The sequence below is a fragment of the Shinella sp. AETb1-6 genome (assembly GCF_009826875.1).
Taxonomy (GTDB): Bacteria; Pseudomonadota; Alphaproteobacteria; order Rhizobiales; family Rhizobiaceae; genus Shinella; species Shinella sumterensis.
On record NZ_WUMM01000013.1, the window covers coordinates 1 to 56,113 of the forward strand.

At 62.5% G+C, this 56,113-nt stretch carries 54 protein-coding genes; 23 read left to right on the forward strand and 31 right to left on the reverse strand.

Going from position 1 to position 56,113, the window contains the following annotated elements; translation table 11 throughout:
• A partial coding sequence (locus tag GR158_RS20005; protein WP_160872315.1) for a LysR substrate-binding domain-containing protein occupies nt 1-654 on the reverse strand: 654 nt, incomplete at its 3' end.
• Between the two features lie 74 nt (nt 655-728).
• Between GR158_RS20005 and GR158_RS20010 the strand changes: the two genes are divergently transcribed.
• A complete protein-coding gene (locus GR158_RS20010) occupies nt 729-1,211 on the forward strand; it encodes a DMT family transporter (RefSeq protein ID WP_160872316.1) in 483 nt (160 codons plus the stop codon).
• A gap of 73 nt (nt 1,212-1,284) precedes the next feature.
• Here GR158_RS20010 and GR158_RS20015 read toward each other — a convergent pair whose 3' ends face one another.
• The 5 genes from GR158_RS20015 to GR158_RS20035 form a co-directional block, all read right to left on the reverse strand.
• Nucleotides 1,285-1,731, reverse strand: coding sequence for an SgcJ/EcaC family oxidoreductase (locus tag GR158_RS20015; RefSeq protein WP_230639944.1), 447 nt, complete (start codon nt 1,729-1,731; stop codon nt 1,285-1,287).
• 84 nt (nt 1,732-1,815) lie between these two features.
• A complete protein-coding gene (attM, locus tag GR158_RS20020) occupies nt 1,816-2,604 on the reverse strand; it encodes an N-acyl homoserine lactonase AttM (protein ID WP_160872317.1) in 789 nt (262 codons plus the stop codon).
• A gap of 31 nt (nt 2,605-2,635) precedes the next feature.
• Nucleotides 2,636-4,138: a sugar ABC transporter ATP-binding protein gene (locus tag GR158_RS20025; protein WP_160872318.1), complete on the reverse strand. Its 1,503-nt coding sequence runs from the start codon at nt 4,136-4,138 to the stop codon at nt 2,636-2,638.
• Nucleotides 4,139-4,148: 10 nt separating this feature from the next.
• A complete protein-coding gene (locus GR158_RS20030) occupies nt 4,149-5,093 on the reverse strand; it encodes an ABC transporter permease (RefSeq protein ID WP_134646343.1) in 945 nt (314 codons plus the stop codon).
• A 228-nt stretch (nt 5,094-5,321) separates the two neighbouring features.
• Nucleotides 5,322-6,425, reverse strand: coding sequence for a substrate-binding domain-containing protein (locus tag GR158_RS20035; protein ID WP_160872319.1), 1,104 nt, complete (start codon nt 6,423-6,425; stop codon nt 5,322-5,324).
• A 310-nt stretch (nt 6,426-6,735) separates the two neighbouring features.
• On the opposite strand from GR158_RS20035, the gene GR158_RS20040 reads away from it, so the two are divergent.
• Complete coding sequence (locus GR158_RS20040; RefSeq protein ID WP_134646339.1) at nt 6,736-7,479, forward strand: FadR/GntR family transcriptional regulator; 744 nt, start codon at nt 6,736-6,738, stop codon at nt 7,477-7,479.
• 69 nt (nt 7,480-7,548) lie between these two features.
• Here GR158_RS20040 and GR158_RS20045 read toward each other — a convergent pair whose 3' ends face one another.
• The 4 genes from GR158_RS20045 to GR158_RS20060 all read right to left on the reverse strand — a co-directional run bounded on the left by GR158_RS20045 (nt 7,549) and on the right by GR158_RS20060 (nt 11,856).
• On the reverse strand, nt 7,549-8,613 hold the full coding sequence (locus tag GR158_RS20045; RefSeq protein ID WP_160872320.1) for an acyltransferase: 1,065 nt from the start codon (nt 8,611-8,613) through the stop codon (nt 7,549-7,551).
• On the reverse strand, nt 8,610-9,887 hold the full coding sequence (locus GR158_RS20050) for an O-antigen ligase (RefSeq protein ID WP_160872321.1): 1,278 nt from the start codon (nt 9,885-9,887) through the stop codon (nt 8,610-8,612). Before GR158_RS20050 ends, GR158_RS20045 begins: the two co-directional genes overlap by 4 nt.
• An 8-nt stretch (nt 9,888-9,895) precedes the next feature.
• Entirely contained in the window at nt 9,896-11,116 is a 1,221-nt protein-coding gene (locus GR158_RS20055; protein ID WP_246665731.1) for a polysaccharide biosynthesis/export family protein, read from the reverse strand.
• Nucleotides 11,117-11,178: 62 nt separating this feature from the next.
• Entirely contained in the window at nt 11,179-11,856 is a 678-nt protein-coding gene (locus GR158_RS20060; RefSeq protein ID WP_134646331.1) for a sugar transferase, read from the reverse strand.
• A gap of 709 nt (nt 11,857-12,565) precedes the next feature.
• Between GR158_RS20060 and GR158_RS20065 the strand changes: the two genes are divergently transcribed.
• Both GR158_RS20065 and GR158_RS20070 read left to right on the forward strand, forming a co-directional pair.
• Nucleotides 12,566-12,886 carry an exopolysaccharide production repressor protein gene (locus tag GR158_RS20065; RefSeq protein ID WP_246665726.1) on the forward strand — a complete coding sequence of 107 codons (321 nt, stop codon included), beginning with the start codon at nt 12,566-12,568 and terminating at the stop codon, nt 12,884-12,886.
• Between the two features lie 108 nt (nt 12,887-12,994).
• Complete coding sequence (locus tag GR158_RS20070; RefSeq protein WP_160872323.1) at nt 12,995-13,990, forward strand: glycosyltransferase family A protein; 996 nt, start codon at nt 12,995-12,997, stop codon at nt 13,988-13,990.
• Nucleotides 13,991-13,994: 4 nt separating this feature from the next.
• On the opposite strand, the gene GR158_RS20075 is transcribed toward GR158_RS20070, so the two are convergent.
• Complete coding sequence (locus tag GR158_RS20075) at nt 13,995-14,921, reverse strand: polysaccharide pyruvyl transferase family protein (RefSeq protein ID WP_160872324.1); 927 nt, start codon at nt 14,919-14,921, stop codon at nt 13,995-13,997.
• A 19-nt stretch (nt 14,922-14,940) separates the two neighbouring features.
• Nucleotides 14,941-15,900: a glycosyltransferase family A protein gene (locus GR158_RS20080; RefSeq protein ID WP_160872325.1), complete on the reverse strand. Its 960-nt coding sequence runs from the start codon at nt 15,898-15,900 to the stop codon at nt 14,941-14,943.
• A 121-nt stretch (nt 15,901-16,021) separates the two neighbouring features.
• On the opposite strand from GR158_RS20080, the gene GR158_RS20085 reads away from it, so the two are divergent.
• The 9 genes from GR158_RS20085 to GR158_RS20125 all read left to right on the forward strand — a co-directional run bounded on the left by GR158_RS20085 (nt 16,022) and on the right by GR158_RS20125 (nt 27,271).
• Nucleotides 16,022-17,500 (forward strand): lipopolysaccharide biosynthesis protein, encoded by a 1,479-nt coding sequence (locus GR158_RS20085; protein WP_160872326.1) that lies wholly within the window; start codon nt 16,022-16,024, stop codon nt 17,498-17,500.
• Nucleotides 17,501-17,863: 363 nt separating this feature from the next.
• Complete coding sequence (locus GR158_RS20090; protein ID WP_371731768.1) at nt 17,864-18,991, forward strand: acyltransferase; 1,128 nt, start codon at nt 17,864-17,866, stop codon at nt 18,989-18,991.
• 50 nt (nt 18,992-19,041) lie between these two features.
• Nucleotides 19,042-19,779, forward strand: coding sequence for a glycoside hydrolase family 16 protein (locus tag GR158_RS20095; RefSeq protein WP_246665733.1), 738 nt, complete (start codon nt 19,042-19,044; stop codon nt 19,777-19,779).
• A 13-nt stretch (nt 19,780-19,792) separates the two neighbouring features.
• Entirely contained in the window at nt 19,793-20,998 is a 1,206-nt protein-coding gene (locus GR158_RS20100) for a glycosyltransferase family 4 protein (protein WP_160872328.1), read from the forward strand.
• Nucleotides 20,988-21,986 carry a glycosyltransferase family 2 protein gene (locus tag GR158_RS20105; protein ID WP_160872329.1) on the forward strand — a complete coding sequence of 333 codons (999 nt, stop codon included), beginning with the start codon at nt 20,988-20,990 and terminating at the stop codon, nt 21,984-21,986. Before GR158_RS20100 ends, GR158_RS20105 begins: the two co-directional genes overlap by 11 nt.
• Nucleotides 21,983-22,906 (forward strand): glycosyltransferase family 2 protein, encoded by a 924-nt coding sequence (locus GR158_RS20110; protein ID WP_160872330.1) that lies wholly within the window; start codon nt 21,983-21,985, stop codon nt 22,904-22,906. The genes GR158_RS20105 and GR158_RS20110 overlap by 4 nt, the downstream gene beginning before the upstream one ends.
• Nucleotides 22,903-23,913, forward strand: a complete 1,011-nt coding sequence (locus tag GR158_RS20115; RefSeq protein WP_160872331.1) for a glycosyltransferase family 2 protein — start codon at nt 22,903-22,905, stop codon at nt 23,911-23,913. Before GR158_RS20110 ends, GR158_RS20115 begins: the two co-directional genes overlap by 4 nt.
• 4 nt (nt 23,914-23,917) lie before the next feature.
• A complete protein-coding gene (locus GR158_RS20120; RefSeq protein ID WP_134646310.1) occupies nt 23,918-24,823 on the forward strand; it encodes a UTP--glucose-1-phosphate uridylyltransferase in 906 nt (301 codons plus the stop codon).
• An 81-nt stretch (nt 24,824-24,904) separates the two neighbouring features.
• Nucleotides 24,905-27,271, forward strand: coding sequence for a polysaccharide biosynthesis tyrosine autokinase (locus GR158_RS20125; protein WP_160872332.1), 2,367 nt, complete (start codon nt 24,905-24,907; stop codon nt 27,269-27,271).
• Nucleotides 27,272-27,595: 324 nt separating this feature from the next.
• Here GR158_RS20125 and GR158_RS20130 read toward each other — a convergent pair whose 3' ends face one another.
• The 8 genes from GR158_RS20130 to GR158_RS20165 form a co-directional block, all read right to left on the reverse strand.
• Nucleotides 27,596-28,981: an FAD-dependent oxidoreductase gene (locus GR158_RS20130; protein WP_371731769.1), complete on the reverse strand. Its 1,386-nt coding sequence runs from the start codon at nt 28,979-28,981 to the stop codon at nt 27,596-27,598.
• Between the two features lie 28 nt (nt 28,982-29,009).
• Nucleotides 29,010-29,930 (reverse strand): DMT family transporter, encoded by a 921-nt coding sequence (locus tag GR158_RS20135; RefSeq protein WP_160872334.1) that lies wholly within the window; start codon nt 29,928-29,930, stop codon nt 29,010-29,012.
• A 63-nt stretch (nt 29,931-29,993) separates the two neighbouring features.
• Nucleotides 29,994-30,386: a Rid family hydrolase gene (locus tag GR158_RS20140; RefSeq protein ID WP_134646301.1), complete on the reverse strand. Its 393-nt coding sequence runs from the start codon at nt 30,384-30,386 to the stop codon at nt 29,994-29,996.
• A 48-nt stretch (nt 30,387-30,434) separates the two neighbouring features.
• Nucleotides 30,435-31,169, reverse strand: coding sequence for an SDR family NAD(P)-dependent oxidoreductase (locus tag GR158_RS20145; RefSeq protein WP_160872335.1), 735 nt, complete (start codon nt 31,167-31,169; stop codon nt 30,435-30,437).
• 24 nt (nt 31,170-31,193) lie between these two features.
• Nucleotides 31,194-32,009, reverse strand: a complete 816-nt coding sequence (gene proC, locus GR158_RS20150; protein ID WP_160872336.1) for a pyrroline-5-carboxylate reductase — start codon at nt 32,007-32,009, stop codon at nt 31,194-31,196.
• A gap of 10 nt (nt 32,010-32,019) precedes the next feature.
• Nucleotides 32,020-33,330, reverse strand: a complete 1,311-nt coding sequence (locus GR158_RS20155) for an alpha/beta fold hydrolase (protein WP_160872337.1) — start codon at nt 33,328-33,330, stop codon at nt 32,020-32,022.
• Nucleotides 33,331-33,345: 15 nt separating this feature from the next.
• On the reverse strand, nt 33,346-34,323 hold the full coding sequence (locus GR158_RS20160; protein ID WP_134646293.1) for an alpha-ketoacid dehydrogenase subunit beta: 978 nt from the start codon (nt 34,321-34,323) through the stop codon (nt 33,346-33,348).
• Entirely contained in the window at nt 34,323-35,294 is a 972-nt protein-coding gene (locus tag GR158_RS20165) for a thiamine pyrophosphate-dependent dehydrogenase E1 component subunit alpha (RefSeq protein ID WP_160872338.1), read from the reverse strand. Before GR158_RS20165 ends, GR158_RS20160 begins: the two co-directional genes overlap by 1 nt.
• Nucleotides 35,295-35,555: 261 nt before the next feature.
• Here GR158_RS20165 and GR158_RS20170 point away from each other — a divergent pair, with 261 nt between their 5' ends.
• The 7 genes from GR158_RS20170 (at nt 35,556) to GR158_RS20200 (ending at nt 42,011) form a co-directional block, all read left to right on the forward strand.
• Nucleotides 35,556-36,596, forward strand: coding sequence for a transporter substrate-binding domain-containing protein (locus tag GR158_RS20170; RefSeq protein ID WP_160872339.1), 1,041 nt, complete (start codon nt 35,556-35,558; stop codon nt 36,594-36,596).
• Nucleotides 36,597-36,666: 70 nt separating this feature from the next.
• Nucleotides 36,667-37,827 (forward strand): amino acid ABC transporter permease, encoded by a 1,161-nt coding sequence (locus tag GR158_RS20175; RefSeq protein ID WP_160872340.1) that lies wholly within the window; start codon nt 36,667-36,669, stop codon nt 37,825-37,827.
• A gap of 10 nt (nt 37,828-37,837) precedes the next feature.
• A complete protein-coding gene (locus GR158_RS20180; RefSeq protein WP_246665727.1) occupies nt 37,838-38,950 on the forward strand; it encodes an amino acid ABC transporter permease in 1,113 nt (370 codons plus the stop codon).
• Nucleotides 38,951-38,961: 11 nt separating this feature from the next.
• The gene (locus tag GR158_RS20185; protein ID WP_160872341.1) at nt 38,962-39,702 is read left to right on the forward strand and encodes an amino acid ABC transporter ATP-binding protein; all 741 of its coding nucleotides are present in this window, start codon (nt 38,962-38,964) and stop codon (nt 39,700-39,702) included.
• A 121-nt stretch (nt 39,703-39,823) separates the two neighbouring features.
• Complete coding sequence (locus GR158_RS20190; protein WP_160872342.1) at nt 39,824-40,558, forward strand: GntR family transcriptional regulator; 735 nt, start codon at nt 39,824-39,826, stop codon at nt 40,556-40,558.
• A gap of 172 nt (nt 40,559-40,730) precedes the next feature.
• Entirely contained in the window at nt 40,731-41,444 is a 714-nt protein-coding gene (locus tag GR158_RS20195) for an SDR family oxidoreductase (RefSeq protein ID WP_160872343.1), read from the forward strand.
• Nucleotides 41,445-41,474: 30 nt separating this feature from the next.
• Nucleotides 41,475-42,011: a hypothetical protein gene (locus tag GR158_RS20200; RefSeq protein ID WP_134646279.1), complete on the forward strand. Its 537-nt coding sequence runs from the start codon at nt 41,475-41,477 to the stop codon at nt 42,009-42,011.
• Between the two features lie 18 nt (nt 42,012-42,029).
• On the opposite strand, the gene GR158_RS20205 is transcribed toward GR158_RS20200, so the two are convergent.
• From GR158_RS20205 to GR158_RS20235, 7 genes are all read right to left on the reverse strand, one after another.
• Nucleotides 42,030-43,319, reverse strand: coding sequence for an FAD-binding oxidoreductase (locus GR158_RS20205; RefSeq protein ID WP_160872344.1), 1,290 nt, complete (start codon nt 43,317-43,319; stop codon nt 42,030-42,032).
• Nucleotides 43,312-44,061, reverse strand: a complete 750-nt coding sequence (locus tag GR158_RS20210; protein WP_246665728.1) for an ABC transporter ATP-binding protein — start codon at nt 44,059-44,061, stop codon at nt 43,312-43,314. Before GR158_RS20210 ends, GR158_RS20205 begins: the two co-directional genes overlap by 8 nt.
• The gene (locus GR158_RS20215; protein ID WP_134646275.1) at nt 43,985-44,815 is read right to left on the reverse strand and encodes an ABC transporter ATP-binding protein; all 831 of its coding nucleotides are present in this window, start codon (nt 44,813-44,815) and stop codon (nt 43,985-43,987) included. The genes GR158_RS20210 and GR158_RS20215 overlap by 77 nt, the downstream gene beginning before the upstream one ends.
• On the reverse strand, nt 44,812-45,807 hold the full coding sequence (locus tag GR158_RS20220; RefSeq protein ID WP_160872345.1) for a branched-chain amino acid ABC transporter permease: 996 nt from the start codon (nt 45,805-45,807) through the stop codon (nt 44,812-44,814). Before GR158_RS20220 ends, GR158_RS20215 begins: the two co-directional genes overlap by 4 nt.
• Entirely contained in the window at nt 45,807-46,757 is a 951-nt protein-coding gene (locus GR158_RS20225; RefSeq protein WP_134646273.1) for a branched-chain amino acid ABC transporter permease, read from the reverse strand. Before GR158_RS20225 ends, GR158_RS20220 begins: the two co-directional genes overlap by 1 nt.
• Nucleotides 46,758-46,880: 123 nt before the next feature.
• Nucleotides 46,881-47,990 carry a branched-chain amino acid ABC transporter substrate-binding protein gene (locus tag GR158_RS20230; RefSeq protein WP_160872346.1) on the reverse strand — a complete coding sequence of 370 codons (1,110 nt, stop codon included), beginning with the start codon at nt 47,988-47,990 and terminating at the stop codon, nt 46,881-46,883.
• 130 nt (nt 47,991-48,120) lie between these two features.
• The gene (locus tag GR158_RS20235) at nt 48,121-48,990 is read right to left on the reverse strand and encodes a GntR family transcriptional regulator (protein WP_246665729.1); all 870 of its coding nucleotides are present in this window, start codon (nt 48,988-48,990) and stop codon (nt 48,121-48,123) included.
• A gap of 17 nt (nt 48,991-49,007) precedes the next feature.
• Here GR158_RS20235 and GR158_RS20240 point away from each other — a divergent pair, with 17 nt between their 5' ends.
• Nucleotides 49,008-49,766, forward strand: coding sequence for an NAD(P)-binding domain-containing protein (locus tag GR158_RS20240; RefSeq protein WP_160872348.1), 759 nt, complete (start codon nt 49,008-49,010; stop codon nt 49,764-49,766).
• A 16-nt stretch (nt 49,767-49,782) separates the two neighbouring features.
• On the opposite strand, the gene GR158_RS20245 is transcribed toward GR158_RS20240, so the two are convergent.
• Both GR158_RS20245 and GR158_RS20250 read right to left on the reverse strand, forming a co-directional pair.
• Nucleotides 49,783-50,637 (reverse strand): hypothetical protein, encoded by an 855-nt coding sequence (locus tag GR158_RS20245; protein ID WP_160872349.1) that lies wholly within the window; start codon nt 50,635-50,637, stop codon nt 49,783-49,785.
• Between the two features lie 107 nt (nt 50,638-50,744).
• The gene (locus tag GR158_RS20250; protein ID WP_160872350.1) at nt 50,745-52,484 is read right to left on the reverse strand and encodes a cobalamin-dependent protein; all 1,740 of its coding nucleotides are present in this window, start codon (nt 52,482-52,484) and stop codon (nt 50,745-50,747) included.
• 236 nt (nt 52,485-52,720) lie between these two features.
• Here GR158_RS20250 and GR158_RS20255 point away from each other — a divergent pair, with 236 nt between their 5' ends.
• Complete coding sequence (locus GR158_RS20255) at nt 52,721-54,325, forward strand: FAD-dependent oxidoreductase (protein WP_160872351.1); 1,605 nt, start codon at nt 52,721-52,723, stop codon at nt 54,323-54,325.
• A gap of 299 nt (nt 54,326-54,624) precedes the next feature.
• On the forward strand, nt 54,625-54,900 hold the full coding sequence (locus tag GR158_RS20260) for a DUF982 domain-containing protein (RefSeq protein WP_160872352.1): 276 nt from the start codon (nt 54,625-54,627) through the stop codon (nt 54,898-54,900).
• A gap of 14 nt (nt 54,901-54,914) precedes the next feature.
• On the opposite strand, the gene GR158_RS20265 is transcribed toward GR158_RS20260, so the two are convergent.
• A complete protein-coding gene (locus GR158_RS20265; RefSeq protein ID WP_160872353.1) occupies nt 54,915-55,355 on the reverse strand; it encodes a hypothetical protein in 441 nt (146 codons plus the stop codon).
• A gap of 219 nt (nt 55,356-55,574) precedes the next feature.
• Nucleotides 55,575-56,042, reverse strand: coding sequence for a pyridoxamine 5'-phosphate oxidase family protein (locus tag GR158_RS20270; RefSeq protein WP_160872354.1), 468 nt, complete (start codon nt 56,040-56,042; stop codon nt 55,575-55,577).
• Between the last annotated feature and the right edge of the window lie 71 nt (nt 56,043-56,113).

Below are 56,113 nucleotides of genomic sequence, written 5' to 3' on the forward strand. Positions count from 1 at the left end.
AGCGCGTAAAGCCATGTCGATTTCGGTGTTCGTGCCGTCGTTCATCGCAACGAGAACGTGGGGCCTTGCAAGATAGCCGTCCATATCGAGGCAGTCCTTGCCCGCCATCGAACTGCGGTCCGCCACGCAGGCGAAGTGCTCGATGGCGAGCTGCCCGGCTTGCAGCCGTTCGGGAAGATCAGGAAAGACGCCCAGGGCGAGATCGCACTCGCCGTCCAGCAGCAGCCGTAGCATGGCTTCCCGGCTCGACTGGGTCACTACAAGTTCGATCCCTGGCGCCTCGCGACGCAGCCTTCGCAAAAGACCGGGGAGCACAACGGCAGAGCCATAGTCCGACATTGCAAGGCGGAAACCTCGTTTCTCACGCGCAGGGTCGAAGCCGTTCGGGCCGAGGACCTCCCTCATCTGTCGCAGGGCTTGATCCAGAACCGGCGCGATCTCCATTGCCTTGGCACTTGGAACAAGCTGACCACCGCGGCGTACGAGCAGGGGATCGTTGAACAGAAGACGCAGACGCCCGAGCGCATGGCTGACTGCCGGCTGGCTCATATTGAGCCGCGTGGCTGTCCGCGACACGTGCCGCTCGGCCAGAAGGGCATCAAGGACCACAAGAAGGTTGAGGTCGACGCCTCGCAGATTATTCACATCATGCATAGCGAAGATATTACATCGGAATTTCCATCAGCACACCAAATAGTGCACGTGGTGGGCATCGGAGGTTATTCGCCATGCAAACCAATACAATATTCCTCATCTTCGCTGCCGTCGTGACCGGTGCGGTCGTTCCGTTTCAGGCAGGAGCAAACGCGGCTCTCGGACGGTCGCTTGGTCATCCGCTTTGGGGTACGCTCGTATCCCTTTGCGTCAGCCTGGCCTGCATCCTGCCCGTCATGCTTTTGACGAAGGTGCCGTTGCCGGCCCTGTCAAACCTTGTCCACGCGCCGCGCTGGATATGGATCGGCGGCATTGTCGGCGTCGTCTACATCACCGGCGCGCTCATGCTTGCGCCAAAACTCGGCGCGGCCGGCTTCATCATGGCGGTCATCGCCGGGCAGATGCTGGCGTCGATCATCATCGACCAATGGGGCCTCGTCGGCCTGCCGCAGCAACCCGTTTCATGGTCCCGCCTTGCCGGCCTCGGCCTCATCTTTCTTGGGCTGATCGTGATGCAGTTGCAGACATTCTGGCTGAAGCCGCCTGCCGGTTCGTGACGGCTAAATGCCTGCGCCGACAAGCCGCGTCAGGGCGAGGCAACGAGATGAAAAAAGTTCAAACACCGCCGGATCACGACGTCCCACTTTCAGAGGGCTTCACGTTCGAAAAGTGATGCAGCGCTATCAGCCATGCGCTTTCAGTCTCCGTCACAACGAAGGAGGTGCGAACCCTGTTATGCACGATCGTGCCGTCCATACGGCGATTGACGATATTGCCGAAACCCTGCGCGATAAACAAACCCTCCCCTAGAGAGCGGATTTGCTGGTCGATGAGGGAGAGCGTCACGCCCTGGAGAACGTCCTCATAGCTGCGGAAATACGCCTCGACATCCAAGCGGCCGACATAAAGCCGGGGGAGCAAACCAAAAAAAACGGCGTCGTCCGTGTAGATCCGCGAGAGCGCCTTGCTATCCCAGGTCGCCGCGGCATCGTTCCACCGCTGCTCTATCTGATTGAGGATTATTTCATGCATTTGAAAACAGATGCTCTCGGACGGAAACCTAGCGGCAGCCATCATGGGTTATGTTTCGGGTCGAATGGAGGGTAGAGCGTGGCGCCCGCCGTCAGCGGTTGCCCGCCGACGGCATCCTGGTTGCGCGGATCAGTCGTAGTATTCAGCAGGCGCCTTCTTGAAGGCCTGCCAGGTTTCCATATCGTGGCCGGGCACGACGATCGCATTTTCCTTCTCGGCGATACGCCGCAGCCTGCGTACGGATGCCGCTGCCTCGCGCGCCGAGGTCAGCGCACCCGGCAGGCATTTCTCGTTCCAGTGATCCATCGTGTAGGCCGCATCGATCGCCAGCAGGATCGAGCCAGTGTTCGGCAACCGCACCATGATCGACTGGTGACCGGGCGTATGCCCCGGCGATATGAACGTCTGCACGCTGCCGTCGCCGAACACGTCGTACTGGTCTTCGTCCTCCATCACGTCCCAGGTGATGCCGTCCTTTGTCAGGTCCTTCTTGATATAGCCGCCCTGCATGAACCAGTCCGCGGAGAAGGCCCAGTCGATCTCGCGGCGCTGCACCAGATGGCGCGCCTTTGGGAAATTGCCGCAGGCGCCGGAATGATCGAGATGAAGATGCGAGTGAAGCACGAACTTGATGTCGTCAGGCTTCATGCCGATCTTGGCGAGCTGGTTCACGCAGCCCTCGACCGGATCCATGATCGGGTAGTACTTCTTGGTCGTCTCGCCCCACCAGCCTTCCGGATCGTGGGCCGCCTCGACGGCCGTACCGCCATCGATGACGATGTTGCCCTTGGGATGGACGATCAGATACCACGGTATCGGCGTGAAGAACGGATCCTGACTGTAGCCGAGCTTAATGTCGACTTCCTTCTGCCGGATCTGGCCGGTCTGGAACATGTAGAGCCTGATATCTGTGCTCATGGGGTCTCCTCCTGTCATGAATAGGCTGCGGCTAAGCCGCGGTTTTCGATTTGCCGCTCAGCGTGACGGCCAGAAGCTCATCGTAGGTCCAGTGGGTCTTCGGGGCTTCCGCGACGCACTTGCCGTCGTGAATGACCATCACGCGATCGGCAAGCGCCAACGTCTCACGCAACGATGACGACACAAGCAATACTGCCGCGCCATCCTGCGCAAGCTGCAGGATGATGTCGTAGATTTCCTTGATCGCACCGACATCCACGCCGTTCGTCGGTTCCACGATGATGTAGAGCGATGCACCGGCACTCATCCATTTGCCGATGACCAACTTCTGTTGGTTGCCGCCCGAAAAGAAACGGACCTGCAAGGCGGCGTTGCGCGGGCGAACCGCGAGCTGGCCCATCACGTCGTCGGAATATTTCCTCATCGCGCCGGGACGTATGGTCAAAAACCGCTCAAGCCTGTTCAGTATCGGAAGGCAGATGTTCTCGGCAATGGAGAGCGCCGGGAAGAGCGCCTGCTTGCGCCGATCCTCGGGAATAAGGGCCACGCCCGAACGGCGCGCGGCAATGGGTGTCCTGACGTCGATGGCCTTGCCGCGCAGGCTGGCCTTGCCCGCATGGCGCACGACGCCGCCTAGTGCGCGCGCTACATCCTCCATGCCGCCGCCGACCGGCCCCGTAATGCCCAGAACCTCGCCCGCTCGGATGGTGAATGAGAGCGGCGACAGGTTGGCCGTCGCCAGTTCCGTGGCCTCCAGAAGAACCTCCGGGCGAGCCCGGCTGCCATCATTATAGATCGACAACTCCGAGCGATTGCGATCGACCATCAGCTCGGTCACCCGGTCCTCGGTGACTTCGCCGCGGTTCAGCGTCCCGGAGACCAGCCCGCCGCGCAGGATCGTTGCACGATCGCAGATTTCCTGCACCTCCCTGAGGCGATGGGAGATGTAGACGATGGCGATGCACTGCTTCTTGAAGCGTTCGATGATGCGGAAGAGCACTTCCGATTCCGCCGCGGAAAGGCGGGCCGTGGGCTCATCCAGCACGATCAGCTTGTATCGGCGATGAAAGAGCGTCGCCAGCGTAACCAGTTGCATCTCGGCGGCAGAAAGCGTGCTGGCCATACGGCGCGCATCAAGGTCGATGCCCATGTCGGCCAGGATCGCGGTTGCCTCGTCGTGGATTGCCCGGTCGCTGACGCCAAACCGCCCCGGTTCGTTGCCAAGCAGGATATTCTGCCCGACGGTGAAGCTGGAAACGAGTTCGGCGTCCTGGTAGACGGCGCCAAGACCCAGGCGGTGCGCTTCGGGCGGGCTGGAGACCCGCACAGACGCGCCTTCGAGGAGGATCTCGCCGGCGCTGGGTGAATAAACGCCCGTGAGGATCTTGATCAAAGTCGACTTGCCGGCACCGTTTTCGCCGAGCAGACCGTGCACCTCGCCGGCAAGGAAGCTGAGGCTCACGCCCTTCAGCGCCTTGGTGCCGGCAAATTCCTTTTCGAGATTTTTCAGTTCGACGAGTGCTGTGTCAGTCATGGTCCTTACCTCAGATGAACTTGAGGTGGACTTCTTCGCGGTTGAGAAGCGCGTTTGCGCCGACCGCGATGATGAGAACCAACCCTTGGAAGATGTGGCGGGCGGCAAACGGGAAGCCGACCATGTTCATGCCGGAATCCACCATGTAGAGGAAGAAGACGCCGACCAGCGTGCCCAGCAGGTGGGGCTTTCCCTTGCCGAGGACAGTCGCGCCAAGGAACACGGCAGCGAATGCCTCCAGCAGATAGCCTTCGCCACCAACAGGCTGCGCCGACGAAGAGATGGATGTCACGATCACCCCGGCAATGCCCGACATGAGAGCAGACAGCACAAAGGCGAGGATGACCCAGCGATAGACGTTGATGCCGGAGTAGAAGGCCGCCATCGGATTGTCGCCAACAGCAGCGATATAGTGGCCGATGCGCGTGCGCGTCGCGGCGACCAAGGCAACGAGGAACACCGCAAGCAGGATCAGAACCGGAACGCCGATAATGCCGAGCTTGCCCTGGCCCAAATAGAGGAAGGCCGTCTCGTCATAGCCGACCGGCACCTGATAGCCGCCGGTGATGAAGATGTTGATGCCCGAAAGAACGAACATCACCCCCAATGTCACCACGATGCCGGACAGCCGGCCGTAGGTGACGAGGACGCCGTTGACCGCACCGATCAGGCAGGCGGCAACAAGCGCGACGGCTATTGCGGCCCATGGCCCAAGGATTGGAATGAGGAAGGCGACGAGGATTGACGACGTGGTCACCGTCAGGCCGATCGACAGATCGAAGCTTCCGGAAATGACGACCCATGTCAGGCCGAGCGATACCAGTGCGCTGACGATCATGGAGAACAGGATATTGTTGAGGTTCGATACGGTCGCGAAATAGGGCGAGGCGATGGAGAAGCCGACCGCCGCCAGCACGAGCACGATGATGGTTCCCCAGCGCCGCAGAAAGCGCATGGCAGCGGACTCTTTTCGTCCCGAGGCCTGTGTTTTTTCCAAGGCGTTTCGCGTCGTCTTCGCCCTCGCGAGGCTTTCCTGCTCTTGCGTCACTGTTCTGTTCCAGTCGTTCTTGATCGATAGAGGGCAAGCGCCGGCCTGAGCCGCAACGACCTACCCGTTTGTCATGCGATGGAAGACGCATGCGGCGGGCGGGAAGATGGTGCCCGCCGCATGCCAGGCCGGCCATCAGCCGCCGAACTGCTTGAGCAGGGCGATCGCCTGCTCGTCCATGCTCTTGAGTTCGGCAAGGGCCTCTGCTGCCTGATCCGGCGTCTTGGTGATGACCGGAATGCGGTAGACGAGGTTCGGGACATCCTCGCCCCGGGCGAGTTTGACGGCGAGCTCGCCGGTCTTGCGGCCGATTTCGGGGAACGGGGAGTCGCAGCTGAAAACCACCGGAACCTGCTTGGCGGCCCAGGCTTCGAGGAACTGGGTCGACAGGTAGTGGTTGAACAGCGGAACATCGTCGCGGTTCATTTGCTTGAGTGCCTGCCCGGCTCCAAGCGTGAAGGGCCACCACCACGAAATAAAGCCGGCCAGCGAGCCGGGCTCGGGATTGGCCTGCAGCAGGGACAGCATGTTCTTGCGGCCCACGGAGATTTCGTCCGTCGTGCCCTGCCCGCCATCGATGAACGGCAGGACCTTCATGCGCGGCTCGTAACGGCACATCAGCTCGAACATGTCGACTTCCATGTCGAACGGGGTGAAGTAGCCGCGCTGTTCTGCGGTCTGGGCGAAAGTGCCCTGACGCTTGCAGTAGTTCTGCACGAAGTAGCCCAGCGTCGTGGCGGTGCCCCACACATCGTCCATGACGGCGGGCGAGTCCTTCACGGGTATGGTAAAGCCGACCGTCTTGATGCCGCGCTTGTGGGCTTCGTCCGCGATATAGGCCGTCTCGGATTCCTGGGAGTAGATGCCCATGACGAGCGCGTCGATGCCGCGATCGAGGAGCGCGCGAGCAGCGGCCTGCTCGCTCGCCTTTGTCGGCTCGCCGCGAACGGTCACGACTTCGCCTCCGGCATCGAGCACGGCCTTGACGATCTGCCAGCAGCCGCGCCGCCAGGGTTGATTGAATGGCCCATAGGTCAGCGGAACACCGATGCGCACCTTCTTGCCAGGCGCTGGCGGCGTGATCTCTTCCGCGCTCGCGACCGTCGCAGACCCAGCAAGGGCCGCACCGCCGATAACGCCGGCCGCGCCCTTCAAAAGGGTGCGCCGACTGAACTGCGCAAATTCGGTGGCCTCCTCGGCAAGTCTTCGCAGCCGTACGGTGTCATCAAAGAAGCTCATGTTTTCCTCCCTGTCGCTTCTGATCTGCAGAGGCTTGGTGCTTTCCCACCGGACGACGGCTGGACACGCTTCGCCGGCGGCGCCGGACCACCTCCGGCACCCTGCCCGCTTCGATCAACCGGAAACCCGTCGTGGCGACCGGCGGCCGCCCTCCTCTTATGGCCAATGAACCATATTACATGGTTGCCTGACAAGTGAATTCTGCTATTCTTGCGGAAAAAGATGCGATGGGGCAGTTGCGGGCGGCAAAGCCTGTTAAAACCGCTCCGGATGGTAGAGTCAGGGAAACGGAAACGCTCGGAGGGCGCGCATGGTGCTAGATGACAGGGTAACACGCGGCCCGTCGCTTGCGGATTCGGTCGCCGGCCGCATCCGTGCCGACATCACGTCCGGAACCTATGCGAAGGGAGACAAGCTGCCGACGGAGCGTGTTCTTTCGGAGAAGTACGGCGTGAGCCGGCCGATCATCCGCGAGGCAATCGGCTCACTGAAGCGAGATGGCCTGGTCGCGACGCGTCAGGGGCTTGGCGCCTTCGTCATCGAAACCAAGGAAATTGCCTTCCGGCTAGCGGGCGTCGATCTGACCGATGCGCTCGATGTGCAGAACGTCATCGAACTGCTAATGGCTGTCGAGTCCGCGGCGACGGCGCTTGCGGCAGAGCGGCGTTCCGAAACGCAGCTCCGCGAGATCGAACGGCGGCTCAACGCCATCCAGACGGCATTCGACAACGGCGAGGCCGGCATCGAGGAGGACCTGGCGTTTCACCGGGAGATCGTCGATGCCTGCGGCAATCCGCATTTCCGTGAAATGTCGGATTTTCTCGAATCCCATGTCCGCAACTTCATCCGCAAGGCGCGGGCCAGCACATTGCGCAATGCCCTTCTCAAACAGGTTCAGGCCGAACATACGGCGATCTACCGTGCCATCGCCAAAGCCGACCCGCAGGAGGCGCGGCTGGCGGCGGAAGACCACCTCCGCGGCGCGGCCGACCGCCTGACCTTGCTTCTCAAGGGCGCAGACGATGAACAAGCGTCGAGAACCGAGCCTCGGTGATGGAGTGCGATCATCGGCCTGAGCGCCAAACAGAGATCCCAAGACGTCAGGATGTATAACCGCAGCACGTCATCTCCCTTGATCTTGAGTTAGGTTCCGCCGCATGGAGGGCAAAAGGCGTCTCTGCGCCAGGAGCTTTCCCCTGCTGCGCAGGAGTGGCTGCTCGCAGATAACATAGGCGCAGAGACCTGCGGCCAAACCGGCACACATCGATGTGACGAAGATGATCGGCGGGGCGAGGCCGACAGCGCCGCCGGCCTTGGCCGCGACGGAGATCGCGAAGGTGTGCCAGAGATAGATCGAATAGGATGCGGAGCCCAGAAGGGCGGGAACCTTCGCGAACGGCACGCCACGGCCGTGTTTTTCCAGAAAGGCGGCTCCATAGACAAGGGCGGCAGCGAGCGGACCGCACGTCCATTCGTCAAACGGCAGGTTCAGAATGCCGATCATCGCAAAGCCGGCGAATGCCGCGACGATGAGGGCAAACGCCAGCCACCGGGGTGGAACATGCCTGGAAAGCCAAAGGCGGCCGATCATCATGCCGGCAACGAATTCCAGAATGATCGGCCTCGTATAGGTAGCAAAGAGGGCGTTGTCGCTTTCCACCATAAAGCCGAGCGCGACGAGGGACACAAAGATCGCCGCGACGACCGCGAGGCGCACGCGGCCGGGCAAGAGCAGGCAGGACGCAAAGACGGCGTAGAAGAACATCTCGTAATTGAGCGTCCAGCCCTGGACGAGCACCGGCCAAAGCTCTCCGGTGCTTGGCGAGCGCGTCGGGACAAAGAACAGCGACGCGAAGATATGGCTGGCCGTCAGCACCAGATTGGGAAACAGACCCGCGAGCGCTCCCGCCACCATCACCCCGGTCGCCAGCCAGTAGATGGGCACGATACGGCGGATACGCTCCCGCAGGAAGTGTCCGGGCGAAACGGGGCGCCGTTCGACGATCACCCACATGATGAAGCCGCTGATGACAAAGAAGACATCGACGCCGGCCGCGCCGATGGCAAAGGCGTAACCGCTTCGCTCGGCCGCATGGAAGGCGAGGACGGCGAGCGCCGCGAAGGCACGCAGATACTGAATGCCGTAGAGCGTTTCCCGGCGCGCTTCGGGGATGGCCGGGGACGTCATGCGGCCACCGTTCCGAGGCGAGGTCGTATCGATCTTCCCGCCGGCACGAAGCGATGCGCGCGGCTTCGCCTCCCGTTCGTCAGCTTGCCAGCGGCAAAGTAAAGCAGGAAGGAACCGACGTGATAGGGGTTGAGGATATCGATCTCCACGAAGGTGCGCACCGCCAGCAATGCCGCGATGGTGAACAGCACCAGCGCCTCGCGGTCGCGCGCAGCCGACAGCAGCCGGCGCAGGTGACCCGTGAGCGTGGCAAGGAGAACCATGGACAGCAGCAGGCAGCCGATCAGGCCCGTCTCGACCGTCGCGGCGATAAACGTGTTGTGGAAATGGAAGCCACTGCGCCCGGCGATGAAGAACGCCGCCCAGAGCCGCTCGGCCTCTGCAAAACCCTGCACCCAGAAAGCCTGGTAGCCGATGCCGACAAGCGGCGCAGCACTCGCCGCCGCAATTCCCTGCTGCCACAGATAGGTGCGCCCGGTAAGCGTCGCATCCTTGCCGAAGACGCCGAGGATCATCTCGAAGCCACCGCCATAGACGGTGGCGAGCCCGAGCCCCACGGTCAGCACGGCGAGCGCCGAAAACAGCATCTTGCGGTGGCGCGGGGCGAGCATTTCCAATGCGCGCAGCGCGACGCACAGACCGGCGACGGCGACGGTCGTGAGGACCGATGTGGCCGATTGCGAGGCCTTCAGGCAATAGAGCGCGACGAGCACGCAGCACACGGCAGCCAGCTTCCAGACACCCCGCTCCATGCCGAGAAAAAGCGCGGCGAAGGCAAAGAGCACGGCGAGCGAGGCATAGAACCCGAGCTGGTTCTTGGAAGCGAAGGCACCGACGAAGCTGTAGGTCCCGTCGAGCGGATCGAGATGATAGACGCCAAAGGCGAGCGAGTAGAACAACACCAGCCCCGTGCCGATCAACCCGCCGCGTACCAGCGTGCGCGTATCGACCACGCGCATCGCGATGAGGGCGCAAACGACGTGCGAGAGATATTGCAGCCCGGTGCGCATCGTCGCGCCCGGCGCCTGCGACCAGAACACGGACAGGCAGGCAAAAAGCGCAAACGCGAAAAGCCAGAGATAATGGGCATAGTTGCCGAGAACCCGCCGGTAATCGACGGCGACCAACGGCAGCCACAGGGCGTAATAGGCAAGGATCGAGACCTGGCCGAAGCGGAAGGAATAAGCGAAGACGAACAACGACAGCGCGACGGCGAAGGCGCCATAGGCCTCGTTGCCTTCAGGTCCGATGAGCCGGTGCTTCGCGATCCGCATGGGCAGTCTCACTGCGTTGCGAGACTGGCTTCCACCTTCACGATGTCACCGGGCAGGACCGGCGTCGTTTCGGTGGCGCGGATCTGCTCGGTCTTGTCCCCGACCGTGCGCACGATCGAATAGCCGATATTGGCGGCGGAAAGTCCACCCTTCAGCGTGGCGGCATCGGCCGATTGCATCAGCGCCTCCGACATCAGGTCACGGCTGGTGCCGAGCTTCAGAGCGAGCGTATCGAGTTCCTGCTCGGTGTTCTGTAGCTCTTGCGCCAGTTCGGCATCCCTGTCATTCGTCAGGTTCGTCTCATCCTGAGAGGCCTTGTTGATGTCCTGCTTGGCCTTCAGCGAGGCCGTGTCGATATCGAGCAGGGCGGCCTGGAGGTCGGCGGTGCGCTGTTCCAGCGCAAGACGCCGCGAGCTGATCGCGAGCCCCTTCTCCGCCAGCGTATCGACCTTGGAAAGGTCGCCCTGAACGAGTTCGAGCTGGCGCGTCTGGGTTTCGGACTTCTTGGCGAGCGAGTCGATTTCATTCTCAAGCAGCGACTTGAGATCGGCCAGCGCCGTCAGCTGCAAGCGCTGCCGCTTTTCCCGAGAGGCCATCAGCGCCTTCTCGCTTTCCATGATCGCCTTGGCCTCCTCGGACTTCGCGAGCTCCTTGGGCATTTCGATCTCCGTTGCGCCGGACATCTCCGCCACGATGCGTGCGCGGCGGATGAGCAGACGATTGCGCTCAGCGACATAGACAGCCGCCTCACCTTCCGAGCGCAGGAAATCCCGGGCGAAGCGCTGGCCGGGATCCGCCCGGCGCAGCCCGCCACCGAAGCTGATGGCCTTGAGGACCGTCAACCCCGGCGCATAGGGATAGGCACCGGGTGTCTGCACGTCGCCGGACAGATAGACCGGCCGGTATTCGGCGATCTCCACCGAGGCGGACGGCAGGTCCTTGAGGCCGAAGAGCACCTGCATCTTCTTGCCGATATCGGCCGAAAGATCCGCTGTGGTGCGGCCATCGGCAGGCAATTGGCCGATGAACGGCAGGGAAAGGGAACCATCGGCACCGATCCGGTAATCACCGCTGACGGCGCTCCAATCGCGGATCGCGCCTTCTGCGGTCTGCCATTCCGCCACGCGGATGCGCAACTTGTCCATGACGCCGAGCCGGTATTCCTCCGCAGAGGCGGAGGATCCGGCCATGAGCACCGCGGCGAGCGTGAGGCCACCGAGCATTCTCATGGAAAAGGCGTGCGCAACCGTGGCTGCGGTCGAGATCGTTTTCATGGCAACCTCTTGCGGAATCAGTAACTGCCGCGCGAAAGGCACACGGCCGGGATGGTGCGCACGACGATGACGAGGTCCCGCGTGAGCGACCAGTTGCGCACATAATGCGTATCGAAGGCGATGCGCGCCGCGTAGGAAACATCGTTACGGCCGCTGACCTGCCAGAGGCCGGTGAGGCCCGGGCGGCTGCGCAGATAATAGACGGCCGATGCCTCGTAGAGCTCCAGTTCGTCTTCGACCACCGGACGGGGGCCGACGATGCTCATCTCCCCCTTGAGGATGTTGATGAGCTGAGGAAGTTCATCGAGGCTGAGCTTGCGAAGCACCGTTCCGAGCACGGTGACGCGCGGATCGTCCTGCAGCTTGCGCGTGGCGCGCCATTCCTCCAGCGCTTCAGGGTTTTCTTCGAAATATTGCTGGAGAAGGGCATCGCCATTCTCCGCCATGGTTCGGAATTTCAGGCAACGGAAGGTCGTTCCATTGTAGCCGATGCGGCGGTGGCCATAGAAGATGCTGCCGCCGTCGGTGTATTTCACAAGCGCCATGATCAGCAGGAAGATGGGGCTGAGCAGGATGAGCGCGGCAAGTGCCACCAGGATGTCAAAGCTCCGTTTCGATATTCCCCCCACCGGCGGAGCACCGGCTGTCACAGAATTGAATAACGGCGAACTGGCCGATCGGCTCGCGGACTTCATAGAGATGGCTCCATTGGAATTGCGATGGTCGGGTCCCTCGGACGCGTTCAGACATCCAATACGCAGTGTATGGTCACAGTTTGTTTTTTGAAACGTGATGTGACGAATTGATTGCCGGAACCTGGCATTTAAGAAAATCATTATGTCCTAAAATTTTTTGTCCGGCAGTATATGAAAAGTATCAAATATGGGATTTTGTCGAACCAGGTCGCTGAGCGGCGTGCGATATTCCTATTCACGCGCCAAAATGACTTTCCGTTATCGGCTTGCCGCGCCCGATTTTACATATTTATACGCTACAGGCTCGGCATATGATGGTACATAGGCCCGCCTTAACCTGGCGGCCGCCAATAATTTTGCGCTGCAATATTATTTTGCGGCGCACACTTTTTCCATAAGCGACGCCTCATATTGTAACAAAAGGTGATCACGGCTATGCTGCAACGCAACCCACCGGCTGCAACGCGAAAGCACGTATTCGCTTTTTCGGGGTATTTTCGGCCGCCCGGGTTGGAAAGGTGCCGAAATCTGGGCAGCAAGGTGGCAGACGCGATTCTTCGGTCGACCACAACCGCCTTAACCGAACCGCAAGATCGGTCGGCTACGACTCGGAACCGGCCATGCTCGCCCTCATTAGTCCTGCTAGTTGCATGCAGTGCCGCCACCGCCTATAGTTCAGGCCAGCCTCAGAGGAGAAGGCGATCCATCGATGAAACCAGCGCCGGATACGAAATGGCGGGACAGCATGGCCTATGCGCCACGCTTTTTTGTGAGCATGGCCCTCGTGCTCGTGGCCTTTGCCGCCGTTACCTATGCCAGCACGGGCTCCGCCGCGACAACGGCGGGCCAGACCCTGGTCTGCGCGGTTCTCATCCAGCTCGGCTACTTCGGCGCGGTGCTCTACCTCACTTGGCGTGTCAGCAAGGCTCGCAAGGAAAAGACCGGATCGGGACGCCCTGCGACGGACCTCGAAAAGGCAAAGGCCACGGTCCCCGTTTCGATGAACGAGCCGGGCCACTCCAAGCCCTGACCCCAAACTGATCCTGCCGGGCCGTTTTTGTGCCCCCTTTCCCTTTCATGCTGCATTGCAGCGCGGACATGTCTGCGCCGTCGGCTCAGTACGAACGAGAGGTATGCCGTGATCCAGCAAGAAAAGGTCTGTGTCATTATCGCCGCGAAGAATGCGGAAAAAACGATCGGCCGGGCGGTGCGCTCCGCGCTCGCGCAGCCGGAGGTCGACGAAGTCGTGGTGGTTGACGACGGGTCGGACGACCGAACGCTCGCAGCAGCGGCCGCAGCAGACGATACGAGCCGGCGGCTCGACATCATCCGCTTCCGCACGAACCGGGGGCCATCGGCCGCGCGCAACCACGCCATCGCCGTATCCCGCGCACCTCTGATCAGTATTCTCGACGCGGATGATTTCTTCTTTCCCGGTCGCTTCAGGCGCATGCTCGCCTGCCCGGACTGGGATTTTATCGCCGATAACATCGCCTTCATGCCGGAAGCCGAACTCACCCGGCAACCGGATGATTTCGCGCCGCGTCCGCGTCGGCTCGGCCTTGCCGATTTCGTTCTCGGCAACATTTCCCGGCGCGGCGCGCCACGCGGCGAGCTCGGTTTCCTGAAGCCGGTCATGCGCCGCGCGTTCCTTGATGCGCACGACCTCCGCTACCGCGAGGACATGCGCCTTGGCGAGGACTACGAACTTTATGTGCGAGCGCTGCTTGCGGGCGCCCGCTACACCGTCATCGAAAGCTGCGGCTACGGCGCGGTCGTGCGTGCCGATTCCCTGAGCGGCCAGCATCGGACGAAGGATCTCGAAGCGCTGTATGAGGCGGAGCGCTCGATTCTTTCGGCGGGCAATGTACCATCCGAGGCTGAGCACGCGATGCGTCGCCATTGCCGCCAGATCGGCCGGCGCCACGCCTTGCGGCATTTCCTCGACCGCAAACGGGAGGGCGGCGCGCGCGCGGCCCTCGCTTATGCGGTCGAAAACCCCTCGGCCATGCCGGCCATTGCCGGCGACATCCTGCGCGACAAGTTGCAAGCCGCGCGACGGCGGATGAGGACGGAGCCTTCGGCGCCGCAAGACGGGTTGCGCTACCTGCTGCCCGCCTCCGCCACGCGATAGGATCTTAGAGATAATCGCGGCGCACGCCTTCCAGCACGGCGTATAGACGCTCCTTGCGTTCCAGAAGACGCGCGTCCGCGCTGAGTTGGGGTTCAGCACGGCTTGCCTGCCAGAGAGCCAAGGTGGAGGGCGCGGCGAGAACCTGTTTGGCGGCAAGACGAAGACCTGAGCGGGGCGCTGCCGTGGTAACGGCGACCGCGCTTTCCTCGGCTGCATGGCTCGCACCATCGTAGTCGACGCCCCAGAAACGGGCGCCCTTGCTGATGGCCTCGGCGCGTGTCGAGATGGGAATGCGCCGCGCGGTCGGATCGACGCCGACCGTCCCGGCCCAGTCCCGCCATTTGAAGCCGTTGATGTTGGCCGATGTGCTGACCGCTACCCACGGCACACGGAAAGCATCCGCAAGAATGGCGCCGTGCATGGATTCGGCGACGATCAGTTCGCATCCGGCGATCTCGCCGATCACGTCCTTCGCCTCGCCGCGCGGGTCGATATAGTGCAGGCCCGCCATCGCGCAGACGACCGGCCAGAGCCCGGCCACCGCCGATTCCCAGTGGGGAACGAAAGCGCATTTGATGCGCTTCGGCCGGTTTGCGAACTCCGGCATGTCCGCGACCAGCACGGCGGGATCGATGATGCCCAGTTCCGCCGGCAGGCCTACCCTTGCCGCCGTCAGCGGGCCGCGCACGCAGCGCACGTCCCACAGATCCCGGTCGCGCATGTCAGGCAGGGTGCCGTACCCGAAGCCGCTGCCGAGCACGAGCTTGCGGCCGGCCTGCGGCAGGAGAGCTTCGTTCAGCACCGTGCCCACACCAACGAGCAGCACATCGGCATGTACCTCGCGGAACCCCGGCAGCAGGAAATCCCATAGCCAGAGATTGAGGTCGTCACCGAAATTGCCGTGCTGCGATTCCCAGTAATAGGGCTTCATGGGTCTCTCCTTGTCTGCGTCAGCGGGAGAACTTGCCGACGGCAAGTCCCACCGCGCTTGCGAGGATGCGCGGATCGCGCATCGCCCAGCGGGCCAGCATGTCGAATTGCGGCAACTTGCGGTGCTTGACGCGCCGCGCCTGGCTCCACAGCGCCTGCCGGCGGGCGGTCTGCTTGTAGGATCGCAGCGACGCCACCTCGGCCGGTCGCTCGGCAAAGCGCGCCTCCAACCGGTCGAGCGCGACCCAGGTGTTGAACTGTTGGCGCAGGAACTGAGGTGAGTCGTTGTCGATCCCGTGGAAGATGTTGACCCCCTCCCCGCGAACCGCACCCGCCGCACCGCTCAGCACCACCCGTCGCGCGGCAAGCACGCAGTCGCAGAAGAACAGCACGTCCTCTGCCGCCAGCCGCAGCGCCGCGTCGAAGCGGATACGCTCGAAAACCGGCCGGCCTATCACCATCGAAGAGAGATGCAGGAAGCTCCAGTTCTTCAGCATGACCTGGGTGAGATCGGGAATTTCGATGAGGAGCGGATCATCGGCAAGGCGCACCACCGCCTCGGTTCGTGCGAGGTCCTCGATACCGAAATGGTAGTAGAACGCATCGCCCCCCGTGATGGAGGCGAAGTAGCAATCTGCAGAAAATTCGGTCATCGCCGCATGGGCGAGAGCGAGGTGGTCGGGCGTCCAGATATCGTCCGAATCAAGGAAGGCGACGAAGTCGGTCGCCGCTGAAACGCTGTCGAGCCCCGTATTGCGCGCGCCACCCGGACCGGCATTTTCCTGGCGCACGACGCGCACGCGCGCCTGTTGCTCCTCCGAAAAGGCGATCAGGTCGCCATCGGGTGGAAAAGGTGATTCATCGTCGACCACGATGACATCGAAGTCTTTGAATTCTTGAGCAAAAACAGACGTGAGTGCACGCCTCAGAATGCCCGGCTCCTTCTGATAGAAGGGAATGATTACTGTCAGCTTCGCCATCTTTTCGTCCCTGTGGTTTCTCTAGAAAGAGGTTCGTCTGGTCTCCTCCCACCGGGGCGCGGCCGTTTCCGGCGCAGGCTTTTGTCTTCGTCGACGCTCCTTTTTGAAGCAGGTTTCCGCCATGTCCCAGTCCGTGAACGCGAAGTCGGTAACGCGAAATGTCGGCTGGAGCGTCTTATCCAAGACAAGCACATTCGGGCTTAAATTTGTCACTGTGCCCATTCTTGCCCGACTGCTGACGCCGGAAGAATTCGGTGCGGTGGCCGTTGCGCTGGCCGTCGTGCAGTTCCTGGCGATGATCGGCGGGGCGGGTCTGGCCTCGGCGCTCATCCTTGAGGCACAGGAAGAATCCGAGACGATTCATTCGGTTTTCTGGGCCAATCTCGGCTTCGCCTTCCTGATGGCGGCGGGGCTCTATGTCTTCGCCGAACCCTTGGCGGACTGGTTCGGCGCGGCGGATGCGGCCTGGCTGTTGCAGCTCATGTGTCTGCTCATTCCCTTGCAGCTTGCCGGCGACGTCGCCTATGCGCTGGTCGCCCGCCGCATGCAGTTCAGCCGGGATGCGCTGTGGAGCATGATTTCCGAATCGATTGCGGCCGTCGTCGCAGTGATCCTTGCGCTCTCCGGTTTCGGCGTCTTCGCGCTCGTTGCCCAGCTTTTCGTTGCCGGAGTGATTCGGCTCGTCGGCCTCTTCTTCGTTTCGCGCTATCTGCCGCGGCTGCAGTTCCGCCTCTCAAGCGTCGTGCGGCTGACCCGGTTCAGCCTCGGCCTGATGGGCTCGGAACTTGCAAATTTCGTCACTTTCCAGTCCCCGATGGTGGTGATATCGCGCTTCCTCGGCCTTGCCGATGCCGGCGCCTATTCCGCCGCCAACCGCTTTTCCAGCATCCCCAATCAGGTTGTTCTGTCAGGCGTGATGGGCGTCCTCTTTCCCGCCTTCAGCGCAATGATGCACGACCGCCAACGCCGCTCGCAGGCGCTGATGCTGAGCACACAGGTCACGACCCTGCTGCTTGCGCCGATGATGTTCGGCCTTTGGGCGGTCGCAGAGCCGGCCATGCTGCTGCTGTTCGGCGCGCAATGGGCCGCCGCCTGGCCCGTGCTCGGGCTACTGGCCCTTTCCAAGGGACTGCTGACGCCCTGCAGCACCTTCATTCCCTACCTGAAGGGTTCGGGCCACGGGAGTGCGCTGTTCTGGTGGGCGGTGGGGCGCGCGGCGGCAACGACAGCCGCCGTCGCCTATGGCGCTTACAATGGCACGCTCATCGAGGCGATGGTCGCCCTTTGCCTCGTCAACGCGGCGGTGCTCGTCGGCTATTCGTGGGTCGTGTTCCGGGTCGACGAAACGCCTTTCCTCTCCGGCTTCTACCAATCCATCCGTCCGATGCTCACCGCCGCACTGATGGCGCTTGCGGTGCGTTACGCGCTCGAACACTATCTCGCCGCGCAGTTCCACCCCGCTCTACAGGTCGGCATCGGTATCCTGTTCGGCGGCGCGATCTACGCTGTTCTGACCGTTCTCACCGAACGGCCGCTGCTGCGGAAGCTGCTGGGTCTGGTGCGCCGGCCGCGTGCCGCATCGGCCGCAAGCCTGCCTTGAGACTGCCCCAATTCAGGGAAGATTCGCCGCAGTTCGCGCGGCTCCGCCCTGAATCACCGTAGTAGACCGAAAAAAATCCGGCTCGCCTACACCCAGAAATTGCGCTTAAATCAGTACATTCGAATAGTCTTCAAAGTATTGTCAACAGAGACATCACGCTTCTCTCACGCATATGTGAGCGTGCATCTTTGACGGAATGCAATTTCGCTTCCGATGCTGCGATGCAACCGGACCTGCCGGAAAATTTGCTGCGCTGCCACATTTTCTGCTGCCCGATCGTGCAAACTCCTCTTCACAGGCTTCGGTCTGATCTTGTTCAAAGGCCGCCCGATGGGAACGGCGCACCAGAGGGGTGACGCAACCGTGCAAATCGACGCGACAGTCTCCGCACGCATCAACATGATGCGGATCGTGCTGATATCGGGGATCATCTTCGTGCATGTTCCCCACGATCCGGCAACGAGCGCTTATGCGGGCGCGGTCAGCGGTTTCGACTGGATGCGCGTCTTCCTGGGCGACAGCCTGTTTCGTATCGGCGTGCCCTGCCTCAGTGCCATATCCGGCTACCTGCTTTTCCATCGCGGCTTCGAGGCCTTCGATTATCGCAGGACACTGCGTACCAAGGCCTCCACGATTCTTCTGCCGTTCCTGCTTTGGAACATCACCTTTCTCGCGCTCGTCTATCTAGCCCATCTGCGCGGCATCGGCTTCGGCTACCTGCCCGACGTGCCCAATGCCACGCCGCGGGAGATGATGAACCTTGCGCTCGCCGTCGAGAGCTGGCCGATCAATATTCCGCTCTATTTCCTGCGGGATCTCCTTCTCTGCCTGATCCTATCGCCGCTGATCGCGCTTGCGGTGCTGCGTTATCCGCGCACGGTGCTCGTGCTCATGCTGGCCTATGCCGTGCTGCCGGTTCCCAATGGCATTTTCCTCAAGAAATCCATTCTGTTCGGCTTCAGCTTCGGCGTGGCGATGGCACTCCATCGCGTCGATATCAGGCGCATGGATCGTTTCGCTTTGCCCGTCGTGCTGGCCGCGCTCGCGATGGCGGTGCTGCTCTCCTTCGCGCTTTATGCCTACGGTCCGGAATTTCCCGCCTGGCTCGACATGCTGCGTGCCGTTACCGCCATCGCCGGCATCTTCGGCGCCTGGGCGCTTTCGGCGCTGCTTGTCCGCACCGCCACAGGTCAGAGCCTGGCGCGGCTCGGCGGACTGAGCTTCTGGATATTCTGCGGCCACTATCCGCTGCTCATCCTCTTCTGGATGGTGTGGAACCGGTTCGGCAGCGCGGATTACTCGCTGTTCTATATCGCAAGCCCGCTTCTGGCCCTCGTCATCCTCGCTTCCACCCATGCGCTGGCACAACGCTTCGTACCCCCGCTGCACGCCATCCTCACCGGTCGCCGCATGGGCGACCGCAAACGGCCCCCGGCCGGCCGCCCACACCCGCAGATGAAGCCCGAGGGCTCCGTCGCCCAACGGAGGTGATCATGACCGTTTCCCTGACACAGGCCCTTGGGGCATCCGCCCTTCTCAGCATGCTGTGCACCACGGTTCCCGCCGCCGCGCAGGACGGAGCGAACGGCACGTCCTTCGTCGAGGAGTTCGATCGGCTCGACACCGCCCGGTGGTATGTTTCGGACGGCTGGAACAACGGCGCACACCAGAACTGCACGTGGTCGAAGGATCAGGTGCAGGTGGAAGGCGGAAAACTCCTGCTTTCCTTCGACGCGAAGCCCGCCGGCGAACGTCAGTATTCCTGCGGCGAGGTGCAGACCCGCAAGCGCTACGGCTACGGCACCTACGAGGTGCGCATGAAGACGGCGACCGGCTCGGGCCTCAATTCGGCTTTTTTCACCTACATCGGACCGACCGACAAGAAACCGCATGACGAGATCGACTTCGAGGTTCTCGGCAAGGATACCAACCGCGTCCAGCTCAACCAGTACATTGCCGGCAAGGGTGGAAACGAGAAACTCGTGCCTGTTCCCGGCGGCGCCGACAATGGGTTCAACGACTATGCCTTCGTCTGGCAGAAGCAAAGCCTGCGCTACTACGTGAACGGCGCTTTGGCGCATGAGGTGACAGACCCGAAGAAGTTGCCCAACCACGCGCAGAAAATCTTCCTGTCGCTTTGGGGCACCGACACGCTCTCCGACTGGATGGGTCGTTTTGCCTTTTCCGGCCCGGCGCGGCTGGAAGTGGAGCGTCTCGCCTTCACCGCTGAAGGAGAGCCTTGCCAGTTCGACGGTTCCGTCGCCTGCCTGGTGAATTGATCGGATGACGCCGATGCTACGGATCCTCTACCTCGTCCACGACCTTTCAGACCCCGCCGTGCGCCGGCGGGTGCTGATGCTGCAGGCGGGCGGCGCGGAGGTGATGCTTGCCGGTTTCCGCCGCGGCGAAAACCGTCTCGCCGACATCGAAGGCGTCACACCGCTGGAACTCGGCACGACCGCAGACGCGCGCTTTGCCCAGCGGCTCGTCGCGGTAGCCGGTGCGGTAGCGCGGCTGCCCCGAAAGCTCGCAGGATTGGCGAAACCGGACATCATCCTTGCGCGCAACCTTGAAATTCTGGTGCTTGCCCGCCGCGCCTCGACGCACTTCGGCACGGTCCCCATCGCCTATGAATGCCTCGACGTGCACCGCCTGATGCTGAAGGCAGGTCCGGCCGGCCGCCTCCTGCGTGGGGCCGAGCGCCATTTCGGGCGCAAGGCAGGGCTTGTCGTCACCAGTTCGCCAGCCTTCATAGAACACTATTTCAAACCCCTTTCGGGCATCCGCGCGCCCATCCATCTGCTGGAGAACCGGGTGCTGGAACTGGACGGCGGCGACGCCGGTCTGCCAGCGCGCATGCGCCCGACCGGCGCCCCCTGGCGCATCGGCTGGTTCGGCGCGATCCGCTGCCGCAAGTCGCTCGATCTGCTTTGTGCGTTTACGCGACGCATGGAAGGACGTTTCGAGGTGGTGTTGCGCGGCCGGCCGGCCTACCGCGAATTCGATGATTTCGACGGCATCGTCAAACGAGAACCCTTCATCCGCTTTGAAGGCCCTTACCGCAACCCGGAGGACCTGTCGGCCATCTATGCCGAGGTGGATTTCACCTGGGCCATCGACTTCTTCGAGGAAGGCCTGAACTCGCAGTGGCTGCTGCCCAACCGCATTTATGAAGGTGGTCGGCACGGCGCCCTGCCCATCGTTCTCGAGGGGACCGAAACGGCCCGCCTCGCCGCCCGGCACGGTGTCGGCATCGCCCTTGCCGATGGTCGTCTGGAGACGCTCATCCAGCGCTTCGCCGCCTTCGGCGATGATGATTACCGGGCGCTGAACGCGCGTCTCGTCGCGCTCGGCACACGGCCCTGGATCCTGGATCGCGCCGACTGCACGGCTTTCGTCCAGCGCCTTGGCGCGTTGCGCCAGCCGTCCGGACAGGCGGCGCCCCTGCAACCCCTCCCGTCCCTCATCGCCAACAAGGTGGATTGCCATGAACGCTGATGCTGTCGCCTCGGTGCGTTGCCTGATCGTCATCCCCTGCCTCAACGAGGCGGCTTATCTCGAGCGTCTGGTCCGACATCTCGAACCGGACCTTGCCGATCTCACCGCCACCCTCGTCGTGGTCGATGGCGGCAGCACGGACGGCACGCGCGACATCGCCCGCCGCCTGACGGCCGAGGTGCCGAACATGCATGTGCTCGACAATCCGAAGCGCATCCAGAGTGCTGCGATCAACCTCGCCGTCGCAACCTTCGGCACCGAACATGATTACCTCATCCGCATCGACGCCCACGGCACCTATCCCGACGACTATTGCCGTGTGCTGGTGGAGGAGGCGCTGGAAACCGGCGCGGATTCGGTCGTGGTCGCCATGCAGACCATCGGGTTCGGCACGTTCCAGAAAGCGACGGCCGTGGCGCAGAACTCCGTGCTTGGCAATGGCGGGGCCAAGCACCGGGTCGGCGCCGAAAGTCACTGGACGGACCATGGTCATCATGCGCTGATGCGCATAGCGGCCTTCCGCGCCATCGGCGGCTACGACGAGGCGTTCACCGCCAACGAGGACGCCGAATACGACTATCGGCTCCATCAGGCCGGTTACCGCGTGTGGATGACGGCACGCACGAGCATGGTCTATTATCCGCGGGCCAGTGCCCTGCCGCTCTTCAAGCAGTATTTCGGCTACGGCCGCGGCCGGGCGCGCAACTTCTTGAAACACCGTTCGCGGCCAAGCATAAGGCAGATGCTGCCGCTGATGGTGGCGCCGGTCGCAGTCGGCGCGTTCCTCGCCGCGATCACCTGGATTGCCGCCGTGCCCTTCGTGCTGTGGGCCGCCGCATGCATGGGCTACGGTGCGTGGATGGCGCTCGGCCAACGCAATCCGTACGGCCCGCTCGCCGCCGTTTCCGCCATGATCATGCACTTCGCATGGTCGGCGGGCTTCTGGCGCGAAATGCTGGATCCGCGCCAACGAAGGGCCCTGACATGACAGCGCCCCTCCACATCGATATCGCCATCTGCACCTTTCGGCGCGCAGCGCTGACGGAAACGCTCACCTCGCTCTCCCGGCTGGTCGTACCCGCAGGCATACGCCTTCGCATCATCGTCGCCGACAACGATGTGGAGCCGAGCGCCCGCAACCGCGTCGAAGCTGCGATGCCGATGCTGCCGGCCGGCATCGTCTATGTGCATTGCCCCGCTGGGAACATCTCCGTCGCCCGCAACGCCTGCCTTGAACACAGCGATGCCGACTTCATCGCCTTCGTCGACGACGACGAGACCGTAGAACCGCTCTGGCTGGACGCATTGCTTGCCACCGCAGAAAAGCACCGTGCCGACGTGGTGCTGGGCCCGGTGCGCGCACTCTACGGGCAAGGCGCGCCGGACTGGATGCGTGAAGGCGATTTCCACGCCACGCGCCCGGTCTGGGTAAACGGCGAAATCCGCACGGGATATACGTGCAACGTCCTGATGCGCCGCACCGCACCGGCGATCGCCGGCCGGCGTTTCGATCTTGCACTGGGGCGGAGCGGCGGCGAGGACACCGCCTTCTTCAGCGCGGTGCATGCCGATGGCGGGCGCATCGCCTTCGCCGAGGAGGCATGGGTGAAGGAAGTCGTTCCCGCCGAACGCGCCCGTTTTTCCTGGCTGGCGCAGCGGAGGCTGCGGATGGGGCAGACCCATGGCCAGCTGCTCGCTGCACGCCATGAAGGTGCAGCACGCCTCGGTGCAGCGGCGCTTGCTGCCGCGAAGGGCGCTGTCTGCCTGGCCGGCGCGAGCGCCTTCGCCTTCTCTCCGGTACGCCGCAATCGCTTCCTCCTGCGCGGCCTTCTTCATGCCGGCGCAATCGGTGGCCTGTTCGGCGCACGCGCCATTGAGCCCTACGGAAAACTGGAGGCGGCGCGATGACCGCCCCCGATGTGAGTGTCGTGATCGCCGCCTACAACGCGGCCGACACCATCCAGCGCGCCATAACCAGCGCCCTGGCGCAGGATGGCGTATCGGTGGAGGTGATCATCGCCGACGATTGCTCGACCGACGCGACGCGCCAGATCGTTGCCGCGCTCGGCGAGCCGGTCGTGAAGCTTGTATCGCTCGGCTCCAACGGTGGGCCCGGTGCAGCGCGCAATGCCGGCTTTGCCGCCGCGCGCGGCCGCTGGATCGCGGTTCTCGATGCCGACGACACGATGCGGCCGAACCGTCTTGCCCGCATGATCGCCGCTGCGGAAGGAGCGGATGCCGTGGCAGCCGTCGATAATCTGGACGTGCTGCATCAAGATGGCCGAACGGAGCGGATGTTCCCGCAAGATCTCCTGGCCGACATGCCCGCGCTGACGCTGCCGGCATTCATCGATTCCAACCGGATTTTTCGCAGCACGCACAATTTCGGCTATATGAAACCGGTCTTCCGCCGCGCCTTCGTGCTGGAAAACCGGCTCACTTACGACCAGGCCCTGCGCATCGGCGAGGACTATCTTCTGCTCGCCGCCGTGCTCGCCTCGGGCGGCCGCTGCGCGGTCGTTCCGGAGGCGGGTTATCTCTATCATATCCATGAAGGCTCGATTTCGCGCGTGCTGCATCTCGACCATGTCGACGCCATGCTGGCCGGCGACAGTCGGCTGCTTGCCCGCTTCCCGCTCTCGGGCGAAGCCGCTGCCGCACAGCGCCGTCGTACGCGCAACCTCAGGGAAACGCGTGCCTTCCTCGCGCTCGTCCACCACCTCAAGAACCGTTCGCTCGGCGCTGCCGCCAAGGTGGCGCTTGGTGATCCCCTCGCGATACGGCACCTCGCCATGCCCATCGCCGCTCGTTGGCGCCGCCTGACCGCGCCACCGATCCACCGCAAGACGGCCGCGTCCCGCGCGGCCTCTTCTTCCTCGACAGCGCCGGACATCGCGCTCAAGAATAAAGGATAATGCAATGGTGCGAAACAAGACCGTCCGCAAGGCCGTCATTCCCGTCGCCGGCAACGGAACCCGCTTCCTGCCCGCCACGAAGGCGATGCCCAAGGAAATGCTGACCATCGTCGACCGCCCCGTCGTTCAATATGCCCTCGACGAGGCCCGCGAGGCCGGCATCGAACATGTCGTTTTCGTCACCAGCCGCAACAAGCAGGTCATCGAGGATCATTTTGACGACACGCCGGAGCTCATCTCCTCGCTTGAAAGATCCGGCAAGAACGACAAGGTCAGCGAGCTCGGCCGCCTGCTGCCCACCGCCGGCTCGGTGAGTTTCACCCGCCAGCAGGCGCCACTCGGCCTCGGCCATGCCGTCTGGTGCGCGCGCGACCTCATCGGCGACGAGCCGTTCGCGCTGCTCCTGCCCGACATGATCTCCTTCGGGCCGCGCGGCTGCCTGGCCGGCCTGATGGAGCTTTATGGCGAAGTCGGCGGCAACGTCGTCGGTGTCGAACAATGCGCACCGGAGGACGCCTCGCAATACGGCATCGTTGGCAAGGGTGCGCCCGTGCGCCACGGCTTTGCCGTAACCCATATGGTGGAAAAGCCGAAAGCCGGCGAAGCGCCCTCCAATCTCTTCCTCAACGGCCGCTACATTCTCCAGCCGGAGGTCTTCGGCCATCTCGCCCGCCAGCAGCGCGGTGCAGGCAATGAAATCCAGCTGACCGACAGCATGCTGGAGCTCTCCAGAAGCCAGCCCTTCCACGCCCATCCCTATGAGGGGCGGACCTACGATTGCGGGTCCAAGCACGGCTTCATCGAGGCCAATGTCGCTTTCGCGCTCGCCCGTCCGGATATCGGAGGCGCGGTCTATGAATCCCTGCGCGACATGATGTCGTCGCACGAGGGCCGGATTCGCGCGGCATAATCTCGTGCCTCCGGGCCAAACAAGCCCGGAGGATATCGGGGAGGAAAGCATCCATCGCGCCGAAAGGCAGAACGGAGCCCCATGCATCAACGCACGGTAACACACAGCCGCATCCTTCACCGGGAACCGGATCCGTCCGATTCCTTCATCGATCTCAACCGCCTGATGACGATCCTCGTCCGCAGGGCGCGGCTGATTGCCCTTTCGGTCGCGGTCGCCATTGCGCTCGCCGTCGCCTATCTGGTGTTCGCGACACCCGTCTACACGTCGATGACGCAAATCCTGCTCGACGAGGATCTGTCGCGTTACGCCGAGGAGAGCGAGCCGTCGCCGCAAAGCAGCCAACAGGTCGACATGCGTATCGCAAGCGCCGTCGAGATCCTGAAATCCGGCCGGCTGGCGCTGCGCGTGGTCGATGATCTGAAGCTGGCCGACAACGAAACCGTTCTCAACCCGCCGCAGTCGCCCGTCGCGACCGTCAAAGGCTGGGCGAAATCGCTCGCCTCGCTCGGTTCGTCCGGCCAGCCCGCCTCGCAGGAGGCGCTGGCGAAGGGACGCCGCGACAAGGCTGCCAGCATCCTGCAACAGTCGTTGACGGTGGAACGCGTCTCACGCAGCGCCGTGCTGGCCGTCTCCTTCCGCTCGACCGACCCGCAGCTCGCGGCCGCCGTCACCAAGCGGTACGCCGAGGCCTTTTTCGAAGACCAGCTCAGCGCCAATTTCACCGCAACCGAACAGGCCTCGACCTGGTTGCAGGAGCGGCTTACCGATATCCAGAACCGCGCGCAGGAGGCTGCGCTGGAAGTCGAACGCTACCGCAGCGAAAACGGTCTGACCACCGCCCGCGGTGAGCTGATGTCCGAGCAGCAGCTCGCCGACCTCAACAGCCAGCTCATTCTCGCCCAGGCCGATGCGGCGAGCGCGTCCGCCCGGTACGCGCAGTTCCGGGCCATCGTCGATCAGGGGCCGGACAAGGCCATCGACAATGCCTCAATCCCGACCCAGCAAGCCGGCGGCTCCGTATTGCAGGACCTGCGCGAACGCTACAATTCCGTCGTCAAGCGCGCACAGGACATCACGCAGAATTTCGGCGCGGACCATCCGCAGGTCGCCGCGCTGCAAGCCGAGAGAGAAAACCTCGCCGGACAGATCTACCGCGAACTCCAGCAACTGACGGCAAGCTTCCGCAACGAATACGAAGTCGCCCGCTCGCGCGAGGTTTCCCTGCGCGAGAGCATCCAGAAGGTCGCCGGCAGCAATGCCGAGGCGAACCGTTCCTCCGTGCGCCTGCGTGAGCTGGAGCAGAAGGCGACGGCGCTGAAGACGCTTTCGGAATCCTATCTCGCCCGTTATGAGCAGGCCTCGCAGAAACAGTCCTTTCCCATCCCCAAGGCGCGGGTGATCTCGGATGCCGGCGTGCCGACATCCGCCTCCAGCCCCAACAAGACCATGGTGCTCGGCCTTGCCGCCGTGCTCGGCCTGATGGCCGGCGGCGCCCTGACCTTCGTGCAGGAGATGCGCGAACGCGCCTTCCGGCTCGAAAGCGACGTGCGCGCCATCCTTGGATTGAAGCCGCTCGGCTACCTGCCACTCATCGGCGGCGTAAGGAAAGGCAGGCCCGTCACGATCGGCGCCAAGGCGGTGAAGCCCGAACCCGGACCGGACAACGCTGCCGGCGAAAGCGGCGAGGACGCGGTGCCGCTCGAGCGCATGACACGCGTCGTCCTCGATGCGCCGCGCTCTGTCTTCGCCGAAACCTTGCGCAACGCCAAGCTGGCCAGCGACATGACGCTCCCAAGCAGCAAGAATCGGGTGATAGGCGTGACGTCGGCCCTGCCGGGCGAGGGCAAGTCCACCGTCGCGATCAATTTCGCAGCACTTCTTGCCGCGAGCGGCAGAAGAACCCTGCTGATCGACGCAGACATGCGCAGGCCGAGCCTGGGTGCGATCATGAAGCCGGCACCGCAAGCGGGTCTCGTCGAAGCGCTTCTGGGAGCCATCGCATGGGGCCAGGCGGTCAAGACCGACAGACACTCCCAGCTCTCCATGCTGCCGATCGCCATCCAACCCGACGGCGCCTGCGCGCCCCATGTCAACGACCTCATCTCCTCGCCGGCCATGCAGCAACTCGTCGAAGAAGCACGCCAGGCTTTCGACTATGTCGTCGTGGACCTTCCCCCGCTCGCTCCGGTGATAGACGCCAAGGCTTTCGAGCCGCTGGCCGACGGTTTCCTCTTCGTCGTCGAATGGGGCCGCACACCGGCAAACCTCGTCAAGGATCTTCTCGCCGCTGAAAGCCGCATCGACGCGAAAACCATCGGCGTCATCCTCAACAAGACGGACATGGACACCCTGCCCCGCTACAGCGACGCGGGCACCGCCGAGAAGTACCGCGACCTCTATCAGCAATACTATGTCGACCAGATGCGAGGTGGCGCGCGCCAGTAACGGCGCGCTGCCGCGCATTTCACTGCCGATCAAATCACCGCTGAATGCATGCCAAGGCCGCGTCGTGGCGCGGCGCCCTACGCCATATTCTGCGTGCTCGTTAGCGCTTAATCCGGGATAATCGATGGGCAACCCGGCATTCTCAGCGCCGAGGCGTTGGCTGTGCCTTAGCTTTGGTGTCACCGTGCCCATTATCTTGTCGTCGCTTTGCCGATCTGCTCCGTGACATTGGTCTTACCGCAGCAACTCGATTCCGTTGCCGGCGGCACGGCTGGGTGGTGAGAACCAGATATCCTGTCGGGCAAAGATGGCTCAGACCTTCGATCACGTCATTCCCAAGCGATCCTTCAGGCGGTAATACGGAAAGACGTATCTCGCGGCCCTGGTTTTGACAGACCACAGCGCGACGTCGTTGCGCTGGTCGTAGACATTGACCGGCACGTCGTCGAGTTCGCGCTTACCCGCGATGAACTCGCCCATGAGACGGCCGAGGTTTTGCGCAAGGTTGACGCCTCGGGTGGAGAAGCCGCCGACTGAGAAGACATTTCGACCCAGCCGGAGGATGTGAGGCAAATAGCTGTCCGTCACGGCGCAATAGCCTTCCCAGTAGCTTTCGAGCTGAATGTCGTCGTCGGTCAGTTGCGGGAAGAGCATCTTCATGCGGCCGCGGGCATGATTTTCGCCATAGGCGACCTTGTTTCCGAAATCGAAGACGGCCCCGCCGGAAATCAGGCGACCCTCCGAATCCAGGCGTCCGAAACCGCCGGATTTGCGCAGATCCGTAAAGCACAGCTGCGTCTTGAGGATTTTCTGGCGCAGCGCCTCGCTCAGCGGCTTCGTGGCGACATGGTAGAGATAAACGGGAATGACGGATTTCTGTACGGCCGGCAGGAAATCTCCCGTATAGGCATTGGTGGCAAATACGGCCGAGCGCGCAGACACACGACTTGCACCACAGCGGACGACGACGCCCTGCGCGGTTTCGTCGAAGCCGTCGACGGCGCTGTTTTCGAATATGCGCACGCCGCTTTGCTCGGCGGCCCGCGCCAGGCCGACCGAAAGGCTATAGGGGTTGACGGTGCCGCCTTCCGCATTGGACCAGCCTCCGAGATAACCCTGTGCCCCCAGAAGATCGGCCACATCGGCGGCAGAATGCCATGTCACCTTGGCGCCCAGCGCCTTCCATTCGTCATGGACCTTTCGCACCCTCTGCATCGAGGCGTCGGAATGGGCCGGCTGCATCCAGCCGTTCTGGACCGCCGAGCATTTGATCTGGAAGGCCTCGATCTGCCGGAAGGCGGCGTCGGCGCCGTGCAGAACGAGATCGGCGAGCGCGAGGCCCTTGCGCCGGCCGACGGACGCCTCGACGACCGATGGGGTAATGCCGCCCGGAAACTGTGGCACATTGTAACCACCGTTGCGGCCGGCGGCGCCGTTTCCGACGCGCCCGGCCTCCAGGACGACGACACGAAGCCCGTTCTTTGCGGCGTGGATCGCGGTGTTGAGACCGGAATATCCCGCGCCGATCACGACGAGGTCGGCTGTCTCCCCGCCGGAAAGACGGGGATAGTCACGGACGGTTTCCTGCAGCGTCTTCGTCCAGACGACGCCTTGCATGGTGGGATCGATCGGGCTTGCCATGGACATGATCACTAACCTTCGGTGGGTTGTCGGAATGGAAATTCGGGAATGGTTTTGTACGCGTCGCACCGCTGCCGGTGATTTGAATAGAGCATCGTCATGGCAGGTGTGCCGGCAGGTCGGTCTCGGGCACGGGCTCGACTTTCTGCGCCTTGCGATGCGAGATGAAAAGGCCGGCGATGACGATGATCGCGGATCCGATGAGCATGTTCGTGCCCGGCACATCGTCGAAGAACATGAGGCCGAACACCATGCCCCACAAGAGCAACGTGTACTGGAACGGCGCGAGGATGGAGACGGGCGCAAGCTTCAGCGAACGCGTGACGACGAGGTGGGCGAAGGCGCCGATCACACCGAGAAGCAGCATCGAGGCGCCCTCTGCGAGGGTGAAGGATCGCCAGTCGAAAATGGAGGCAATCCCGGCGAGCACGAATGTGGCGAGCCCCTGGTAGATACCGAGCGTCGCGTCGCCGGTTTGCGCCAAAGACCGGTTGAGCACCAGGGTCAGCGCATAGGCAAGACCACCGGTCAGTGCGAACCAGGCCGGGGCGGAGAATGCCGAAGCAGAGGGATCGAGCGCGATGACGACCCCGACGAAGCCGATGAGAACCGCACTCCAGCGCCGCCAGCCGGCGCGCTCTCCCAGAAGGAAATGCGAGGCGACCGTCATGTAGATCGGCCCGGCCATGTAGAAGGTCATGACGTCGGCAAGCGGCAGGTAGATGACGGCCGCATAGAACAGCGATGTGTCGAGGGTGATGAGCAGCGCTCGCACCGTTTGCAAGGTCGGGCGGTGCACATTGTGAAAAGGCGTCTCCCGCTGCTGACGCACCAGCGGCACGAGCACCATGAACGCGCCGATGGCACGGATGGTCAGGACCTGCGCCACGCCGAAACTTGCGACCAGCATCTTTGCCACGACATCGTTCAGCGCGAAGAGAAAGTATCCGACGATGACGAGAACGATGCCCATGGTCGGGGCATGCCGGTTATCGGGACGAAAGAGATGGCGAAGCATGCCGGGGCGCCTTTGAGACGGCTCAGGGGTGAAGGCCGCCGGTTCAGGCCGGCGGCCGATCGGTCACGCGCCGCAGCCGACGACAGCCGTTGCGGAAATCTCGACCTTGACGTTCGGCACCGGGAACTGCACGACAAGCGCCGCATTGGTCGGCAGGATGTCACCGAAAATGTCCTTCAACGTCGGGCCAATGGCTGCGAACACCTCGGCCGAGGTCACATAGGTCGTGATCTGGACCACATCCTTCAGCGAGGCGCCGGCCTTTTCCAGCCAAGGCTCGATGTTGCGGATGACCTGCCGGAGCTGTTCGACCGGATCGGCGCTGCATTCGCCTGTCTGGAAATTGATGCCGACGGTGCCCGAGACGTAGACCGTATCGCCCACCTTCACGCAACGGGAGTAACCATAGGCCTTTTCGAAGGAGGAGCCGGAGGAGATGTTGATGCGCTTCGTCATTGTCTTCAGCCTTTCATGCCTGAACCGAAATGGTTCGATCGGGAAATGTCACCAGGTATAGCCGTTTGCGATCCAGCCGCCATCGACGGGAAGCACGATGCCATGCACCATCGAGGCCTCCGGCGAAGAGAGGAACGCAGCCGCAGCCGCGACTTCCTGCGGTTCGGCGATGCGACCGAGCGGCGTGCGGTTGCGGACGCCGACCATGTTGTAGATGCCCTTGTCGATAAGGTCCTGCACCATCGGGGTGCGCACACCCGTCGGTGCCAGCGCATTGACGCGGATGCCGAGGGGGCCCCATTCGGTCGCCAGCGACTGCATCATGTTGTGAACCGCGCCCTTCGAGGCGCAGTACGCCGTGCGCTTGGGCGCACCGACGGAGCCGTAGACGGAACCGATGAAGACAATGCTGCCACCGCCGTTCTCGCTCATGTGGCGCGCAGCACTCTGGGCCGGCAGAAAGCTGCCCAGCACGTTGACCGACATCATGCGCATGAAAGCGTCTGCCACCACATCCATCGCCTGCTCGACGGCGACAATGCCGGCGGCCGTCACAAGGGTGTCGAGCCCGCCGAACGTTTCGACCGTGCGCGCAACAGCTGCATCGACATCCGCCGGGTTCGTGACGTCGCCTTCAATGGCCAATACATCGGCCCCGAGCTTCTCACGCGCTTCGGCAACGCCGGCGCGGTCCAGGATGCAGACCTTATCGCCCCTGCGGACGAAATGTTCCGCCGTGGAGAAACCGATGCCCTGCGCGCCGCCTGTTATGAGGCTGATCATGTCCATGTCCTTCCGGATTTGCTGTCAGTTGGATTTTCCAAGTTCGATGCTGCGGTCGCGAGCCGCGCGAGCCGCTTCTGCCACGAGTTTTTCGGTACGCTCATCGCTCATGAAGACATTCAGGGCAGCGGCCGTCGTGCCGCCCGGGCTCGTGACCTGCCGGCGCAGCGTGGCCGGATCCACATCCGCCTCCATGGCAAGCCGGCCTGCGCCGAGCACCGTCTGCTTTGCCAGCAATGCCGCGGTTTTGGCCGGAAGGCCGAGGGCGATGCCCGCATCCGTCAAGGCCTCGATGAAATGGAAGACGTAGGCAGGCCCCGAACCGGAAATCGCAGTGACGGCGTCCATCTGCGCTTCATCATCGATCCACGCGACCATGCCCGAGGTCGCCAACAGCGAGGCCACGAGCGTTTTCGCGGCATCGGAAACGTCAACACGAGCATAGAGAACCATCATGCCCTCGCCGATCGCTGCAGGCGTGTTCGGCATGCAGCGGACGATGGAGGCACCACCGGGAAGACGATGTGCCATTGCTGCGGTGGTTACGCCGGCTGCGACGGAGACGAAGGTCGCGCCGCGCGCGGCAAAGTCGCCGCAGCCTGCCAGGACCATTTCCACGAGGTTCGGCTTGACGGCGACGAACACCACCTCGGGGGCGAGTCCTTGCGGAAGATCCGCCAGTTGCGGGACGGCGAGCGCGCCAACCCCGGCTGCTCGGTCACGAAGCGCATCGGCGGGTTCGACCACATGGACGGTGAGCGTCGGGTCTTCGCGAAGCCAGCCGCACAACATGGCGAAACCCATGTTGCCGCAGCCGATGAGGAGAAGCGTGTGGGACATGGGCCGCTCCTCAAATGCTCTTGATCAAGGCGCTGATGATGCCAAGGGAAAGATCCGGCGCCTCGAGATGTGGCACGTGGCCGACGTCGGGCAGAAGATGAAGGCCAACATGACCGGGTGCCTGCAAAGCGTCGCGCCAATCGAGAACCCGGTCCTTGCGGCCCCAGATGATCCGCGTCGGGCAGTCCAGGCGATGCAGTGCAGCTACGAGATCGAAGCTCTGGGTGCCGTCCGCAAACAGCGTCTCACCCATATGGGATTGCGCGGCACGAAGGTCCGCGCTCGCACGGGCCGCGAAGGCGGCGTTGACGAAGGGGAGATCGACGAGCGTCTGGTCACGCACCATCACCTTCAGCCAAGCCGCGAGGCTTTCGGGACGAGAGGCGCGGGCAATGCCGGAAATGAAGTCGCCGTTGACCTTGGGGCCGAGACCACCCGGTGCAAGGAGCGTGAGGGACGCCACCTTGCGCGGCCGCGTATCGGCAAGCGCAAGCGCGAGCGCCCCGCCCAGTGAATGGCCGATCACATGCGCGCCGTCCAGGTCGAGCGCATCGAAGGCGTCGCGCACTTCGCGCACCAGATCGGCGAAGCCTGAGACCTGCCGTTTCGGCGAAGCGCCGTGGTTCGGCAGATCGACACGGTATACGGGATGGCTTTTCGCCAATTGGCGATCGAGCGGATACCAGGACAGCGAGTCGCTCGCGAAACCATGGATCAGGAAAACGGGTGCGCCGCCCGTGGCACCGCTTCGGTGCACCTTGAGCGGGCCGTTTTCGTCAACGGGAAGGCCAGCCGAAACAGGCGCAGACCCGGCAAAGGCCGGGGCGCTTTGCGATGCACCGGCGATGTCGCGCAGCTTGATCCGGCCGGACGGGCTGGACGCTCTGACCACGCGCAGATCGATGCCGGCGGCACTGGCCGCGCGGCGCGCTGCCGGGCTTGCAACAATGCGCGCGGAGGACACCGCCGCACGCGGCGCCTCCGCGGCACGTTCCGCCGCCATGACCGCCGTCGCCGGCGTGGATGACGAGCTGGAACCTGTTACAGGCGCTTCTCCGCCGTCATAGTCGACATCCGCTATATCCTTGCCGATCAGGCACAGCACGGCCGCAGCCGGAACCTCGCTGTCCACCTCCGCGAAGATGGCGCTGACCACACCGGCAGAGGGGGCCTCGATATCGACCGCCGCCTTGGCGGTTTCGATGGTGAGGAGCACATCGCCCTCGGCGACCGCATCGCCGATTCCGACACGCCACTCCACAATCACGAGCGTTTCCATATATTCGCCGGCGACGGCGCCTGCGGTTATCGGCGTTGCCATATCTGTCTCCCGGCCTTACGCGAGGGCCTTTTTCGCCGCAGCGGCGATCTTCACCGCATTCGGCAGAACGGCCATTTCCAGCGGCTCGGAATAGGGGATAGCCATGTCGGGCATCGCGACGCGCGCGACCGGCGCATCGAGATCATCGAAACAATGCTCCATGATCGTCGCGGAAAGCTCCGAGGCATAGCCGCAGAAAGTCCAGCCCTCATTGACCACAACGGCGTGGTTGGTCTTGGCGATGGATCCGCGGATCGCATCGAGATCGAGCGGACGCAGCGTGCGCAGATCGATCACTTCGGCTTCGATGCCATCCTTGGCGAGCAGTTTGGCCGCGTTCTCAGCCTCAATCACCATCTTGGACGACGCGAAGATCGAGACATGCTTGCCCTCGACGACGGTTTTCGCCTTGCCGATCGGCACGAGCACTTCGTCACCGTCTGGCACCTCGCCGCGTGTGTTGTAGAGCAGCTTGTGTTCGAGGAAGACGACGGGCTGGCGGTCACGGATGGCCGATTTCAACAGGCCTTTTGCATCCGCGGGCGTAGCCGGCGCGACGACCTTGATGCCGGGAATATGGCAGACCATCGCATCGAGGCTCTTGGCGTGCTGGGCGCCTGTGCCCACGCCGCCGCCGCCCTGCGTGCGCAGCACGAAGGGAATATCCACCTGCCCTTCCCAGAGATAGGTGAAGACCGAGGCCTGGTTGATGAGCGCATCGAGCGACAGCGGCAGGAAATCGGCATACATGATCTCGAGGACAGGGCGCGTGCCGGACATCGCCGCCGTGACCGCCATCGCCGTCAGCGCCTGTTCGGAAATCGGTGTGTCGCGGACGCGCGCATCGCCGAACTCGTCCCGCAAGCCCTTGGAGACCTTGAAGACGCCGCCATATCGTCCGATGTCCTCGCCGAACAGGAACACGCTCGGATCGCGCTGCATCTCCTCCCTGAGGGCGGCGTTCAACGCTTCGGCATAACGCATCACGGTCATCACTTGGTCTCCGAATAGGCGGCCGAGGGGGCATGGATTTCAAAGGTCGGGAACGGGTCGGAGAGCGCGACCTCGAAAGCCTGTGCGACTTCCGCGCGAGCGGCCGCCTCGATGGCGGCAACCGTTTCGGCGCCCACCAATGCGGAAAGCTTCTCCGCCGAAAGCTTGATCGGGTCACGGTCGAGCCAGGGCGCCATTTCCTCCTCGGACTGGTAACCGCCCATGTCGGATGTGGAGAAGCCCTTCACGCGGTAGGTCTTGGCTTCGATAAGGGTGGGACCATCACCGCGGCGAGCACGTTCGGCAGCAGCGGCAACGGCGCGGTAGACCGCTTCGGCATCATTGCCGTCGACGATTTCGCCGGGCATCGCATAACCGGCGGCCCGGATGCTGAGATCCTCCACCGGCGACTGCACCTCCTGGCGCACCGTCAAGCCGTACTGGTTGTTCTCGAGCACGAAAATGACCGGCAGTTTCCAAAGCCCCGCCATGTTCATCGCCTCGTGGCAGATGCCGGTCTGGGCTGCGCCGTCTCCGAACACCACCATGGAGACACGGTCCTGCTTGAGGATCTGCATGGACAGCGCCATGCCCGTCGCGGCCGGAATACCGGCGCCGACGATGGCGTTGCCGCCGAGCATGCCGGTCTTCACGTCGCCCAGCAGCATATGCCCGCCGCGGCCCTTGCAGTAACCAGTCTCACGGCCGAAGATCTCGGCGACGATACCGCGCGTCGTCAGGCCCTTGCCGACATAGACATGATGGCCGCGGTGGGTGGTGCAGACGTAGTCGTCTGCGCGCAGGGCCGCACAGGCTGCAACGCCCACGGCCTCCTGTCCGTCGCAGCGATGAATGGGGCCACGGGTCTTGCCTTCCTTGGCATAGGTGCCAAGCACTTCCTCAAGTTCACGCGTCACCACCATCTTGTGGTGGATGTCCTTCAGTTCGTCCGTGGATGGCGCGTTGATCATCATCGTCCTCGTGGCCTAATTTGTTATAACACGTATCATAACGGAGAAGCCGCGCAATTTGTTTTTTGATGCAAACCCGAAAATTCGCGTGAAAATCGCACGAATTATCCAATATTGAACATAAAAACATGTACTTACCAGATTTCTCGGATCAGTGCGTGAATCATCTGGACAAATTTGAAGCCTCGATCATTATATAACAAATAACTTTTGGCGGCCGGGTGGTCCGGCTTGTCGGCAAGCAGCAAAAAAGGGGAATCCATGTCTATCAAGTCGACACTTGTCGCCGCGCTCGCGGGTACGGTTCTGCTTTCGGTCGCACCGGCCCATGCAGAGTTCGGCGACACCCTGAAGAAGGTGAAGGAGCGCGGCGCTCTCGCCTGCACCGGCCACAACGGCTCCTACATGGGCCTTGCCGAAGTGGACGACAAAGGCAACTGGAAGGGCTTCGACATCGATCTGTGCCATGCCGTTGCGACGGCGATCTTCGGCACGTGGGAAGGTCATGTCGATATCAAGCCGACCAGCTGGGCACAGCGCTGGCCGTCGCTCCAGTCGGGAGAACTGGATATGGTCATCAAATCGTCCGGCTGGACGTTCAGCCGCGACACCGAAATCCGCGCCCAGTTCGCGCAGCCCTACATGATGGCCGCGATTCATTACATGGTGCGCAAGGACCTGAACGTCGCCTCGGCCAAGGATCTCGACGGCGGCACGCTTTGCCTGCCGAGCGGCACCACCATGGAACGCTACGCCGTCGAGCACGAGGCGCAGAACGGCTACAAGCTGAACGTCGTTCCCTTCGAGAAGACCGAAGAAGCCAACGCAGCCTTTCTTGCCGGCCGTTGCGACGCCATGATGGAATGGGATCTGCAGCTCGGCGTCCTGCGCGCCACGGAAGCCAAGAACCCCGACGAGTTCGTCATCCTGCCGGACGTCCTCTCGGCCGAGCCGGTCGGCATCGTCATGCGCCAGGGCGACGACAACTGGGTCGACATCGCCAACTGGGTGCAGACCGCGCTCCTGCTTGCCGAACAGGCCGGCGTGACGAGCGAAAATGTCGATGAGATGAAAGCCAACCCGCCGACGCCCGCCATCGGCAAGCTGCTGGGCGCGACGCCCGGCATGGGCACGCCGCTCGGACTTACTGACGACTGGGGCTACAACGTCATCAAGACCGTCGGCAACTACGCCCAGATCTGGGACCGCAACATCGGCAAGGACTCGCCCTACAAGGTCGAGCGCGGTGTAAACGCCCTGATGAAGAACGGCGGCATCCTCTATCCGCTCGTTCTCGACTGATCCTTCTCCCAAGGCTGGTCGCCGGCGCATGACGCGCCGGCGACCCCGATGACAGCGGAGGGCTGTTCCCATGCAGATGTTCAGAAACAGAAAAACGCGCAGCCTCGCCTATCAGGTGGCGTTTCTTGCCATTCTCGCCCTCGTCGTCTTCGGCGCCGTACATGAGGCATCGAGGAAGCTGGCCGCACAAGGCATGACCAGCGGTTTCGATTTCCTCTACAAATCAACCGGCTTCCGGATCGGCTTCTCGCTCGTCCCGTTCGATCCGTTCGAAAGCTACCTTCAGATGTTGTGGGTCGGCATCGCGAACACCATCTTCCTCGGCATTCTCAGCATCATCCTGGCCAACATCGTCGGCCTGGTCATCGCCTCCTTCCGGATTTCCTCCAATGGCGTGCTCAACGATATCGGCACCCTCTACATCGAGACGTTCCGCAATGTCCCGCTCATCCTGCAGGCCCTGTTCTGGTATGCGGCGCTGACCCATTTGCCGCCGACGAAACAGGCCTATTCGCTATTCGACGCCATCTTCCTGTCGGCCCGCGGCATGTTCGTGCCCAGCCTCAACGTCGGTGGCCAGTGGTTTGCCGCCGTCGCGCTGGCATTGCTGTTCGGCCTGTCCTTGCTTGCCTGGTTTTCCATGTCGCGCCGCTTCCGGCGCGTGAAGAACCGCGGCACGCTCCAGTTCGTCCTCGCTGGCCTGACACTTGCTGCCATGGTCGGCATTCTCGCTTATGCGCGCGAGCCGGGCTCGGACATTTTTTCCGTCCCGGAACTGCGCGGCCTGAATTTCCGTGGCGGCATCACCATTCCGCCGGAATTGTCAGCGCTGGCGATCGCCACCGCCATCTATGGCGGCGCCTATATCGCGGAGGTCATTCGCGCCGGCTTCCAGTCCGTCGGCAAGGGCCAGGTCGAGGCGGCCCGTGCGCTTGGTCTGTCTTCCTGGCACGTCTTTTCCCGCGTCCATCTGCCGCTCGCCATCCGCGCGGTGCTACCGACCCTGATCAACCAGTATGTCTGGCTCTTCAAGGCGACCACGCTCGGCATCGTCGTCGGTTTTGCCGACTTCTTCTCGGTCATTTCGGTTTCCATCAACCAGAGCGGCCAGACGCTGGAGCTGATCGCCATCCTGATGGCCGGCTTCCTGATCATGAACAACACGCTCTCCTTCGTCCTCAATCGCGTCAACAAGGCGATTGCCCTCAAGGGCACGCAGTTGAGAACCTGAGGAGAGCGCCATGACCGCCGTTTCCGACATGAACACACCCCGGCAAACGCTTAACGTCGGCTTTCGGCCCGACGGGCTCGCAACGCGCCTTCGCCGGCGCTACTTCCGCACCCCCGCCAACGCGTTGATCTCGCTCCTGGGCATGGCAGCTCTCCTCTACCTCGCCTATCATGCGCTCGATTGGGCGGTGTTGAAGGCAGTGTGGTCTTCCCCGGATGGCACGTCCGCCGTCTGCCGCGACATCGCGGGCGCCTGCTGGGCTGTGATCCAACAACGGTGGCGTATCATCATCTTCGGCCTGTTTCCCTATGACGAACAGTGGCGCTCCATGCTGGCCTGCGTCGTCATGGTCGTGACGATCGTGCTGTCTTGCCTGCCATGGTTCTGGAAACCGCTGCGGCTTTCCATCCTCTGGTGCGCCGGCTTCGTCATCTTCTATGTGCTGATGCGCGGCGGCCTTTTCGGCATGCGGGCCGTCATGCCCGCCGATTGGGGCGGGCTGACGCTTACGGTGTTTCTCTATGCCGCCGGCGTCCTGATCGGCATGCCCATGGCCATTGCCATGGCGCTACTGCGCCGTTCCGAAATGCCGCTCGTCTCCAGAATGACCGGTGCCCTGATCGACGGTGTCCGCTCCCTGCCCCTCGTCACCATCCTGTTTACAGCCGCCCTTATCTTCCCCTTCGTCCTGCCGGATTGGCTTCAAGGCGACAAGATCTGGCGCGTCATCATCGGTTTTGCTCTCTTCTTCGCCGCTTATCAGGCAGAGATCATACGCAGCGGCATTCAGTCCATCCCCGTTGGCCAGGAAGAGGCGGCCAAGGCGCTCGGGCTGAGCTACTGGCAGCGAACCGGCCGCATCATGCTGCCCCAGGCCTTCCGCAATGCCCTGCCGCCGACGATCAACCAGCTCGTCATCACCTTCAAGGAAACGTCGCTGATCGTCATCATCGGCTTCTTCGACATCCTCGCGTCGGGCAATGCCGCCTACGGCACCGGCGAATGGTCCTTCGCCTATTTCGAGGTCTACATCTTCGTGGCGCTCGTCTACTTCGTGTTCGTCTTCAGCCTTTCCCGCTATGGCGCCTATCTCGAGCGGCGCATGCGTTTCGGCCAGCATTGAAAGAAACCCTCATGAGTGAAGCCGCAATACGCATCACCGGCATGAACAAGTACTACGGCCGGTTTCAGGTCCTACGGGACATCAACCTCGATGTCGGCTCGGGCGAACGGATCGTCATCTGCGGACCGTCGGGCTCGGGCAAATCGACGCTGATCCGCTGCATCAACCGCCTGGAAGAACACCAGCAAGGCCGCATCGACGTGCTGGGAACGGAGCTGAACGACGATATCGACAATATCGACCATATCCGGCGTGACGTCGGCATGGTTTTTCAGCACTTCAATCTCTTCCCGCACCTGACCGTGCTGGAAAACTGCACCCTTGCGCCGGCGCTTGCCCGCAAGATCCCGGCCGAGGAAGCCGAGGCGACCGCCATGACCTATCTGGAGCGCGTGCGCATTCCCGAGCAGGCATCCAAATTTCCGGGCCAGCTCTCCGGCGGCCAGCAGCAGCGCGTGGCTATTGCCCGCGCACTCTGCATGAAACCCAAGATCCTGCTCTTCGACGAGCCCACATCGGCGCTCGATCCGGAGATGATCAAGGAAGTGCTCGATGTCATGGTGGAACTCGCCAGTGACGGCATGACCATGCTTTGCGTCACGCACGAAATGGGCTTCGCACGACAAGTGGCCGACCGGGTCATCTTCATGGACAAGGGCGAAATCGTCGAGCAGGGCCGGCCGGCCGAACTTTTCGATAATCCGAAGAACGAGCGCACACGCACGTTCCTCAGCCAGGTGCTCAGCCACTGAACCGGGGAGAGACGGCCGCCGCCTCTTTCCGTCCGCCATCAATCACGTGTAAAGTGGTGCAGCAAATAACAATACACGCCTCAGTTATCGGGCTGGAGGCGTCTCGGGTGCCGGCGACAAAATGAACAAGACGAAGACCGAAGACACCTCCTTCGCCGGCATCGATCTGGCACCGATCGGCCGTAGCGAGACGCTGGGACAGCAGGTGCGCACCCAGCTCGGCAGCGCCATCATGGCCGGCCGTTTCAAGCCGGGCCAGAAGCTCACGATCCGCGCCGTCGCCACGGCGCTCGATGTCAGCCTGACGCCGGCGCGCGAAGCGCTCTACAATCTCGCCGCCGAGGGCATTCTGGAAATGCGCTCGAACGGCTCGGTCTATGTGCCGACGCTGACGACGGAGCGGATCATCGAGCTCACGAAGATCCGTGCAGCGCTCGAAGGTCTGGCCGCGCGCGAAGCAGCCTTGCGCATCACCGACGTGGAAATCGCCCATATCATCGAAATCAACGACCTGATGGTCCAGGCAAACGAGCGCAAGGACTATGCCCGGGTCATGGAGTTGAACTGGGAATTCCACTTCGCGATCTATCGCGCGAGCGGGATGAATGAGCTGGTACGGATGATCGAAAAGCGCTGGATGATGAACAGCTCCTATCTCAACGTCATCTATCCCCGCTTCGGTCAGATCGAACAGGGCATCAACAATCACCAGATGATGGTGCGTGCGCTTCAATCGCGCGATCCCGAGCGCCTTGCCAGCGCTGTCGTCGTCGACATCAACTTCGCGGCAGATACGCTGGTCGATATGATCAAGGCCCAGCAGGGCACCGAGCGCCGGCACAAGGCGGCGCGCTGAGATAGGTGCGCTCGCGGGCGTCATGGCGTCGTCGCTCAAGCGTTGCGCCGACCATCTCTCCCAAAACTCAATCTTCTCGCAAAAAGCCTGATTTCCAATCTGATCCTTGACGCGAAAAGCTGCATCGCGTTAAATGTTACAACAAATAACATATACCTCCGGGAGGACGCGAATGACGGGAACGGCCATCGTAACGGGCGCGACGGGAGGCATCGGTGATGCGGTCACCAAGCGCCTGGCCAGCGAAGGTTTTCGCGTGATTGCTGTCGGCACCCGCCGCGCGGCTCTCGATGATCTCTGTGAACGATACGGGTGCGAGGGTATCGCCGTCGACATCGGCGACGCGGCTGCCGTCGAGGCGGCCCTTGCAGGGCTGACCGCGGATGTTCTTGTTCACGGCGCCGGCATCCTCGGCCCGAACCTGCCCATCCACAAGACACCGGCGGAGACGATTGCCGGGTTGATCGCCGTCAATCTCACCGGCCTGTTCAATGTGCTGCGCGCAGTTGTCCCTGGAATGGTTGAACGGCAGCGCGGCAGCATCGTTCTCCTCGGCTCCATCTGCGGCAATATCCCCGGCGCGGGCCCGGGCGCCTACAGCGCCACCAAGGCGGCCATGCAGTCGGTCGCCGCCAACCTGCGGTTCGAATTGCAGGAAACACCGGTGCGTGTCGGCGAGATCCGCCTCGGCCGTGTTCGCACAGGCATTCACAACCAGCTCGAAATGGATGCTGATTTTTATGACGGCTATGAGTGCATCCTGCCCGAAGACGTCGCCGCGACGACCTCGCATATGCTTGCAACCCCGCCGGCCGTCGACCTTTCCATCATCGAGATGCTTCCCACCCGGCAGGTCGTCGGCGGCACACGCTTCTCGAAGAGCTGATCCCCTTCCCATCCAACGAAAGGCCCCATCATGTGCAACGGCACCGCCCACCACGGCTCCATCAATTACACGACCATTGCGCTCGATGCGTGCCTGCCGCTTGCACAGCGTCTGCAACGCGAAGGCAAGCCCTGGCACTCGCATGTGCTGTCCCCCGGCTGCCGGTTCAACCCGTTCGATGGCCGCTATGCTGCCGTCGTGGAGGACGACGCGACGCACACCGCCTATATCGCGCCGTCCGACGGATTTCCCGAAGTCGACAAGCAACTGGTGAGGATGCTGCATGGCGACGACATTCTCGACGCCGGTCATCCGTCCAGCGCCGAAGACACGCTTCTCGATGGTTCACCGCTGCTCAAGCGTCTCGTGGAGATCGATAGCGCCGGAAAATCCTGGCATCACCACATGAACTTCCCCGATTGCGCGCTGAATCCGCATCGCGGCCGCTGGGCCATCACCATCGAATGTGGTGAAGAGCAGTTTTCAGAAAGCTACGACGATGAACCCCGCGACATCCTGCGGGCCATCGAAGTCCGTTATTTCCGCAATCTCGACAAAAAGGCCTAAGCCCTGCCACAGGCGCGCTCAGGCGCGCCTGTCCTTGAGGCGGTTCCAGACGTGCATGCGGTTTGCGACCTGAACCGCGACCGGATGAAAGGCAATCGGCTGCATCGCCGTGACCGGAAGCGGCATCTCGGCATCCGTCCGCCGACCCGCCGCCCACCGTCCCATTTCCTGCCCAAGCGCCATGGAAAGCGCAACACCACGTCCGGAATAGACCCCGCCAAAGACGAGGCCGGGCGCCAGCCGATGGAGATGCGGCGTGAGATCCGGCACCACGGCAAAGGTACCGCTCCAGTACTCAGCAATAGGCGGCTCTCCGCCGAGCGCCTTGAAGGTGCGCGCCAGCATGCGCGCCACCTTGGCGCGACCGCGCCTGTCCTCGTCATGCCAGAATGTGTGCGTCGCACCGCTGACGAGCCTGCCATCGCAATCGTAATGGAAATAGCGCAGGTCGTTGTGCATATCGGAAACGGCCGGATTGCCGACGAGGACCTGCGCCTTGATACCATCGGACAACGGCTCGGTCGCGGCCTGAAAGACCTTCATCGGGATCAGCGTGCGCTTCAGGCCCGGCCACAGATCATCCGTCAGCGCGTTGGTGGCGAGGATAACCTCGCTCGCGGTGACGCTGCCGCCCGTCGAATAGACCCGCCAACCGCGTTCCACCCTTTCGATGCGCACAGCGCGCGTGTTCTCGAATATATGCACGCCTTCCCGCTCGACGGCATCAGCCAGCCCCACCGTCATGGCGAAGGGGTTGATGTGCCCCGAATTATGGACCATCCAGCCGGCGCGATAAGGGCTGCCGACGCGGCGTGTCACCTCATCGCGATCGAGCCACGAGACATGCGCTCCAAAAGCCCGCCACTCATCGTGGAACTGCCGCGCGCGGGCACATGTCGCCTCCGTGTGGGCAGGTTGTATCCAGCCCTCCTGAACCTGATGCGCATCGATGCCGAAGCGCTGCATCAAGCCGAAGGCGACATCCGCCGCGCTCGCGACGAGCGCGTTGAAGCGATCACCGTGCGTCCTGCCGAACGCCTTGTCGAACTCCGACGGCGAGGCCTTCGAATGGTGTGAAATGACGAGCCCGTTGTTGCGCCCGGAAGCGGCCGAGCCGATCTCGTTGCCTTCGAGCAGCACGACATCGGTGCCGCTGTCGCGAGCCCCGATCGCCGAGGCCAGGCCTGTAAACCCGCCACCGACGACGAGCACATCGGTTTCGATATCGCCGATGAGCGCTGGAGAAGTCTTGCGGGCCGCTGTCGTCTTCCGCCACAGGTGCGGAGTACTCCAGTCGACCTCAAACATGAATGGTGTCCTCGGTCGCGCCACCGAGATAGTGCTCACCGAGCGCAGAATGCTCCGCCATCTCCTGTGCCGGTCCGTGCAGCTTCACCCGGCCGGTGTTCAGGAGATAACCATAGTCGCCGCATTCCAGCGCAAGCTGGACATTCTGCTCCACGAGCAGGATCGACATGCCGGTTTTCGACAGATCAAGAATGATGCGGAATATCTGGTGCACGATCTTCGGGGCGAGACCAAGCGAGGGCTCGTCCAGCATCAGGAGCTTCGGCTCGGCCATCAGCGCGCGTCCGATCGCCAGCATCTGCTGCTGTCCGCCTGACATGCGGCTCGCCATGCCGTTGCGGCGTTCCTTGAGAACCGGGAAAAGCTCGAAGACCTCCGAACGCAGCGTCTCGAAGCTCTTGCCGGCACGGCCGATATGTGCGGCAACGAGATTTTCCTCGACGGTCAGGCGTTGAAATATCTGCCGGCCTTCGGGGCAATGCGTCAGCCCCAGGCGCACGACCTGCTCCGGCCGGGCTCCCGTGATGTCACGCCCCTCGAAATGGATCGTGCCGGCCGTCGGGCGCGCCACGCCGGAGATGGAGTTCAGGAGCGTGGTCTTGCCGGCACCGTTCGGGCCGAGGATGACGACGATCTCGCGTGCGTCGACCTCGAGATCGACGCCTTCAAGAACGCCGACGCGCCCGTATCCCGAGCTGAGCCCGGCGATCCTGAGCAGCGGCTCTGATGTCATCGATGTCATTGTCGGTCCCCAGATAGGCAAGTTGAACGTCGCTGCTCGCCTGAACTTCAGCGGGCGTGCCTTGGAAGAGAAGTTTGCCGTGGTGCATGACGACGATGCGGTCGCAGAGTGTCATCACCAGGTCCATGTCGTGCTCGACGACCAGCATGATCCGTTCGGGCGAGCGCAGCTCGGCAAGCTTCGCCGTCAGTTCAGCCGTTTCATGATGGTTGAGGCCTGCGGCGGGTTCGTCGAGCAGCAGAACCCGCGGGTTCATCGCCAGCGCGCGGGCGATTTCCAGCATGCGCTGGCGGCCATAGGGGAGGCTGCCGGCTTCTGCATCCGCATGACCCTCGAGCCCGAAGAAGCGCAGGATCTCCATCGCGCTTTCGCGGCGCGCCGCCGCTCTCGCCCGGCCATAGGGCGGCCAGAGCACCTCCCGCCAGACATTGCGCACCTCGGCCGGGTAGGCGCAGACCTCCAGGTTTTCAAGCACCGTCATCTGGTCGAAAAGCCGGATATTCTGATAGGTCCGCGCGATGCCGGAATTGGCGATCTGGTGTTTCTTCATCCCATCGAGGCGACGTCCGTCCAGCGAGATGGAGCCGGCCGAAACGGTGTAGGAACCGGCCGTCATGTTGATGAGCGTCGACTTGCCGGCACCGTTCGGGCCGATCACGCCATAGATGAGGCCGGGCGCGAAGTCCGTCGAGACATCGTTGATCGCGACATTGGCGCCATATTGCTTGCGCAGGTTGTTGAAGACGAGCGTCATTTGCCGAAAAGTCCCCGAATGAGTTTTTCCGGGCCGAAGGTCCGCGGCACGATGCCTGCCGGGCGCACGATGATCAGCACGACCATCAAGACACCGAGGAAGAGGATGCGCCACTCGGCGAATTCGCGCAGCACTTCCGGCAAGAGGATGAGAATGGCCGCTCCTGCGACGATGCCGAGGATGTTGCCGATGCCGCCGATGACGATCATCAGAACGATCAAAACCGATTCCTGCAGGGTGAAGCTTTCCGGGCTGACGAAACGCTGCGAGGCCGCAAAGATCGTTCCGGCAATCGCGCCGATCGTGGCGGATGTCGCGAAAGCCGTAAGCTTGGCATTGGTGGTATTGATGCCGATGCCGCGCGCGGCATCCTGGTCCTCGCGGATTGCTGCCCAGGCCTTGCCCAGGATCGAGCGTTCGAGGCGCCAGACGAAAAGGCCGACCAAAAACACGGTGACGAGGAGCAGCCAATAGATTTCCACCGGCCGCGCTATTTCGACGCCGAGAATGGATGCCTTGTCGAGCCGCGCGATGCCCTTCGGCCCACCCGTCAGCCAGTCGACATTGTTGATGACGATACGGATGATTTCGCCGAAGCCGAGTGTGACGATGGCGAGGTAATCGCCCCTCAGCTTCAGGACAGGGATGCCGAGAAGGATGCCCGTGATCATGCCCAGCACGGCCGCGATGCCGACAATGAGAAGGAACGGCAGGTGCAGATCGAGTTGCGGGCTTGCCAGCAGCGCGTAGGTGTAAGCGCCGACCGCATAAAAGGCCACGAAGCCGAGATCGAGAAGCCCCGTATAGCCGATGACGATGTTGAGGCCTATGCCCAGCAGGATGTAGATGAGCAGGCTGTTGACGACACGGATATGGTAGTTTGGCAGGAACGGCGTTGCGGCCGCCAGCGCAACGATAGCGGCAAGCACCAGAACGGCCACGAGACGCGAGGCCTGGGGCTTTACGGATAGAGAAGTGCTGGTGTTGGACATCAGAACTCCCTCTTGTAGACCATGCTTTCCTCGGAAACGGGCTCACCGAGAATGCCGGCGGGCTTCACGAGAAGCACGAGAATGAGAATGGCGAAGGACAACACATCGCGATACTCCGTACCGAGCACACCATTCGTGATGAGCGGCAGGAGCGCAGTCCCGCCGACTTCGACGAAAGCGAGGATATACGCGCCCAGCATCGCACCGGGGATGGAGCCGATGCCGCCGAGAATGGCCGCCGTGAAAGCCTTCAAGCCGATCACGGCGCCCATGGTCGGCGACATGATACCGTAGTAGCTGGCATAGAGAATGCCCCCGGCGGCACCGAGCAGTGGACCGGAGAAGAACACTGCCGAGATCGCCAGGTTGACATTGATGCCGAGCAGCTGCGCCGTCGGACGGCTCTCGGAAACGGCGCGCACGATGATGCCCATGCGGCTGCGGTTCACCAGCGTATAGAGCGCAAACATCAGCACGAAAGCGGCGACGAGAATGCCGATCTGGACCGACGTGACCGTGCCGCCCATGAAGTCGTAGCGCGTCGCCGGGAAGAAGCTCGGAAACGCCACGGGTTGCGGGCCGGCCAGGATCTGAACGCCGGTGACAAGCGTCAGCGAGACGCCGAGGGACGACAGCATCGGCGCAAGGCGCGTGGAATTGCGCAATGGCTTGTAAGCCAACCGCTCGATGCCCACACCGAAAAAGCCGACGGCTATCACGGCGCCGAAGAATGCCAGTGTGAGGCCGAAGGCGCCAACCGCTCCGATGTCGCCGACGAACACCGTCAGCACGAGAAAGGCTGCATAAGCACCGAGCATGAACATCTCGCCATGCGCGAAATTGATCATCCGCAGCACGCCATAGACCATCGTGTAGCCGAGCGCGATGAGTGCGTAGATGGAGCCGATGGTCAGAGCGTTGACCGTCTGTTGAATGAAGGTTCCCAGCATGGATATCCTGCCCGGAAGAGTTCGCGGCAATGGCGGCGAACGGGAATAGGTGCGCGGCGGCGGCACGAGATCACCGGCCGTACGGCGAAGGACGGACCGGCCTGGAAGGCCGGCCCGAAACCATTACTTGGAGCCAGCCAGTTTGAAGTCCTTGCCTTCCACCTTGTAGAGGTAGGAGGGCGCGACCTTCAGCTCGCCGATATCGTCGAATTCGAGTTCACCCACGGCGGTCTGAACTTTGACCGCATGCAGCGCATCGTTGATTTCCTCACGCGACAGACCCTTGGTCGACTTCAGCACCGCCTCGAGAATCTGGCCGTGGACATAGCCGTAGATCGAGTACGGGCCGGCCTCCTCGCCATATTTTTCCTTGTAGAGCTTGGCGAATTCGGCAATGGCCGGGGAGGCGTCCATCGGCGGAACCTGAATGGCGACCATCGTGCCCTGAACGTTTGCCTCGCCTGCCTGCGCAATGAAATCGGGGGTATAACCGCCATCGGGCACCATGAGCGACGCATTTACACCCTGCTCATGCATCTGCTTGGCGAAAAGCGCGATTTGCGGCATGACCGCGCCGACATAGATGACGTCAGGCGATTTCGCCTTGATCTGTGCGAGCACGGACGTGAAGTCCACGTCAGTCGGTGCAACAGCGAGCGTGTCGAGCACCTGACCGCCGCCGGCCGTGAAGTTCTTTCCGAAAATTTCGGAAATGCCCTGACCGAACACCTGCTTGTCGCTGACGATAACGGCGGTCTTGGCATTGAGCTTCTGCAGAGCATATTCAGCAGGCAGCAGTGCATTTGCCAGATCGTTTGCGACCGGGCGTACCATGAACTTGTAGCCCTGCTTGGTCAGATCGGGATTGGAGCCGAACGTCATGGTCGGCAGTTCGCAATCCTCATAGATCGGAAGCGTGGACTGGGCGACACCGGAATTGAAGTTCACGAGCCCGATGACGACGCTGTCGTCATCGCAGAATTTCTGCGCAACGAGCGTGCCTTCACGCGGGTCGGCCTTGTCGTCCTGCTGGTTGTACTTGATCGTCACGCCGTTGACGCCACCTTCGGCGTTCAGCTTGTCCCAGTACAGCTTGAAGCCGTTGTGCCAGGTGTTGCCGAAATAGGCCTGCGGACCCGACAAGGGAGCAGCGAGACCAACGGAGATTTCTTCGGCGAAGCCCGGCGTGGCGAGCAGCGTGACGCCGAGGCAAAGTGAAGCAGCGATTTTCATGTGAGTTCCCCTGTGATGGACGCTACGCGAGTGTCGGCCGGCCGTTACGGTCTCTCGCCATGCACATAAGGAAGCAGACATTTAATGCCACGTCAATAAAGTGTCGACACTATTGCGTTCAATTTTTGCATCAACCGCCTTTTACCCTACGGCGCCCCCGTGCCGGCGCGGCAGGATCCGGCGCGGTGTAGACCTTCAGCAAGGCGTCCTTCAGGGCGTCCTGCGTTGCTGAAACGGACATTTCGATATGGTCGCGCAGCAGTTTCATTCCACGTTCCGCATCCCGCCGGACCGCAGCTGCGACGATCTCGGAATGAGACGAGACCTGACGGGGATCATGCGTGCGCTCGATCTGGATTCGCCGGATGAAACGGATCCGCGCATTGATCGCGGCAAGCTGGTTCACCAGTTCGGGATTGCCGGAAAGCTCGGCGATCAGAAGATGAAAACCCTCGTCCTTCGCCAGAATTTCATCCGGCGGATTGTCCTGATAGCCATCCACGATGCTGGCCCAGTAGGCCGTCAAACGCCCGATATCCGCATCAACGGCCCGTTCGCACATCAGGCGGAACGCCGCGCACTCGATAATGGAGCGCAACTCGTAGAGGTCGATCAGGCCCTCCGTCGACAGGCTGCGCACGAAGAACCCGCGGTTCGGCGTGAGCGACACGAAACCTTCCGAGGCAAGCCGGTTGAGCGCTTCGCGGATAGGCGTGCGGGAGACGCCAAGACTGCGCGAAAGCTGCACCTCGTTCAACCGCGCATCGGGCTTGAGCTTGAATTCGACGAGAAGCTGGCGGATCGTGTTGTATGCGCGTTCGCTGCTGTCGGCCGATCGACGGCTGTCCTGCTCGGATTCAACCATCGCCGTGCCTGCCGCTTCCATATCGATTCTTTCCGTCATGGCGCTTCCTGCGTCTTGTCGCCTGCAATGATAGTGTCTACAGTTTTGTACAATATCTTTTTTCTCAACTTCGCGTCGATGGCAAGCCGCCGTCATCACTTTGGAGGCGAACGGTGATTATTGGCATCATTGGCGTTGGTCACCTCGCAGCTTCAATCCTATCCGGGCTCGTAGGCGCGGGTGTTGATCCCGCCGACATTCTCCTGTCCCCACGCGGGCAGGCACATGCGCTTTCCGCGCGCTGGGGCATTCCCCTCGCCGCCGATAACGACGATCTCGTGAATCGCGCGGACATTGTGCTGCTTTCCGTGCGCCCTGTCGATGCGCACACCGCGGCTGCCGACCTGCCCTGGCGCCCCGGCCAGACGCTCGTGTCATTTTGCGCCGGCGTGACGATTTCTCGTCTTGAAGCAGGTCCCGCCCGCGTGATGCGCGCCATGCCGCTGACATCGGCCGCGATCAATGCAAGCCCGACCGTGTGCTTCCCCGCAACCGGACCGGCTATCGCGGTGTTGGAGAAGCTCGGACCGGTCATCCCGCTCGGCAGTGAAGAGGAGTTCGAAGTGGCCACCGTCAACGCCGCGGTCTATGGCTGGGCGCAGGATCTCATCCGGCAATCAGCCGACTGGACGACCGCGCGGGGTGGCGATGCAATGGCCATGCGCAAACTGGCCGCCCTGACCTTCGTCGCGGCCGGCCGGCTGATCGCGGAGACCGACAAGCCCATGGAAACGTTGATCGGGGAACTGGTGACGCCCGGCGGCATCACCGAGCTGGGTCTTGGTGTCCTGGCAAGGGAGGGCCAGCCGCAGGCATGGCAGGCCGCCTGCGACGCCGTTCTTCAGCGGCTGTCCGGCCGCGTGCCGGCCTGATGGTGGAAGATAACCCTCAATCGAGAGCGGCGCGGAAGGCCTCGTTGAGGTCGTTCCACGGGATCAGCAGGTCGAGCCAGGCGCCGATGCGGCCTGCGACAAGGATTGCCTCGTCAACGAGGGCCGCCAGCGGCACATCCGTCTGCGTCGCGTCACGCAGAGCGAAAAGCAGGTCCGGCGTCTCGTCCATGTGACAGAAGTCGCGCAAGCGCGTCGCCGTCTTGTCGAGCGTGATCGCCATGGCCTGCCGCAGCACGGCGTCATCATACCGAGGCTGGCCGGCTCGAATCCACCAGAGCAGTTCATGCAGGACACGGGCCTCGGCTTCCGCCGCAAAGACCGGGCCGGCAGGGTGCATGATCGCACGGGATATCGTGAGGCGCGCGATATCTTCGGGCATCGCATGCCACAACGCCTTGCGGCGCGACACGAGATCGTCCGGCAACTGCGGCAAAGCTATCGCTCCGGTCGCCTCCCCGTCGGCCAAGGCGAGGGTTCCCTCGATGATCCGATGGCCCTGCTCGTTCTTCAGGGTCGTGGCAAGCTCCGCGATGCCGTCCACCGGTGCATCGAGCTGCCCGAGCACGGTGATCTGCGCATTCTCCGCTTGCAGAGGGGCGAAGGTGATTTCCAGGAACTGACGGACCGGCCAGTAGATAAAGGCGCCGGCCTGCGCATCGAGCACGTGGGTGGCCCCTTCTACATCCTCGACGAAGGGCGCATGCCAGTAAATGTGGCTGCCGGCAATCTTCGGCGTATGAAGCTGAAGGCGTAGCGGCAGGCTCGCAAGCAATGCGGCGCGCGTGCGGGTCGCATTTCCGCTGAGGCGAATTGGCCAGCTCCGACCTTCAGCCGTGAATGTGAGGTACATTTCCGTTCCTTTGTTCCGCAAGTGCGATATGTCCGTCACTCGTATCCCAACTCAATACAAATGTGTAGACACTTTTAAGCGCAGGGATTGGCAATCCCGGATTTCGTCTAAGGAGTCTGCGAATGGGCCCTGAGCGCGACCAGCATTCCATCCAGATCGTGGCAGGGAATGCAGCCGATGGCGGCGATGTCGCTGGAGACGTCAACCGGAAGGCCGGAGTTCGTATCCTTCGGCACCTCATTCAATCTGCCGCCGACAAGAACCGGGAGATCGACGCCCCGCGCTTTCATTGCCGCCTTCACCGCCTTTGCATAGGACAACGCGACACCGTTATAGGTGCTGACCGCGACCATGTCGGCTCCGGCTTCGATGGCGCGCGCCACCAGTGCCTCGGGATCGACCGCGACACCTGCATCGATGGTTTCGACGCCCAGTCCTTCGAAGGCCTTTTCGACGAGATACTTGCCGTGCTCATGGACGTCAGTGGTGCCGATGCAGACGGAAACGGCTGTTGCACCAATGTCCTTGCTGCGCGCGGCGACCCACTCTTCGGCCTTGTGGTTGAGTTCGCGCGCCCACTCGGCGTGAATGAGAGGCGTGCGCGCCCGCGCGCCTGGAGCACCCGGACCGAAGAGGGCTTCCATACGCTTCGGCCCCATGCGGCGGATCGCCAGCAGGAGGGCGGCCGGATCGTCGACGGCCACGCCGCGCGCGGCAAGCCCCTCCAGACTGGACTTGGCAAAACGACGCCCGCCCTCGACAAGCACAGCCGCCATCTTCTCCACCTGCCCCCAGTCGAAGACCGGATCGTAGAACGGCGCCTGCAGGGTCAGCCGGTGCGCGAAGGTCTGCGCGTCGATAATTTCCTCGATATCGGGGATGCGTTGGTTTTCCGTCACCGGAACCGGATTGATCGCATGCCCGGTCGGCCATCGTCCGAGCGCCAGAATGTCGGCCAGCAGATAGCTCGCGAGGCTCGCATAATTGCCTGCAGGGGTCGACTGATAGGCAACGGTGTTGCCGAAGATCATCGTCCCCGGCGTATCGCTGACCTGAACCAGCGCTGCATGGAAGGCCGTACGCGACAGCGGGTCGCTGAAGTGGTGACCATAACAATGGGCCAGACGTGCACCGATGAGATCTTCCACGATATGCTTTTCGATAAGCACCATGCCCAGTGCACATGCCATATCGATGAAGAGCCCCGCAAACCCGTCATCGAGATTGGAATGCACGAGAATTTCGGCATCCTGCGCGGCAATCAGCCCGAGCGCCGTAACCGTCGCCTCGGTGGTGGCAACGTCGTCGTCCCAATAGGGCAGACGGAAGGTGAAGTATTGGCCGAGATTACCGACAGCCGTGGCGCCGGCTGCGATGGCGGCGCGTGTGTTTTCCAGTGCACCGGGAAGGCCAAGCATGAAATCGCCGAAGTGGGCGGCCGCCGGCGCCGCCTCGATGATGCGAGCGAAATCGTCCGGGTCGGTCAGGACGATGCCGGTGCCGCGCGAAGCCCTCGCCCGCCAGGCCTCAGGATATCCCATCGACCAATCGAGCGTGATGCCGAAACGATCGACCGTCACGCCGGCATCCGCACAGGAACCGTGGACTGCGCGGATGCCCTCGATCGTGCGGTTGACATCGCGGAAGCCGATATGGGCGTGCTGCATGATCCGACGGTTTGCAGCAGCCTGCCGCTTCCACGCCGCTTCGGAGGCCACACCCGTTTCGCGCATGAAGCGGCTCGTTCCCAGGCGCCAGTCCCGCGCCATCGCCCGCCCTTGGGCCAGAAGATCCGCTCCCGGTGCAAGGCGCGGATCCTGAAGGCCGGATATGTCGTCTTTGGTCATGATATGATCCAGTCGGCAAAGACAATTTCAGAATGGGCCTGCTGCCCGGGCCGTCCGTCCCTCTCGGGCGTACGTCACCCGTCAAGCGGCGCAGCCTTTGCACGGCATCAGTCCGAAAGGCCGCCACCCTCCAGAGCAAACCGTACACACAACCTAGCGCGCGAAAAGTGTCTACACAATAGTAGACAGATAAAGATTCTTCTCTCTATAGTGCATGCATACGATTGGAGACGGTAATGAACGAGTTCGACGTTGTGGTGATCGGATCCGGATCCGCGGCATGCGCGGCAGGCTTGCGCGCCGCTATTGGCGGATTGAAGGTGCTGGTTATCGAGAAATCCAACCGGCTCGGCGGCACCTCGGCCATGTCCGGTGCCGGGATCTGGATTCCGGCAAACCACCTCGCAGCCGCCGCCGGCATTGCAGACAGCAAGCAGGAGGCCCTTGCCTACCTTCATGCCGTGCAACCACCAAAGCAGAGGGAGAGCGATAGCGGCCGGTGGGCTGCCTTCGTGGAAGCGGCGCCCGACATGCTGCAGTTTCTTGCGACGAACACGCCGCTCGATTTCCAGCTCGTCGCCGAACCCGATCCCTTCACGGAGGCTCCGGGCGGCAAGATGTTCGGCCGCATGGCGACGCCCAAGGCCCTGAGCCGCCGCCTTCTCGGCCGCTTTGCCGCCAAACTCCGCCGTTCGACCCTGCCACACAGCTTCACCTACAAGGAAGCCGTCGACCTCGACATCTATCATCACCCCGTCAAGGCGGGCTTTAAGGTCTGGCACAAGCTCCTTTACCGCTGGATGACCAATGCGGGGGGACAGGGTACGGCGCTGATGGTCGGTCTTATCAAGGGATGCCTTGATGCCGGCGTCGAATTCCGGCTGGAAACGCGTGCAGTGCGTCTCATCCAGGATGCGGAAAGCCGAGTCACGGGTGTCGAGGTCGAGCATGAAGGAGAGACGCGCCAGATCAACGCCACCAGAGGCGTGATCATCGCCAGTGGTGGCTTCGAGTGGAACAAGGAGATGCTGGACCGGCATTTCCCCGGCCAGATCGACCGGATCGGCAGCCCAAGCAGCAACGAAGGCGATGGGCAGATGCTGGCTCGCATGGCCGATGCAGCGCTGCTCAGCATGGATCAGGCGAACATTTATCCGTGCCTGCCGACACGATATGAGCGGCGCCCGAGCGGCCTGCCCATGACATTTCAGGCAGAGCCCCATTCCATCGTTGTCAATCGCCATGCGAAGCGTTTCGTCAGCGAAAGCGATTTCAATATCGGCGAGGCGCTGGATGCGCGCGACGACCAGGGAATGCCGGTCAACCTGCCGGCGTTCCTCGTCGGCGATCACCGCTTCCTCAATGCCGCCCTGCCCTTTCGTTGGTACGCCGCCTACGATCGAGACTGGGTCAAGAAGGCGGATACAGTGAGCGAACTTGCCGGGAAGCTCGGGCTTCCGCCAGACGCCCTCGAGGCGACGATCACGCGCTGGAACGCGCAGTGCGAGACGGGCCGCGATACGGACTTCCGCCGCGGAGAAAACAGCTGGGAAGAGTACAAGGCGCACGGCGCGGCGAACCGCCTTAAACCCATCGACAAACCGCCCTATGTCGGCATGTCGCTCAACCGTTCCATCCTCGGCACGAAGGGCGGCGCCAGGACGAACGAGCGCGGTCAGGTTCTTCGTGAAGATGGCTCGGTCATTGCCGGCCTGTATGCGGCAGGCCTCGCGATGGCAAACCCGTTCGGCACGCGCGCTGTCGGAGCCGGCACGACGCTCGGTCCCAATATGACGTGGGGCTACATCGCCGCAGAGACCATCCTAAGGCAAAACCGGTAACCGGCATCGCCGAATGACCGCGCCTGCCTGGATAGCGACAAGCCGGTGGAGCAGTAACGATCCAGTCCGGGAAGCAGCGGTCACGCGCTTGATCTGCCTGCCTTCCTAGCCGGTGCGCTTTCGCTCGCTCTGTGTATCGGCGTCGGCGATCTCGCCGCGGCGACCGTGACGCCTGGTCTTCAGCCGCACATCCCCGTCGTCGCGCTGCCTGGAATGAAGTGCTGCGCGATTTCATCGTCGAGCCACGGAACCCTTTCGCCCGATGTGCATTTATCGGCCCGGTAGACTGGGAAAATGCAATGCTTTCTACGATTTGGGACCGCGCACTCGCCATACTGCTTCCGGGCATGCCCCGCGCAATCGAAATCAGGGACGCCAGAAATGCCATGTTCGTTCTGGCCGAAAAATGGCCGGTGACCTACGGACGCGCATTTCAGCGCGCTCTCGCATTCTGCGCCAAGGCGATCGAAGGCAAATGCTCTCCATCCAAGGCTCGGCTGGCGTTTCTCGCCGCGGCGCGCGAAGCGAATGTGGCCGTCGTGCGCTTAGGTGTTCACCCGCAAGCTACTCGATGAAAGCGAGCGAGGCTTCAAAGCCCCGCGTCGTCATGCACCAGCTCCCCACTGAAACCGCACGCCGCGCCGTGATAGCCGATGCAGCCATTGCGCTCTTCCAGCACGAGCTTCCGCCCCTCGGTGAACGTCAAGCCGATTTCGCAGTAGCGTTCACTGAGGCCTGGAGACGTTGAATCGGGATCGTAGGATTCATTTTCGGCGAAGAAGTTGCCGCCCGTCTTGGCGAGCTTCACTTCACCGGCGATACCGCCGCCGCAACCGGGAACGTCGCCGTCCATGGGGACGGTCGTTCCAATGGAAATCTTGTAGATGTCGTCCTGCACGTGCTTGAGATCGACAGTCAGATCCCCTTCTCCCTGGCCCGACCACAGGCCCTCGACTCCGGCTGGATCCTGCGCATAGGCGGGGACGGCAACAAGGCTAAGCGAGGCAGCGATAAGAAGGAATTTGAACATATGCTCTCCAAAACAACAAACGCCAGATAATGATGGTCCGGTGCCGGAACCTTTCATGGATATGCATGACCAATCAAGACGGTGTTTTGAGATTGCGGCGTTCATTCCCCAATTCAACTTGCGATGATGTGGTGGCAACGCGACGAGCGGTGCATGCGATATCGGCGGTCGATATAACCGCCGATCGAAGCTTCACATCCGGGATGTCCTCCTACGCCGTTAAACAGCGCCTTCCGCCACGGCATCCGCCTCGCGCAGATGGATACGGCCATTGTCCTCGCCGTCCCAGTATTCGATCGTCCTCGCGGATACCTTGATCAGAACGAGACCGGGCGTGTCCACGCCATCGGGAAACCACCGATCAAGATCTTTTACCCAGTGCTCTTCGAACTGCGCCTTGTCGCGGATCACGCTTGCGTCGCCATCGACGGCGACAAAGATTCCCGGCTTTCCGAGGAGGCTGGGCGGTGCGGTGAAGGTCAACGCGACCCGCGCGTCGCGACCGATTTCGCCGACCTTTCTTGTATCCTCGTAGGAGAAGAACCAGGCGTCGCCATCATACTCGACGTCGCCATTGTTGCTCATCGGCCGGCTGTTGATCTTTCCCTCGCCGCCGTTCGTGTTGAACATGCAGAAATCGATCTTGCTGAGCGCCTTGGAAAGCTCTTTCATCGTCATCGTGCTCATCGGGGTCTCCTGGGTTACCTGCCCATGAACCCTTTGCATCCTTGATGGTTCCCATGGATCGGGCGCGCCGC

What these genes read in the sequence shown, in the direction of transcription:
- GR158_RS20010 (WP_160872316.1), top strand. Translation starts at nt 729, where the DNA reads ATGCAAACCAATACAATATTCCTCATCTTCGCTGCCGTCGTGACCGGT.
- GR158_RS20015 (WP_230639944.1), bottom strand. Translation starts at nt 1,731, where the DNA reads ATGATGGCTGCCGCTAGGTTTCCGTCCGAGAGCATCTGTTTTCAAATG.
- attM (WP_160872317.1), bottom strand. Translation starts at nt 2,604, where the DNA reads ATGAGCACAGATATCAGGCTCTACATGTTCCAGACCGGCCAGATCCGG.
- GR158_RS20025 (WP_160872318.1), bottom strand. Translation starts at nt 4,138, where the DNA reads ATGACTGACACAGCACTCGTCGAACTGAAAAATCTCGAAAAGGAATTT.
- GR158_RS20030 (WP_134646343.1), bottom strand. Translation starts at nt 5,093, where the DNA reads ATGCGCTTTCTGCGGCGCTGGGGAACCATCATCGTGCTCGTGCTGGCG.
- GR158_RS20035 (WP_160872319.1), bottom strand. Translation starts at nt 6,425, where the DNA reads ATGAGCTTCTTTGATGACACCGTACGGCTGCGAAGACTTGCCGAGGAG.
- GR158_RS20040 (WP_134646339.1), top strand. Translation starts at nt 6,736, where the DNA reads ATGGTGCTAGATGACAGGGTAACACGCGGCCCGTCGCTTGCGGATTCG.
- GR158_RS20045 (WP_160872320.1), bottom strand. Translation starts at nt 8,613, where the DNA reads ATGACGTCCCCGGCCATCCCCGAAGCGCGCCGGGAAACGCTCTACGGC.
- GR158_RS20050 (WP_160872321.1), bottom strand. Translation starts at nt 9,887, where the DNA reads ATGCGGATCGCGAAGCACCGGCTCATCGGACCTGAAGGCAACGAGGCC.
- GR158_RS20055 (WP_246665731.1), bottom strand. Translation starts at nt 11,116, where the DNA reads ATGAGAATGCTCGGTGGCCTCACGCTCGCCGCGGTGCTCATGGCCGGA.
- GR158_RS20060 (WP_134646331.1), bottom strand. Translation starts at nt 11,856, where the DNA reads ATGAAGTCCGCGAGCCGATCGGCCAGTTCGCCGTTATTCAATTCTGTG.
- GR158_RS20065 (WP_246665726.1), top strand. Translation starts at nt 12,566, where the DNA reads ATGAAACCAGCGCCGGATACGAAATGGCGGGACAGCATGGCCTATGCG.
- GR158_RS20075 (WP_160872324.1), bottom strand. Translation starts at nt 14,921, where the DNA reads ATGAAGCCCTATTACTGGGAATCGCAGCACGGCAATTTCGGTGACGAC.
- GR158_RS20080 (WP_160872325.1), bottom strand. Translation starts at nt 15,900, where the DNA reads ATGGCGAAGCTGACAGTAATCATTCCCTTCTATCAGAAGGAGCCGGGC.
- GR158_RS20085 (WP_160872326.1), top strand. Translation starts at nt 16,022, where the DNA reads ATGTCCCAGTCCGTGAACGCGAAGTCGGTAACGCGAAATGTCGGCTGG.
- GR158_RS20095 (WP_246665733.1), top strand. Translation starts at nt 19,042, where the DNA reads ATGCTGTGCACCACGGTTCCCGCCGCCGCGCAGGACGGAGCGAACGGC.
- GR158_RS20100 (WP_160872328.1), top strand. Translation starts at nt 19,793, where the DNA reads ATGCTACGGATCCTCTACCTCGTCCACGACCTTTCAGACCCCGCCGTG.
- GR158_RS20105 (WP_160872329.1), top strand. Translation starts at nt 20,988, where the DNA reads ATGAACGCTGATGCTGTCGCCTCGGTGCGTTGCCTGATCGTCATCCCC.
- GR158_RS20110 (WP_160872330.1), top strand. Translation starts at nt 21,983, where the DNA reads ATGACAGCGCCCCTCCACATCGATATCGCCATCTGCACCTTTCGGCGC.
- GR158_RS20115 (WP_160872331.1), top strand. Translation starts at nt 22,903, where the DNA reads ATGACCGCCCCCGATGTGAGTGTCGTGATCGCCGCCTACAACGCGGCC.
- GR158_RS20120 (WP_134646310.1), top strand. Translation starts at nt 23,918, where the DNA reads ATGGTGCGAAACAAGACCGTCCGCAAGGCCGTCATTCCCGTCGCCGGC.
- GR158_RS20125 (WP_160872332.1), top strand. Translation starts at nt 24,905, where the DNA reads ATGCATCAACGCACGGTAACACACAGCCGCATCCTTCACCGGGAACCG.
- GR158_RS20135 (WP_160872334.1), bottom strand. Translation starts at nt 29,930, where the DNA reads ATGCTTCGCCATCTCTTTCGTCCCGATAACCGGCATGCCCCGACCATG.
- GR158_RS20140 (WP_134646301.1), bottom strand. Translation starts at nt 30,386, where the DNA reads ATGACGAAGCGCATCAACATCTCCTCCGGCTCCTCCTTCGAAAAGGCC.
- GR158_RS20145 (WP_160872335.1), bottom strand. Translation starts at nt 31,169, where the DNA reads ATGATCAGCCTCATAACAGGCGGCGCGCAGGGCATCGGTTTCTCCACG.
- proC (WP_160872336.1), bottom strand. Translation starts at nt 32,009, where the DNA reads ATGTCCCACACGCTTCTCCTCATCGGCTGCGGCAACATGGGTTTCGCC.
- GR158_RS20155 (WP_160872337.1), bottom strand. Translation starts at nt 33,330, where the DNA reads ATGGCAACGCCGATAACCGCAGGCGCCGTCGCCGGCGAATATATGGAA.
- GR158_RS20160 (WP_134646293.1), bottom strand. Translation starts at nt 34,323, where the DNA reads ATGACCGTGATGCGTTATGCCGAAGCGTTGAACGCCGCCCTCAGGGAG.
- GR158_RS20165 (WP_160872338.1), bottom strand. Translation starts at nt 35,294, where the DNA reads ATGATCAACGCGCCATCCACGGACGAACTGAAGGACATCCACCACAAG.
- GR158_RS20170 (WP_160872339.1), top strand. Translation starts at nt 35,556, where the DNA reads ATGTCTATCAAGTCGACACTTGTCGCCGCGCTCGCGGGTACGGTTCTG.
- GR158_RS20175 (WP_160872340.1), top strand. Translation starts at nt 36,667, where the DNA reads ATGCAGATGTTCAGAAACAGAAAAACGCGCAGCCTCGCCTATCAGGTG.
- GR158_RS20180 (WP_246665727.1), top strand. Translation starts at nt 37,838, where the DNA reads ATGACCGCCGTTTCCGACATGAACACACCCCGGCAAACGCTTAACGTC.
- GR158_RS20185 (WP_160872341.1), top strand. Translation starts at nt 38,962, where the DNA reads ATGAGTGAAGCCGCAATACGCATCACCGGCATGAACAAGTACTACGGC.
- GR158_RS20190 (WP_160872342.1), top strand. Translation starts at nt 39,824, where the DNA reads ATGAACAAGACGAAGACCGAAGACACCTCCTTCGCCGGCATCGATCTG.
- GR158_RS20195 (WP_160872343.1), top strand. Translation starts at nt 40,731, where the DNA reads ATGACGGGAACGGCCATCGTAACGGGCGCGACGGGAGGCATCGGTGAT.
- GR158_RS20200 (WP_134646279.1), top strand. Translation starts at nt 41,475, where the DNA reads ATGTGCAACGGCACCGCCCACCACGGCTCCATCAATTACACGACCATT.
- GR158_RS20205 (WP_160872344.1), bottom strand. Translation starts at nt 43,319, where the DNA reads ATGTTTGAGGTCGACTGGAGTACTCCGCACCTGTGGCGGAAGACGACA.
- GR158_RS20210 (WP_246665728.1), bottom strand. Translation starts at nt 44,061, where the DNA reads ATGACATCGATGACATCAGAGCCGCTGCTCAGGATCGCCGGGCTCAGC.
- GR158_RS20215 (WP_134646275.1), bottom strand. Translation starts at nt 44,815, where the DNA reads ATGACGCTCGTCTTCAACAACCTGCGCAAGCAATATGGCGCCAATGTC.
- GR158_RS20220 (WP_160872345.1), bottom strand. Translation starts at nt 45,807, where the DNA reads ATGTCCAACACCAGCACTTCTCTATCCGTAAAGCCCCAGGCCTCGCGT.
- GR158_RS20225 (WP_134646273.1), bottom strand. Translation starts at nt 46,757, where the DNA reads ATGCTGGGAACCTTCATTCAACAGACGGTCAACGCTCTGACCATCGGC.
- GR158_RS20230 (WP_160872346.1), bottom strand. Translation starts at nt 47,990, where the DNA reads ATGAAAATCGCTGCTTCACTTTGCCTCGGCGTCACGCTGCTCGCCACG.
- GR158_RS20235 (WP_246665729.1), bottom strand. Translation starts at nt 48,990, where the DNA reads ATGACGGCGGCTTGCCATCGACGCGAAGTTGAGAAAAAAGATATTGTA.
- GR158_RS20245 (WP_160872349.1), bottom strand. Translation starts at nt 50,637, where the DNA reads ATGTACCTCACATTCACGGCTGAAGGTCGGAGCTGGCCAATTCGCCTC.
- GR158_RS20250 (WP_160872350.1), bottom strand. Translation starts at nt 52,484, where the DNA reads ATGACCAAAGACGACATATCCGGCCTTCAGGATCCGCGCCTTGCACCG.
- GR158_RS20255 (WP_160872351.1), top strand. Translation starts at nt 52,721, where the DNA reads ATGAACGAGTTCGACGTTGTGGTGATCGGATCCGGATCCGCGGCATGC.
- GR158_RS20260 (WP_160872352.1), top strand. Translation starts at nt 54,625, where the DNA reads ATGCTTTCTACGATTTGGGACCGCGCACTCGCCATACTGCTTCCGGGC.
- GR158_RS20265 (WP_160872353.1), bottom strand. Translation starts at nt 55,355, where the DNA reads ATGTTCAAATTCCTTCTTATCGCTGCCTCGCTTAGCCTTGTTGCCGTC.
- GR158_RS20270 (WP_160872354.1), bottom strand. Translation starts at nt 56,042, where the DNA reads ATGAGCACGATGACGATGAAAGAGCTTTCCAAGGCGCTCAGCAAGATC.